Origin of the sequence: Streptomyces sp. NBC_01446 (genome assembly GCF_026340095.1) — a bacterium.
GTDB lineage: Bacteria > Actinomycetota > Actinomycetes > Streptomycetales > Streptomycetaceae > Streptomyces > Streptomyces aureus.
This window is the reverse complement of the sequence record NZ_JAPEPO010000003.1, coordinates 956067-1012703: the sequence shown is the minus strand read 5'-3', so window position 1 is coordinate 1012703 and position 56637 is coordinate 956067. Positions and strand designations below refer to the sequence as shown.

The following is a 56637-nucleotide window of genomic DNA, read 5'->3' as shown; positions in this document are numbered from 1 at the left end:
CGCGTTGCGGTAGCCGATCTGCCGGGCGAACCTCACGGCGTCGGCGCAGATCCGCTCGCGTACCTCGGGATCGAGATTCGGCGCGGGGGCCAGCTCGATCACCTTCTGGTGGCGCCGCTGCAAGGAGCAGTCGCGCTCGAAGAGATGGATGACCCGGCCCTCGCCGTCGGCGAGGATCTGCACCTCGATGTGACGGGGCTCGACGACGGCCTTCTCCAGGAAGACGGTCGGGTCGCCGAACGCCGACTCGGCCTCACGGGCCGCCGCCTCGATCGACTCGCGCAGCGTCGCCGCGTCCTCGACGCGCCGCATGCCGCGTCCGCCGCCCCCGGCCACGGCCTTCACGAAGAGCGGGAAACCGAGATCGTCGGCCGCCCGGACCAGCTCGTCGATGTCGGTGGAGGGCTGCGAGGATCCAAGGACCGGGACGCCGGCCGCGCGGGCCGCGGCCACGGCACGTGCCTTGTTCCCGGTCAGTTCGAGCGTCTCCGCGCTCGGCCCGACGAACGTGATGCCGGAACGCTCACACGCGAGGGCTAGTTCGGGGTTCTCGGACAGGAAGCCGTACCCGGGATAAATGGCGTCGGCGCCCGCCTTGCGCGCCGCACGGATGATCTCCTCGACGGAGAGATAGGCCCGCACGGGGTGCCCGGCCTCGCCGATCTCGTAGGCTTCGTCCGCCTTCATCCGGTGCAGTGAGTTGCGGTCCTCGTGGGGGAACACCGCGACGGTTCGAGCCCCTAGCTCAAAGCCGGCGCGGAACGCCCGGATCGCGATCTCTCCGCGGTTGGCGACGAGCACCTTACGGAACATGCGCATGTCCTTCCGTCGCCCGGAATGGGCGAACTGTCGGGTTGCGGGGCGTCACGCTCCCGGATCATGCCATCTCTGCACTCCAGACATCCAGGTGCACTACGTCACAGGGGTGCGGCGCCGATCGGTGGAACCTGGGACGCCTGCCCATCCGGTCGCCGGGCGAACCGGCGTCCCGGGCGCACCCGAACGGGGCGGCTCCGGACGGCGGCACAATCATCCCAACTCGGCGGATTCGCCGCATGATTGAAATCGGGCCCCTGATGTCGGCCGTCCGCCGCAGTATGAACAGTGCGTGAGCTGTTCACATAAAGGCATCACGAGGGGCACACGAAATGGGCACACCGATGTGAGGCGTCCGGCGGTGAAAGGGATCCCGCGCTCGCGCATTTAGGCAAGTTGGCGAATACCTGGCCATATTTGGGATATTCCGATGGCTGTGTAACGCGATCGCGGTTGTGTGACGCAGAGTTGTACGGGCCCGCGCGACGCCTAGTGTGCGTGGTGCGGCAGGTGATAGCCCTGAAGAGATTCAGGAGGCGATTTCGCCCCTGCCTCGTCCTGCAAAGCACGCGTCAGATTGGATTCCCGTGAGCAATATCGACCCGATGGCCGGACCCCACCCTTACGACCAGTACCAGCAACCCCAGCAGCCCCCACAGCCGCCACGGCGCCCTGAGCGGCGCGAGGGCGGTGCCCGGCGGGCGGGGCTGGTCATCCACACCATCGCTGACATAGCCGCGGTGTTCCTGGGTCTGTGGATTCTGCTCTACCTCCTCGAAGCCAACCAGGGCAACGTCTTCGTCGGATTCGTGCACGGAACGGCCGACTGGCTTGCTGGGTGGTCACAGGATGTTTTCACCATGGACACAGAAGGCCTTCGCGTTCTCCTCAATTACGGTCTGCCGGCAGTGATTTACCTGCTGATCGGGCACGGGATCGCCGCGCGACTCAACCGCGTGTGACCGCGATTGAGCCCGCATTACCGGACGGCCGCCCCACATACCGAGAAGGACCAGCCCTGTGAATCACAACTCAACCGGAAACGATCATCTGCCGGTCTACGAGAGTCTGGTACGTGAACGCGGTGACGTCGTGGCGGAGGCCCGCTTGGTGGCCGAAGAGGCGCGGTACCAGATGGCCTATGCGCTCAACGGCCATGCCGGGGTCCGGCCGACACCCGGTCCGGCCGAGCACCCCGCGGGGCCGAACGGGCGCGCCGTTGGTGCTTAGGCCGTGAGAGTGCCGGCACGCTCCTGATTCAGCTCACGAATTCCCTGTCGCCGTAGTGCACTTGGGCCGTCTGCCAGTCGACACCGAGCTTGGCGGTGAACTCCCGGGCCAGTGGCAGGTCGGCGAGCGGGGCGATGAGGATGAGCCGGCCATCGACGGCGACCGAGCCGCCGCCGAGTTCTTCGCGGGCCACCGGGTCCGCGACCAGCTTGTCGTGCAGCCGGTTCGCGCTGACGCCGGGCGCCTCGATTTCGAGTGCGTCCGTCTCCGGCGATGTGCGCGGCAGACAGCGGAAGGTGAGCACGGACTCCTGACGGTACGTCTTGGCGATGACACCGGCGATGTGGTTCAGCCCGTCACGGCCGACCCTGTCGATGTCGAACTCGCGTGAGCGCTCGTACGTGGCCTGCTTGAGATCGCCGGACCAGAAGACTCCCTCCAGGAGCTTCGAGGAGACGGGCGTGGCCCCGTTGGCGCGGATGATCCCGCGCAGTTCGTGGTCGAAGCGTGTGAGACGGGTGTGGAGCCTGGGGTCGTCCGGGTCAGTGATGACCGCGGTGTTGTTGGTGGCGAAGAGCTCCGCCGTTGGGCAGTCAGCCGCGGCGGAGCTCGCGGCCGGCGAGCCTCCGGCGCCCGCAAGTCCCAGTGCCAGGGCGGCGACGGTTGCCGCCACGAGGCGCAGCCGCCGCGCGATGGTGATCTTCATGGGGTGATCAACGATGCGGGCAGGGCTTCGTTGCGCCGGCTGCCGCCCGATCGCGCCGGTCGCGGACGCTACGGGACAGGGCGTGCGTGCTCAGGTGTCGTACGGCGCGGCCGTCGGACCAGGTAGACACCCGCGGTCGACACCAGGACCGCCATGACCGCGATGAACACGAGCCCGGCACCCTCCAGGCCGATCGGGCCGGTCAGTACTCCGACACCGATGACCGGTACGGAGATGCCCGCGTACGCCACCACGAACAGTGTGGAGATCACCGACGCGCGATGGTCCGGGGGAGACGCCTCCGCCACCGCGCCGAGCGCCGCACGAAACGCCAGCCCCTGCCCCGTACCGCCGACGAGCGCGCTCAGCACCACCAAAAGCAGCAGGTCCCATCGCAGCGCGCCCGCGAGCAGCGCCAGACCGGCGAGGAGTGCGGCGCAGCCCAGCGGCAGGGACCGTTCCATCCCGACCCGGGTGACCGCCAGTTGCCCCGCGGTCGAGGCGAAGAAGGCGAGCGCGACGACCAGACCGCTCACGGCGTGGTTGTCCACGTCCAGCGACTCGGCGAGGAACGCCGGGCTGACCGAGGTGAACACCCCGAACAACGCGAACCCCACGAACGAGGCGATCGCAGCGGGCCCGAACACCGGCCGCACCTGCGGGGGCAGGCTGGGCCGCTGCGGCCGTACGGTACTCAGTGCCCGCCGCTCGGCCACGGTCTCCGGCAGCCACAGCAGCACGGCGGCCGAGGCGGCCACCAGCGCGAGGTGCACGGCGAAGGGCAGGTACAGCGGCCAGGCGGCGTACTGGGCGAGCAGTCCGGCGAGCAGCGGACCGCAGCCAAGACCGCCCATGTTGGCGGCGGTCGCCACGAACGTGGCCCGGGAGCCACCGCCGTGCGGCGCCAACTCGATCACGTACACGGTGGCGGCCCCGGTGAACAGCCCGGCGGCGAACCCCGAGAGCAGTCGCCCCGCGTACAGCCACCCCAGCCCGGTGGCACCGAGGAAGCAGACGGCGCTGGCCGCCGCGAACGCCAGCCCCCACAACAGCACCGGCCGCCGCCCGACAGCGTCCGATGCGTTGCCGGCCAGCAACAGCACACCGATGACCCCGAAGGCGTACACCGCATAGACGACGGTCACCGTCAGCTCGGAGAACCCGAACTTGTCCTGATAGAGCCCGTAGAGCGGGGTCGGCAGAGTGGTCCCGGCCATACACACGGCAAACACCGCGCCGGCAAGAGAACACTTGCGCCATGTTCCGCGATCACCGTCCATGCGGTCGACAGTAGTTCTGCAGGCTGTCCCGCTCCGGTACGGCGTGCGCCGACGCGCTGTGTCCCACCCTCCGGGCTGTGATCAGGCCAGTGTGAGGAAGAGCTTTTCCAGCTCCGCCTCTTTCATGGCGGGGGTGCCGCCGTCCTCGGTGGCGGTCAGGCATTCGCGCATCCGGCCCGCGATGATTTTGAAGCCGGCGTGGCACCCAAGTGGGTCATGGACCGCCAGGTCCGCCTGACCGCAGGTTCCGTCGTCCTCCTCGGCCTGCTCCTGGGCCTGGTGATCCGTCCCGCCTTCCAGTTGCCCTCCGCCGGCATCGCCGCCGGTCTCGTCTGCCTCTGATCTTGGCCAGTGCTCCGCCCTTAATACTCCAGCTGTAGATCGTGACCGTCATGTCTGGGATGGCTCTCTCACGAGCCGTCCCACAGCCCCAGCCGTCGCAGACGACGCTGTCGATGCCTCTCGTACAGCGCCGTGAGCCCGAAGATCCCACCGAGCAGAAAGCCGCCGGTCGGCGCGATGACGTAGTCCGACGGCTGCACGTCTGGGAGCAACAGGAAGTAGGTAGCCCACACTGCTCCCGTCAGTAGTGACAGGACGACCGGATGCCGGGCCGCGAACTTCTGTGTGCGTGTTGGCGGGCGTTCACCGCCAAGGAGGCGGTCCACGGCCCAAAAGGCCCGCACCAGTCTTTGCCTGGTCTCTGACATGGCCGAGAGAGTAGCGCGCCGATCAGTTCTCGACCGGCGCGATGCCAGTTCGGCGCGACGCTCGTAGCTTGCCCCCTGTCCCGCCCAGCCCGCAGTACCCGTTCGGGGTTTGGTGTCCAATATTGTTGTGATCTTCATGTCTGGGATGCGGCTTGTCGCCGGTAATGGCTGGCCCGTGATCGCTGTTGGTGGCGGCGTCGCCAGTCGGACCAGCCGAGCCGGTGGGCGAGGTCGTTCAGGGGACGGGCAGTGACGGCGAGGAACAGGTGCTGGATCTCGTTGCAGGTCAGCGGGATCAGGTCGTGCGGTCCTGGCCGGTCGGCGTGCTCCTCGGCGCGGACAACGGCGAGGAAGGCATGGGCGAGCATGGCGAGGGTGACCCAGCGGCTCCAGGACGGGTAGCGGCGGACCTGGTGTTCATCGAGCCCGGCCAGGCCCTTCTCGGTCTGGAAGGTCTCCTCCACCCGCCATCTGGAGCCGGCCGTCTGGACCAGGGCGCGCAGCGGGACCGGCACGGTGGAGTGGCAGCGGTAGTAGGCGAGTTCGCCAGTGGCGCGGTTGCGTCGGATCAGCAGATGACGGTGTCCCGGCGCCGGGTCGGCGAGGTCGATGACGGCCCAGTCGTAGTAGCGGTGGCCCTTCGCGCCGGCTCCGGCCGACAGCTTCTGCCAGGCCCGTCGGGGCAGCTTTGCGGCCAGCGCGTCGGCGCGGAACTTCCCTGCCCTGGTGGCGACTTCGGCTGAGCGAGCCACCGCAAGCACGTAGCCCAGGCCGCGTTTTTCCAGGGCCGCCCGCAGTTTCGGGTTGCCGCCGTAGACCTCGTCGCCGGTCACCCAGCCGATGCGGTGTCCGGCGTCCAGGAACCGTTCGATCATCATGCGGGCCAGCTCCGGCTTGGTGGCGAAGACGGTGTCCTCGCCGAGCCCGGCCGCCCGGCAGCGATCGGGGTCGCAGGTCCACGAGCTGGGGACGTACAGCTCCCGGTCCACCGCCGCGTGCCCGCGCATCCCCGCATAGACGAGATAGACGGCGACCTGGGAGTTCTCGATCCGGCCGGCGGTTCCGGTGTACTGACGCTGAACCCCGACGGTGTGGGTGCCCTTCTTCACGTCGCCGGTCTCGTCCACGACCAGCACCGCCGCCTCGTCGTGGAGATGTTCGACGACGTACTCGCGCACGTCGTCCCGCACGGCATCGGCATCCCAAGAGGCCCGGCACAGCAGGTGCTGCATGCCGTGCGGGGTCGTCTCTCCGGCCCACTCCGCGATCGTCCAGCAGTTCTTGCGCGGCAGGTCCGACATCAAGCCCATCACCAACCGCCCGGCCCGCAGCCGGGGTTCGACCCGGGCGAACCGGCCCGGGATACGGCCCATGACCACCTCGAACGCCTCCCGCCAACGGCCGGGATCTATGCTGTGACCTGCGGCCACCGACTCCTCGTTCGTCTTCACAAACGACGATGATCAACGGTGGCCGTACCCGTGTCCGGACCCGCCCCCACCAGCAAGATCACGATCTACAGCTGGAGTATTAAGCGCAGGGGGCCATCTCAGAACTGCTCTGGTCCGCACTGTTCGTGCGGGTCGACAGTATTGTCCTCAGACCACAGGACGCTGCTGGTTCTCGATGTACTGCTTGACGGCGGTCAGCGGTGCTCCGTGGCAGGACCCGGCGTAGTAGGAGCCGGACCAGAAGTGTCCGCCCCACAGGTAACGGCGGACGTGCGTGCTGTACTCCTGGCGGAGCCTGCGGGAGGAGACGCCCTTGAGGAAGTTGACCAGCTTGGTGAGCTGGACTTTCGGCGGGCAGTGCACGAGCAGGTGTACATGGTCCTGCTCGCCGCTGAACTGGTTGAGTTCGGCCTCGAAGTCCCCGCAGACCTCGCGCATGATCTCCTTGGTGCGCGTCAGCATGGCATCGGTGAATGCCTTGCGCCTGTGTGAATCCCTTGCGCCGGTACTCGGTGACATAAAACCAAGTGGACGTGCAGGTGGTGAACGACATGGCGCCCGGTGCACACATCAGGATCAGGGTTCCATCGTGGTGACATAAGCCGACCGTAGTAGTGTGATCGCGATGGGTGAACTTGCTTGGGAGAAGCGGCAGTTCGGGCACCGTGCCCGGCTGGCGCTGACGCCTGCACAGGCCCGGCTCATGGACGACCAGGCGCACGCGGCCCGCACGATGTGGAACTGCCTGCACGACTGGTGGACGATGCTCCCCAAGGACAAGCGTTCCCTGGCCGCCGCCGATGCGGCGATCCGCCAGGCCCGCAAGGAGATCGACTGGCTCGCCGTGCTCCCCGCGCAGGCCGCGCAGGCAGTTTTGAAGTCGTACGTCCAGGCGTGGCGGAACTGTTGGGATCGGCGGGCGGACGAGCCGAACTTTAAGGCCCGTTTGCGCGCCGTCATGTCCGTCGACATCCCGCAGGGCCGCGATCTGCAGATCAAGCGGGTGCACCGCCGTTGGGGCATGGTCAACATCCCCAAGGTCGGTCGTGTCCGCTTTCGCTGGACCAGGGATCTCCCGGTCGGCAAGCTCGCCAACAGGGAGAATCGGATCACCGGGGCGCGGTTGGTCAAAGACGGACTCGGATGGCATATCGCCTTCCGCGTCCAGACGCTGGAATTAAAGCCTGAGCCGCACACCGGCCCTGAGATTGGCATCGACGCCGGGGTCAGCCTTCCCCTTGCCCTGTCCGATGGCAACCATCAGGACCACGGAAGACCCGCCCGGCTCCCGGATGGCACCGCCGACCGGGACAAGTGGCTGAACCCGCAGGAGAAGGCCAAGCTGCTCCGCCTGGAACAACGGGCCGCGCACCGCAAGTCCTTCCGCAAGCCGAAGGAGCGCAGCTCCAACCGGCTGAACCGCACCTACGACCAGATCAAGCAGCTCCGCGCAAAAGCCACGCGCCGAGTCGTTGACTGGCAGCACCAGACCACAACGCACCTCGCCCGCACCTACGGCACGGTCGTGGTCGAACAACTCAACATCACGAACATGGTCAAGTCGGCCAAGGGCACCATCGAGGAACCCGGGACAAACGTCGCGCAGAAGTCCGGCCTGAACCGCTCCATCAGCCAGGAGGCATGGGGCCGTACCGTGACGATGCTGACGTACAAGACCGGCCGCTACGGCGGCACCCTCGTCAAAGTTCCCGCCCCGAACACTTCCCTGCGCTGCTCCGCCTGCGGCTTCCTCACGCCCGGCAGCCGGGAAGGCCAAGCCACGTTCGTGTGCAAGAACCCAGACTGCGGCTGGTGCGGCAACGCCGACTGGAACGCGGCCCGCAACATCTTGCACCTGTACAGGATCGGCCTCGTGGCGATCCCGGCTGCCGGGAGGGCAGTCGTCAGGCGCACCCGTGGCGCCAAGCCCGCCACCGCAAGGTAGGTGGGAATCTCCTCCCTGAGCTCGCGAAGGCAGGAGAGCACTTCAATCCTCCACCTGCCTTCCGCTCGTCGTGGCCATCACGGCGATCGGCGTGGACGACGGTGTCGTGAGGAAGAGCGAGGCGGCGGCGCTGGTCGGCGCGGCGATGATCTCGGTCCTCGTCTTCCCCCTGCTCGCCCTGCGCCTGCGGGCCCGGGAAAGTGACGTCACACCCCACCTGCCCCAGGCACCCGCGACGGAGGCCTGGTGACGATGCGCGGTCGAGGTGAACTGCGTATCCGGCCGATCGGAACCCGCTCAGCCGCGCAGGGCCGACGCGAAGATGCCCGGCAGCCTGCTCGCCCGCGGGTCGGTGGCGTAGGCCGTGAGGCGTTCCATCGTCGTGCGTCCGGTGCGGTTGGTGACGAAGTACGGCGGGCGCGGCGACAGTGAGGGCGAGCCGGTGAGCAGGCCGCGCGGCGCCGGTGCGAAGGGGGCCCGCAGCACGGTCTTCTCGACGTCCTCCAGCATGAACGCGTTGTGGACGAACCCGATGCCGCTGCCGATGTCCTGGCGGGTGTGTCCGGGGTGGGCGCCCCAAGGTGTGTAGCCCAGCAGGAAGCCGAACGCCGACCAGCAGTTGACGCCGAGGGTGCCGTAGCGCAGCGCGGCGACGGCCTCGTCGACGGCGGCGCGGTGGGCGCGTTCGGTGCGGGGGTGCACCAGCAGCGTGGCGCCGAGTGTGCCGGGCAGCTTGTTGTTGGCGAACTCCGTGGCGGCGCGCAGGAATTGGGGCGCGTCGTCGCCCGGCAGGTGCACTACGCCCAGGGCGCTGGCGAACACCTCGTCCGTGAGCATCGGGTCGTCGGCGTCGGTGATGTCCGGGACGAGGAGGCGGCACGTGTCGTCGTAGGCCTCGGCCTCCGGGTGGGCTCCGGTCACCGAATCGAGGCGGTCGGCAGCGCCGGGGTAGTAGTCGTTCCGCTGCGGGAGTTCGCGCAGGACGTGCCGGATCTCGGCGAGCAGTCGCTCCGTTCCGTCCCAGTGGCGGGGCACGAGCAGAATCTGGCTGGCGACGCAGTTGTGGCCGGAGTTGTTCAGCTTGCTGGTCACGATGTGCTCGGCCTGGAACCGGAGGTCCGCCGCGCTCCACGGGCCCGGCGTCACGATGCAGGGGCTGACGCCGCCCAGCTCGCTGGTGAACGGCTTGTCGTTGGCCGGAGTGTCGGCGCGCCGTCGCTCCTCGGCCTGCGCGCCGGTGCCCCACACGATGGCGTCATGGGTGCGTTCGCTGCCGGTGACATGGATGGTGTCGACTTTCTCGTGGGTCGTGAGGTACGCGCCTTCGGCCGCGCCTCCGTCGACGAAGCGGACCCAGCCACGCTCCACGAACTCGGTGAACACTTTCTCGAAGTGCGGGCGGAGATAGGCGTTGACCGGGTTCATCTTGGCGAGGACGACCTGGCCTTCCGCGTACAGCTTGGGCAGGATGTCGAGCGGCGTGATCGCCGCGACGTTCCCGGCGCCGAGCACCAGCGCGACGGCCGGCTCGCCCGGCCGCCCGCGGTACTCGCCCGCCGCACGGGCCATGAGTTGCTCGCGGGTCGTGCCCGGAAGCGTCCACACCTCGGCGGTGAAGCCGTTGAGCAGCAGGCGGTCCGTGGCCGTGGCGGGGAAGACGCCGACGACGGTACGGCCTTCGCGTGTGCGGACGGACCTGGCGGGCACCGGGTCGTGCCCGGCGGCCAGGCGCCGCAGCACATGCAGGTACGCGCCCACGGTCTGCGCCAGTGCCCAGGGTGCGGCGACCCAGTCCTCGGCGGCCCAGCCGGAGTCCGCGTCGTACCCCTTGGCGCGGGCGGCGTCGGCGACCATGCCGGGCGCCCCGTCGGCGATCCGCGGAAGCATCCGCTCCAGCAGGGCGATCCGCTCGGGCAGCGGTACGGCGGTCCAGGAGGCGGCGCTCTCGTGCAGGTCGCTGACGGCGAGGTCGAGAGGTGCGGTGTGGAGTGCGGGTGCGGCGGTCAAGGGTCAACTCCTGTGGGTGCGTGTGTGGTTGGGGTGGGGGTGTCGTGTCAGACGGTGAGCCGTGGGGTGTCCCGCGCCGGGTCGACGAGCAGGAAGGAGGCGGCGGCTCCGACGGCCAGGAGCAGTCCGGACAGCAGTACGGAGTTCTGGTAGCCGCCGGCGCCCTGTGCATCGACGAGGGCGCCGACGACGGCCGGCGCGCCCAGACCGGCCGCCGTCACCACCGCGTTCATGGTGCCCAGGGCGCCTCCATTGCGGGAGGGCGGGGCGAGCTCGGCGACGGTGGTCGCGGCGATCGTGGCGTACGAGCCCCCGAGGCCGAAGCCGAGGGCGATCAGGACGGTCTTCGCGCCCGAGCCGTCGACCAGTGGCAGGGCCAGACAGCAGGCGGCGCCCAGAGCGAGCAGCCAGCCGCCCACCCAGCCGCGGGCGCGGCGGCTGCCGGCCCCGCGCCGCATCAGCCGGCCGGTGATCCCGGCCTGCGCGAGCAGCACGACGGCACCGATCGTCCAGGGCGCGACGACGAGGGTGCCCGCCGCATGGGCCGAGTACCCGAGGGCGTTGCGCAGGTAGGACGGCAGCCAGACCAGCATGAGAGCCACGGTCCAGTAGCTGGTGAAGTAGGCGAGGGTGGCGCCGATCCAGGTGCGGCTGGCGAAGATCCTCCGGTACGGGACAGGCGCCCGCGTTTCCTGTGGTCGCGCCCCGGCGGCCGCAGCGACATCGTGGCGCCCGTCGGCACCGAGTACCGCCCAGGCCACCGCCCACACCAGCCCCGCGCCCGCGAGCACCCACAGCGCCGACCGCCACCCGTGGTGCTGGATGACCCACGACAGGCCGGGTGCCGAGACGATCACGCCGAGGGTGACGCCGAGCGTGATCAGGGCGCCGGGCAGATTGCGCCGGTGGTCGGGGAACCAGGCCAGCGTGGCCTGTTGGGCGACGGGGAAGGCGGGGCCCTCGGCCGCCCCGAGGAAGACGCGCGAGGCGACCAGGACGGCGAGGCCGCCGCCGATCGCCGCGGGCACCTGGGCGACCGACCACAGGACGGCCATCAGCAGGAGCAGCAGTTTCGGCGACATGCGGTCGGCGGCGAGCCCGACCACGACCGCGGCCACGGAGAAGAGCAGGAAGAACGCGCTGTTGGCCAGCCCGAACTGAGTGGCACTCAGATGGAGGTCCGCGCGGATCTCGTCGGCGGCCAGGCCGAGGACGGACTTGTCCGCGAAGTTGACCATCATGAAGGCCACCAGCAGTACGGTCACCGTCCAGGCGCGCCGGCTGCTGCCGGTGGCTCCGGTGGTCCGTGTCGAGTGCTGGGGCACGGTCGGTGCCGCGGTCATGGGTACTCCTGAGGGAGAAGGGGGAGAGCCGTTCAGGACAGCGGGACACCGGCGATGGCGATGCGCTCCATCACCCGGCGCTGCGGGAAGTAGTCGTTGACCGCGTAGTGCTGGACGGCGATGTTGTCCCAGACGGCGATCGAGTCGGGCTCCCAGCGGAAGCGGATCTGGAACTCGGGGATGCGCGCCTGGAGGACCAGGATGTCGAGCAGCTCACGGTTCTCCGACTCGGACAGGCCCTTGATGTACCGGGTGAACGGCTCGTTCACGTACAGGGTCTTGCGGCCGCTGCGGGGGTGGCGCACCACGACGGGGTGCTCGACCTGCGGCCAGCTCTCCCGGAAGGCCGCCTTCTGCTCGTCGTTCATGAGGGCGCCCCAGCTGGCCTCCCAGTCGTGGACGGCGGTGAGGCTCTCGATGCGCTCCTTGAGGTCCTCGGGCAGGTTGTCGTAGGCGGCGCCCATGTCCGCCCACATCGTGTCGCCGCCCGCGGCGGGCACCTCCACTGCGCGCAGGACGGCGCCGAGCGACGGGTTGATCATGAACGAGTGGTCGCTGTGCCAGATGTTCTTGTTGCCCGCGGCCTTCGCGTCCTTGGCGAGCCGGGAGATGCCCGGGGTCCCGGTCTTCGCGAAGAACGGGTTCGCCTCAGGCGGGCCCCAGACGCCCGACAGCGCGAGCTGGTGATCGGCGGTGAAGCCCGTCTGGCCGCGGAAGAAGATCACCTTCCACTCCAGCAGCGCCTGCCGCAGCTCCGTCGCGAGCTCGTCGGAGATCGGCCGGGTCAGGTCGACGCCGCCGAGCACGGCGCCGAAGTGCGGGGTGAGCGGGTCGATGTCGATCAGCCGGTACGCGGACTGCTCGGCGCCGGGGGCGAGACGGTCCAGGACGCGGCGGCCGTAATGCATGAGGGGCTTGTCCATCACGGGCTCGGGGTTGGTCACGTGGGTCGACGCGACGGCCTGCATGCGGTTCCTCCTGACGGTGAACACTAATTACGTAACCGGCAGTATCGATATTGGATCGCGCCGGTGCAAGAGGTTCGGAGGTGTTGTTTTTCCGGCGCAGTCCGGTGCAGTCCGGTGCCGTCCGGGGGGCGTCGAACCGGCATCCGGGCATGGCGAAGTGCGCGCGGGCACGATGAAGTGCTCTGCGCGCAGGAGGCGGCGGGACGTCAGTTCAGGGTCAGGGCCGGGCGTCGACCGCCCGGCCGATCAGGTCCACCACCGACTCGACGAGCGACTCGTCGGGCATCTGCTGCTCGCCGACCATCCGGAAGACCAGCGACGCCGCCACGAGCGTCGAGGCGGCGGACACGTCGACGTCGGACCTGACGTCGCCGCGCGCGACACCGCGCTCCAGCAGGTGCCGCGTCTCGCTCATCACGCGGGCCGTGTAGGCGCGGTAGGCCCCCGGCTCCGCTCCCGCCTCGGCGGCGGAACCGATCACCCCGGCCAGCAGGCGGTCGATCCCCGGCTGCCGGTAGGCCTTCATGCGCGCTGTCAGGACGGCCCGCAGCTCGGCCCGGAAGTCCCCCATGTCGGGCACGGTCAGTGGCCCGATCCGCGACTCCGCGGCGGCGATGACCAGGTCCTGCTTGGTGGACCAGCGCCGGTACATGGCCGGCTTGCTCACCCCGGCGCGGGCCGCGACAGCGTCCATCGTGAGTGCGGCCATACCGCTCTCCGCCACCAGGTCGACGACGGCGTCGAGCACGGCTCGCGTGACGTGTTCCTGGCGAGGCCGCCCCGGACCCCGGCGTGCCCGCTCCACCTGTTCCTCCGTCATGCGGAGACCCTACGCGGGCCGTACCCCGTGACGCGCACGGGGCACGGCCCGCGGGATGTGACAGCTCAGCCGCTCACCGAGCCCGCCGGGTCGGTCAGCTGGGCCCGCAGCACATGTTTGGTGATCTTCCCCGACGGCGTACGCGGCAGCTCCGGGCGCAGTACCAGCTCGCGCGGGATCTTGTAGCGGGCGATCCGCGACTCGAGCCACGTGCGCATGCCCGCCACGTCCAGGTCCGCCCCGTCGCGCGGCACCACGACGGCCACCACGGTCTCGCCCCACTGCGGGTGCGGGCGGCCCACGACGGCGACGTCGAGCACGTCCGGATGGCCGCGCAGCGCGCCTTCCACCTCCTGTGAGGCCACGTTCTCGCCGCCGGTGATGATCACGTCCTTCATCCGGTCCACGATCGTGACGAAGCCGTCCTCGTCGACCCGGCCGAGGTCACCGCTGCGGTACCAGTCGCCCGCGAACGCCTCCGCGGTGGCGGCCTCGTCGTCGAGATAGCCGACCATCCGGGTCTCCGAGCGCAGCCAGATCTCCCCGGTCTCGCCCGAACCGGCATCCGCGCCGTCGGGGCGTACGACCCGCAGATCGACACCGGGCATGCCGCGGCACCCGATCGATCCGGCCTTCGTCACCTGCTGGGCGGGGGAGAGCGAGGTCCCTGCGGGGCCCATCTCGCTCATCCCGTACACCTGGTGGAAGTCCTGCGAGCCGTACGCCTTCATCAGCCGGCGCGCGGTGTCCGCGTCCAGGGGCCCGGCGCCGTAGATCCAGGCGCGTACGGACGTCAGGTCGAAGTCGGCGAAGTCGGTGACGGCCTGCACCGGGGCGATGAGCGCGATCGGCGCTCCGAACATCGCGGTGACCCGCTCGCGCTGGATCGTCTCCAGCATGCCGCGCGGGTCGTACTCGCGCTGCAGCACGACCGTGGCCCCGCGCAGCAGCGTGCCCAGGGTCCAGTTGTTGAGGGGGGACGCGTGCCAGATCGGCATGCAGATCAGGAACCGGTCGTCGCGGACGAGGGGGATCGTGTCCGCGGTGTGCCCGGCGGTCAGGGCGATGCCGCGGTGCGTGTGCACACAGCCCTTGGGTGTCCCGGAGGTGCCCGACGTGTAGAGGATCTGCGCGATGTCGCTGTCCGGGCCCGGCTCCGCGCGCCAGGGCCCGGCGCGCGCCACGAGGGACTCGAAGCAGTCCGCCGGGCGCGTGTCGGCGTCCGCGTCGGGGTGGCTGACCAGCCACGGCACCTCCACGTCGGCCGAGATCGCACGCTCGCCGATCTCCGCGTCGACGAGCGCCAGGCGGGCCCCGCAGTGCCGCAGCTGGCGCGCCACCTCGGACGTCTGCAGTTTGTGGTTCACCGGTACCAGGGTGGCGCCCGCGTACCAGGCGCCGAACGCCGCGAACAGGAAGGCGGGGGTGTTGTACGTCATCACCGCGAGACGGTCGCCCGGCCGCAGCCCGGCCTCGCTCAGTACCGTCGCGGCGCGCCGGGCGGCCTCGTCGAACTCGCGGTAGCTCCACCGCTGTTCGCGGTAGACGACCGCTTCCTTGTCGCCGGCCGAGCGAACCACTCTGTCCAGCAGGGCACTGAGGTGCATCACGTTCTCCTGACGTGCCGGGCCGGCGAAACCGACCGTGGCGGGAAACTCTGAATCATGGTTCACTTCTTTCATGGCCTACCGCAAGACCCCAGCCGAAATCAGTCGGCTCGAAGCCGCGAGAGAGCGCCTCATCTCCTGCGCGACCTCGGTCGTGGCGGAAGTGGGCTGGTCACAGGCATCCGTGACCGCCGTCGCCGACTCGGCGGGCATCGCGGCAGGCTCCGTGTACCAGCACTTCCCGTCCAAGGCGGCGCTCGCCGTGGAGGTGTTCCGGCGCGCCGCGGGACGCGAGGTCGAGGTCCTGGGCGAGGTGCTGCACGGTCCGGGAGACCCCGTCGAACGGCTCCGCCGCGGCGTCGAGGTCTTCGCCCGCCGTGCCCTGGAGAACCGTGGCCTCGCCTACGCCCTGCTCGCCGCCCCCGCCGAAGCCGCGGTCGGCGCCGAGCGACTCGACTTCCGCCGCCGCTACCGAGCACTGTGGGCCGAGGTGGTGCGCGAGGGTACGACGACAGGCCGACTGCCCCCGCAGAACGCCGAGATCACCGCGGCCGCCCTGACCGGAGCCATCGGCGAAGTGCTCGTCGACCCGCTCGGCACCCCCGACGAGAACGCCGCCGAGGAACTCCTCGCCGACCTCACCGCCGCGGCGCTGCGCTGCGCGGGCGCCCCGACCGCCTGATTCCCGCTCTCCTCTGGAGGAGGCCCCATGTCCAGCAATCCCACCGCCGTGACGCACGAAGTGACCAACCAGGTACCGCCGTTGGCCGGCCACGACATCGCCGACGACCCGGTCCTCCTGGAGGGTGTGCGCCGCGAGGGCGCCGCATGGTCTCTCGACGACCTCCACCGGATCGGCCGCCGCGCGGGCAGCGAGGAGGTGCAGCGCTGGGCCGACGAGGCCAACCGCTTCGAGCCGGTACTGCGCACCCACGACCGTTACGGCAACCGTATCGACGAGGTCGACTTCCACCCCTCGTACCACGCCCTGATGGACGTGGCGGTCGGCGAAGGCCTGGCCGGCAGCGCGTGGGCGGACGAACGGCCCGGCGCGCACGTGGCGCGGGCCGCCGCCTTCATGGTGTGGAGCAGCACCGAGGCCGGACACGGCTGCCCCGTCTCCATGACGTACGCCGTCGTCCCCGCCCTGCGCCACGCCCCCGACCTGGCCAAGATCTACGAACCCCTGCTCACCAGCCGTGTCTACGAACCCGGTCTGCACACCCCGGGCGGCAAGCGGGGCCTGCTCGCCGGCATGGGGATGACGGAGAAGCAGGGCGGCACCGACGTGCGCGCCAACACCACCTCCGCCACCGAACAGGCCGACGGCACCTGGCGTCTGCGCGGTCACAAGTGGTTCACCAGCGCCCCGATGAACGACCTTTTCCTCGTGCTCGCCCAGGCGCCCGGCGGCCTGTCCTGCTTCCTGGTCCCGCGCGTCCTGCCCGACGGCAGCCGCAACACCTTCCGTATCCAGCGCCTCAAGGACAAGCTCGGCAACCGCTCCAACGCGTCGAGCGAGCCCGAGTTCGACGACACGGTGGCCTGGCTCGTCGGCGCCGAGGGCAAGGGTGTCCGCACCATCATCGACATGGTGACCATGACGCGGCTCGACTGCGTCCTCGGCTCCGCCGCAGGCACCCGCGCCGCCCTCGCCCAGGCCGCCCACCACGCCCGCCATCGCTCGGTGTTCGGCGCCAAGCTCATCGACCAGCCGCTCATGCGCAACGTACTGGCCGACCTCGCCGTGGAGTCCGAGGCCGCCACCACGCTCGCGCTGCGTCTGGCCGGCGCCGCCGACCGCACCCAGCGCGGCGACGAAGGCGAGCGAGCCTTCCTGCGCCTGGCCACGGCGGTCGGCAAGTACTGGGTGTGCAAGCGGCAGCCCGTAGCGGTGGCAGAGGCCCTGGAATGCCTCGGCGGCAACGGATATGACGAGGCATCAGGTATGCCGCGCCTGTACCGTGACGCGCCGCTCAACGGCATCTGGGAGGGCTCCGGCAACGTCAACGCCCTGGACATGCTCCGTGCGTTGGCCCGTGAGCCCGAGTCCCTGGAGGCGTTCCGTACGGAGATCGAGGCGGCGGCGGGCCGCGACCAGCGGCTCGACGCGGCCTGGCAGGAGTTGCAGGGCGAACTCGTCCTCACCGAGGACGCGCCGCTGCGGGCCCGCCGGGTCATCGAACGCGCGGCACTCGTGCTGCAGGGTGCCCTCCTGGTCCGGCACGCGCCGGCCGCCGTCGCGGACGCGTTCTGTGCTTCGCGCCTCGCCGGGGACCGCGGACTCGCCTTCGGGACGCTGCCGCCGGGCACCGATTTCGCGGCACTGCTGGAGCGACTGCCGGCGTGACGTTCGCAAGCCTTGGCCCGCGCTGAACGGACGCGCGGGCGGGGTGGCCTTCACCGGGTGGCCGCGTCGAGCAACATCTTCGCGGCCACCGTCGCTCAGTCGATTCGGATTGACTGCAACCTGGTCTGAAGGCCAGTTTCCTGAGGGTAGACGCCGGTAGCTTCGCCATATGGTTTCCGACACGGTCGCCGTAGGAGTTCTCACCTTCATAGGAACTGTCCTGGCCACCCTCACGGGCCTGTGGCGGTGGCGACGTGTCCAAGCGCGCGAACAGCGTGACGAGTTCGGCGTGCAGAGGTTGGAAGCGCTCAAAGAAATGTGGGAGGCGCTGTCTTCGCCATTGAACTCCACCAGTTCGCACTCGAAGACCGCGCACACCGACCGCATGATCTCGTCCATCCGCGCCAAATGAGCATCCGTGAACACCTTGTGCCGGAACTTGGTCACGAAGACCAAGTGGACATGCATCGCGAAAACACAGTGCCTGCCAGTTCTAATCTTCTGCATTTCGCCCATAACCCAAGTATGTAGGGTGGTCTTCATGCAGCTGAGGTACAACTTCCGCCTGTACCCGAGCCCAGCCCAACGCACGGCGTTGGCCAAGGCGTTCGGGTGCGCCCGCGTTGTGTTCAACGACGTGGTAAGCGCCCGCGAGGACGCTCGGACAGCAGGCGGAGCGTCCCCGACGGCCGGTCAGCTGTCGCAGAAGCTGATCACCGAGGCGAAACGGAGCGAGGCGCGGTCCTGGCTGAGCGAGGTCTCCGCCGTGGCCCTGCAGCAGTCACTGCGGGACGCGGAGACCGCCTACAAGAACTTCTTCGCCTCCCTCAAAGGCACCCGCAAGGGACCGAAGCTGGGCCCGCCCCGCTTCAAGTCTCGCAAGGACAACCGACAGGCGATCCGGTTCACCGCCAACGCCCGCTGGTCGGTCACCGACAAGGACCGCCTGAAACTACCCAAGATCGGCGAGGTGAGGGTGAAGTGGTCCCGCGCCCTGCCCACCACGCCGTCCTCGGTCACCGTGATCAAAGATGCCGCCGGGCGGTACTTCGCCTCCTTCGTCATCGACACCGACCCGCACGCCGACCACGCCCGCATGCCCGCCACCGACCAGGCCGTCGGCATCGACCTGGGCCTGAACCACTTCGCGGTCCTTTCCGACGGCACGAAGATCGAATCCCCGCGGTTCCTGCGCCGCGCGGAGAAGAAACTCAAGAAGGCCCAGCGGGATCTGTCCCACAAACAGAAGGGATCAAAGAACCGCGAGAAGGCTCGCCTCAAGGTCGCCCGCGCCCACGCGCAGGTGGCCGACGCCCGCCACGAATTCCACCACCAGCTCTCCACGAAGCTGATCCGCGAGAACCAAGCGATCGGCGTGGAGAATCTGACGGTCAAGGCCCTGGCGCGCACCAGGTTGGCCAAGAGTGTTCACGATGCCGGATGGTCCTCCTTCGTGAACATACTGGAATACAAAGCGGCCAGGTACGGGCGCACCCTGGTCAAGATCGGACGGTTCGTGCCGACCTCCCAGACCTGCTCCACCTGCGGCCACCGGGACGGGCCCAAGCCCCTTCACGTCCGTACCTGGACCTGCACCGCCTGCGGCACCGTCCACGACCGGGACATCAACGCCGCCATCAACGTCAAAACGGCCGCTGGACTCGCGGTCACAGCCTGTGGAGCGAAGGTAAGACCGGAACTTGTTCCGGCACAGCGCAGCGAAACAGGAAGCCACGGATTCCCGCTCGACACCTGTGCCGCGTAGCGGCACAGCAACGAACGAGAAGGCCAGAATCCTCGGGGTTCACCCCGAGGAGCATGTCAAATCCTGCTCAACCGCACTGCCACCGTGGGGCAGCGCCTGCCCGGGATCGAGGGATCGGCGGCCGCCGCGCTCGTCTCCGGTGCGCTCTACGTGCCGGTCGGCATCACCGCACTGTGCCTGCACCGGCCCACCGCGGCCGCACTTTTGTGCGCGCTCGCGGCCGGTGTGCTGTCCTCCGCGGTGCCCTTCCTCACCGACCTGCTCGCACTGCGACGCGTCCCCGCCCACTCCTTCGGGATCTTCATGAGCGTCAACCCGGTGTGCGCCGCTCTGGTGGGCCTCCTCATCCTCGGCCAGCATCTCGGCCCGGCATCATGGACGGCCATCGCCGTGATCGTCGCTGCCAACGCCGTGGCTGTGGGCACGGCAGCGCTCCGCTCTCCGGCCCGTCCTGACCACCCGGACGCTGTGTGAATAGAGTGGGCGGGTGGATCTCAACGCTGTGCGCACCTTTGTCGCGGCTGCGGACGCCGGCCAGTTCCAGGAAGCCGCCGTGGCCCTGTCGATCACCCAGCAAGCCGTCTCCAAGCGCATCGCCGTGCTGGAAAAGGATCTGGAAGTGCGCCTGTTCACCCGCACCCCGCGCGGAGCCGAGCTCACCATCGACGGCCAGGCGTTCCTTCCCCACGCCCGCGAACTCCTCCGGGCGGAAGACCGGGCCGACGCCTCCGTGCGCCCCGGCCGGCGCGCCCTGCGGGTCGACGTCATCAACCGGCGGATCGCTCCTGCGGTGCTCCTGCAGGACTTCTACCGCACCCGCCCTGACATCGAGCTCGACGTCGTGACCTTGAACGCCGACGTCGACACGGCGATCGCCGCGGTCGAAGCTGGGACGATCGACGCCACGTTCCACGCGATCACCGTTCCCGCGCTTCGCCTGCCGGCCTCGATCAAGACCGTCCGGGTGATCGACGACCCGCACGAGCTTCTCGTCGGGCCCTCCCACGCGCTGGCCGATGCCGACAGCGTCACGCCCGCACAACTCGTCGGACACCGCATCTGGATGCCCGGCATGGCACCCGGCACCGAGTGGGCCGACTACTACGACGAGTTCGCCGCCGCGTTCGGGCTCACGATCGACGTCGTCGGGCCCGTCTTCGGGAACGAGGCGCTCCTGGACGAGATCGCCGACTCCGCCGACCTGGCGACCCTCGTCGGTGAAGGGTCCCGGTATCTCTGGCCTGACAGCTACGACCTGCGGCGCATTCCGGTGCGGCACCCGACGCCGGTCTTGGCGCGGCGACAACCGGCATCCGGCACTTGACGCGTTTCGCGCCCACCTGGACGCGACCCGGGCGCAAACCCCGGACTCCGACGTCTGGGAACCGACATGGAGGCAGCGGACAGCCAGAAGGCTGTAAGACCTGGGACGGGTGTCCGTCCCTCAGCGGAGAACCACCGTCCGCCTTCCCTGGACGAACACCCGGCCTTCGCAGTGCCAGCGGACGGCCCGGGCCAGGGCTGCCGATTCCGCGTCGCGGCCGATGGCGGCCAGGTCCTCGGGGGTGTGGCTGTGGTCGGCGCCGATGACCTCCTGGGCGATGATCGGGCCTTCGTCGAGGTCGGGGGTGACGTAGTGGGCGGTCGCGCCGACGAGTTTGACGCCGCGGTCGTGGGCCTGGTGGTAGGGCTTGGCGCCCTTGAAGCTCGGCAGGAACGAGTGGTGGATGTTGATCAGCCGGCCGGGCAGTCGGGTGCACAGGTCGTCGGAGAGCACCTGCATGTAGCGGGCGAGGACGACCAGGTCGACGTCGAACGAGTCGATGAGGTCGAGGAGTTGTGCCTCGGCCTGAGGCTTGGTCGCGGCGGTGACCGGTACGTGGAAGAAGGGGATGTCGTGCCAGGTGACGAGTGCCTCGTGGTCGCGGTGGTTGGAGACGACCGCGACCACGTCGATGGGCAGGTCGCCGCTGCGGGTGCGGAAGAGCAGGTCGTTGAGGCAGTGGTCGTAGCGGGACACCATGATCAGCACGCGTCGGCGGGTGCCGACCGGTTCGAGGTGCCACCGCATGGCGAAGGGGGCGGCCACGGCGGCGAAGTCGTCGCGCATGGACTGCGTGGTGTTCTCGCCGCCGGCTGCGGCGAAGTGCACCCGCATGAAGAAGTGGCCGTCCCGGCGGTCGCCGAACTGCTGGTTGTCGATGATGTCGCTGCCGTGCTCGACGAGGAACCGCGAGACGGCGTGGACGATGCCGGGCGCCTCGGGGCAGTCGAGGGTGAGGACGTGCTCGACCGGCGCCGTGGCGGGGCCGGTCGGCAAGGGACCGGCCGGCGAGGGAGCGCGGGAAGCGGGGACGGGGGACGCGGCGGAAGCCGGGGAATCAGTCATGGTGCCAGCCATTCGGTGACGTTGACGGCGAGGCAGCCGCGGGCGGCCTCCTGGCATGTGGCCTTCATGTCCCGGCCGGTGTCGCGCATGGTCGTGATGACCTGGGCGAGGCTGCCGTGTACGGGGGGTGACCTGCCCGGCGACCGACGAAGCCCCGGGCCGCCCGCATCGGCCCCACCGTGCCGGAGGCGGGGACGACGCGGACCGAGTGCGGGCCCATGTGCCCGACGCGGTCAAGGCAGCTCGGGGCCGCGGTATTCGCTCATCGCGTCGATGAGCCAGCGCGCCAGGTAGTCGGCGAACGACGACCTCGGCAGCAGCCGGTACGTCGGCCCGTCGTCGACCTGCCAGAGCAGGACCGCGATCGGTCCCACCGTGGTCGACACCGCCCGGCCCGGACCGAAGACCCTAGGATGCAGGTCCAGCGGGCAGCCCTTCTCCAGCACCTGCCGGGCGGCCGGGCCGCTCAGTTCGAGCGTGGTGCGGTTCGCCGAGACATCGACGACCGAACCCGGATCCGCGGCGAGCGCCTCCCTCAACTCGGCGACCACGGCCCCAGCTTCGGCCTGGGACAGTACCAGCCACTCGTCGGGGCCGAGCCAGAACGCGGTGTGGCCGCCGGAGGTGGTGGTCTGGCCGTACTCGCGGGGGAGTGGCGCCCCCAAGGTCTTCTCGATGCGGGTCGCCGCCGCGGAGGCGGGGTCGACGCGCACGTTCACCATGCTGACGAAGGGCCACTCGGACAGCGTGACCCCGCGGGCCCCGGTGACGGCGGCGTCCCGCATCCGCTCCGCGAGATGCGCCAGAGGGCTCACGCGCCATGCCAGCAGGCCGGTGCGCGCATCGTTCGTGGGCTCAGCCATCGCGCTTGGTCCCTTCCGGGTCGTAGAGGACGGAGTCGGTGACCTCGACGGGCACCAGGTCGTCGCCCACGGGGGCGAGCAGGGTCGAGCCGATCCTGGCCCGCCCGCCGGCGACGAGGGCGAGAGCGAACGGGCGGCCGAGTGCGGCGCTGTGATAGCTGGAGGTGACGTGGCCGAGCATGGGCACCGGCCCGCTCTCGGGAGTCAACGGCGTGTCCTGTGCGATGAGTTGGGACCCCTCGGGCAGTCGCGTCGTACGGTCGGTGGGCAACAGGCCGACCAGCTGCTTGCGATCGGCGCGCGTCGTGTCGGCACGGGAGTAGGACCGGTTCCCGATGAAGTCCTTGCGCTTGGAGACCACCCAGTCCATGTTCGCGTCCTGGGGCGTGACGGTGCCGTCGGTGTCCTGGCCGACGATGATGAACCCCTTCTCGGCCCGCAGGACGTGCATCGTCTCGGTGCCGTACGGAGTGATGTCGTACGACTTTCCGGCCTCGTACACCTGCTCCCAGACGGCTCGGCCGTACCAGGAGGAGACGTTGATCTCGAAGGCGAGCTCACCGGAGAAGGAGATCCGGCAGACGCGGGCCGGGATGCCCGAGGCCAGCGTCGTCTCGCGGAACGCCATGAAAGGGAACGCCTCGGCGGAGACGTCGAGTTCGGGGGCGAGCTTCGCGATGACGTCACGTGACTTCGGGCCGACGACGGCGACCGTCGCCCACTGTTCGGTCACCGAGGTGCAGTGGACGTCGAGCTCGGGCCACTCGGTCTGCAGCCACTCCTCCAGCCAGTCCAGGACCCCGGCGGCGCCACCCGTCGTGGTGGTCATGAAATAGCGGTTCTCGTCGAGGCGCAGCGTCACGCCGTCGTCGAAGATCATGCCGTCGGGCTTGCACATCACGCCGTAGCGGGTCATGCCGGGCTTCAGCTTCTTGAAGGCGTTGGTGTAGACGCGGTTGAGGAACTCGCCCGCGTCCGCTCCCCAGATCTCGATCTTGCCGAGGGTGGTGGCGTCCATGAACGCCACGCCTTCACGGGCCGCGCGGCACTCGCGGGCGACGGCCGCGTCCATGTCCTCGCCCGGCCGGGGGTAGTACCAGGGCCGCTTCCACTGCCCGACGTCCTCGAACTCCGCGCCGTGGGCGACGTGCCAGCCGTGGATGGACGTGGTGCGCTCCGGGTCGAAGAGGTCCCCGCGCTCCCGTCCGGCGAGGGCGGCGAAGGCCACCGGCGTGTAGGGCGCCCGGTAGGCGGTCGTGCCGATCTCGCCGGGTGATGCGCCGGCGCCGAGGGCTTCGGCGATCACGCCGATCGCGTTGACGCCGGACGTCTTGCCCTGGTCGTTCGCCGTGCCCAGCGAGGTGTAGCGCTTGACGTGCTCGACGCCGCGCATACCGGCGCCGGTGGACCGCCAGACGTCGGCGACGGTGACGTCGCGCTGGAGATCGACGAAGTGGGTGTCCCAGGTGCCGGGTTCGCCGGCGGGGGAGGGCACCAGCCACAGGGCGCGGACGTCGGGCCGTGCGTCCTCGGACGGCGCCGCGGGCACCGGAACGGGGAAACCCGCCTCGGTCGCCGCCAGCGCACCGGCCCGCGCGCCGTCGGCCAGTGCCCCGTCGAGGCCGTACGTCCCACGGGCCGCGCCGACGATCTGCTGGTCCCGTACCGTGCCGTCGGGCACGAACGCGACCAGGTCGTCGTCCCAGCGCAGCTTGCCTTGGCGCTGGCTGTGGAGGTGGACGACCGGACTCCAGCCGCCCGAGACGGCGAGCAGGTCGCAGTCGAACTCCTCGGCCTCGCCCGTGAGTTGACCGTCCGCGTCGAGGGTCTGGACGGTCACGCCGGTGAGCCGTGACTCGCCCGCAGTGTCGACCACTGCGCTGCCCGTCATCACTCGTACCCCGGTCGCCGTCGCGATCTCGGCGGCTCGCTGCGACAGTTCGGGCCGCGCGTCCACGACGGCGGCGATGGGGAGGCCGGCTGCGTGCAGATCGGCGACCGTGTCGTACGCGCTGTCGTTGGTCGTGGCGACCACGGATCGCCTGCCCGGGGCCACGCCGTACCGGTTGAGGTACGTGCGTACGGACGCGGCGAGCATCACGCCAGGACGGTCGTTGCCGGCGAAGGTCAGCGGGCGCTCGTGCGCGCCGGTCGCCAGGACTGCCTGGCGGGCGCGGATGTGCCACAGCCGTTGGCGCGAGACACCCGAGGAAGGGTGGGGTGCGTCGGCTCCGAGGTGGTCGGTGCGCCGCTCCAGGGCGAGGACGTAGTTGTCGTCGTACGACCCGAACGCCGTGGTGCGCGTCAGAACAGTGACCTCGGGGGCCGCGTCCAGCGCCGCGCCGACCTCGGCCACCCACCCCGACCGACGGCGTCCGGACAGCAGCGCGCCACCGAGTTCAGGCTGGTCGTCCACCAGGATCACGCGCGCACCGGACTCGGCTGCCGCGGCGGCGGCCGCGAGCCCGGCCGGGCCCGCCCCGACGACCAGGACGTCGGTATGGACGTACTTCTTGTCGTACACGGCGGGGTCGGGCGTCGGGTCGAGTCGTCCCATGCCGGAGAGCGTGGTCGCGGACAGGCCGTCGTACAGCTCCACCGTCGTCGCCGGGATCATGCCCTCCGAGCACGAACCACCGAGCTGCACCAGAGCGTTGGCCTCCTCCACTCCCGCCGAGACGATGCCGCGCGGACGGCCGCGGTAGAGCGACGGGGCGGCCCCCACGATGCCGTTCGCCAGCATGGCGGAGGCGAGGGTGTCGCCGGGATGTCCGGTCAACTCCCTCCCGTCGAGACTGAAGTGCAGGAAAATGGTGCGGTCGACGCGGCCTTCGTCGCCGAGCCGGAACTGCTGGTCGGTCATCGCTGCTCTCCGGCCGGGTCGGTGACGCGGGGTTCGGGGCGCGGCTCGTCGAGCCGATAGGTGGCGAGCACCTCGTAACTGACGGTGTCGCGCAAGGCGTTGAACCAGCGGCGGCAGCCGTGGCTGTGCATCCACCGCTCGGCGAAGGGGCCCTTCGGGTTGTCCCGGTAGAAGACGTACTCGGCCCACTGCCGGTCGTCGAGGCCGGCGGGGTTCTCGGGGTACGGGACGTGGGCCTGGCCCCCGTAGTGGTATTCGCTCTCGTTGTGGGGACCGCACCATGGGCAGTTGATCAGCAGCATCGCAGCAGCGTCCTCTCAGTGGGCCACGGCCGCGGCGCCGTGTTCGTCGATCAGTGCGCCCGTCGTGAAGCGGTCGAGGGCGAAGGGGGCGTTCAGCGGGTGCGCCTCACCCGTGGCGATGGTGTGGGCGAAAGTCCAGCCGGCGGCCGGCGTGGCCTTGAAACCGCCGGTGCCCCAGCCGCAGTTGACGAAGAGGTTCTCCACGGGAGTGGCGCTGATGATCGGCGAGGCGTCCGGGGTGACGTCGACGATGCCGCCCCAGGTCCGCAGCACATGCGCCCGCGCGAAGATGGGGAACAGTTCGACGGCGGCGGCCATCTGCTCCTCGATCACGTGGAAGGAGCCCCGCTGCCCGTATCCGTTGTACGAGTCGACGCCCGCCCCCATCACCAGTTCGCCCTTGTGCGCCTGGGAGACGTAGACATGGACGTGGTTCGACATGACGACGGTGGGGTGGACCGGCTCGTGGAGCTCGGAGACCAGTGCCTGGAGCGGGTGGGACTGGACGGGGAGGCGGACTCCGGCCCGCTCGGCGAGCACACTGCTGTGCCCGGCGGCCGCGAGACCGACCCGGCCTGCGTTGATGCGGCCGAGGTTGGTCTCGACACCCACGACCCTCTCGCCGTCCTTGACGAAGCCGGTGACCTCGCAGCCCTGGATCAGGTCGACGCCCATCTCGTCGGCGCGGCGGGCGAGCGCCCAGGCGACGTGGTCGTGCTTGGCGATGCCCGCGCGGGGCTGGAAGGTGCCGCCGAGCACCGGGTACCGGGTGTCCGGGGAGACGTTGAGGATGGGGCAGACCTCGGCGACCTGGTCCGGGTCGAGCCAGTCGGCGTCAATTCCGTTGAGCCGGTTGGCGTTGGCGCGGCGCATGCCCTCGCGGACGTCCTGGAGGGTGTGCGCCAGGTTGAGGACGCCGCGCTGGCTGAACAGGAAGTCGTAGTCCAGCTCCTCCGGGAGTCCCTCCCACAGCTTGAGCGCGTGCTCGTAGATCGCCGCGCTCTCGTCCCACAGGTAGTTGGAGCGGATGATGGTGGTGTTGCGGGCCATGTTGCCGCCGGCCAGCCAGCCCTTCTCCAGGACCGCGACATTGGTGATGCCGTGTTCCTTCGCGAGGTAGTAGGCGGTCGCCAGACCGTGCCCGCCCGCGCCGACGATGACGACGTCGTACGAGGAGCGCGGCTCGGGATTGCGCCAGAGGAAGTCCGGGTGTTCCGGCAGCGTCGGCTGCGGCTGGACGGTCATGCCGCGTCTCCGTTCAGGCGAGGCAGGTGGGGCGGCTGGGACAGGCGGGGCAGATGGGGGTACAGGGGGAACGCGCCGGCAAGCTTCTCGACCCGGTCCCGCAGCAGGCTCGCCTGCTCCTCGCCGAGGTGTTCGGACCTGAGCGTCCCGGCGATGATGTCGGCGACCTCACGGAACTCCTCGGCGCCGAAGCCGCGCGTGGCCAGCGCCGGCGTACCGATCCGCAGGCCGGACGAGACCATCGGCGGGCGCGGGTCGAACGGCACCGCGTTGCGGTTGACGGTGATGCCGACGCGGTGCAGTCGGTCCTCGGCCTGCTGCCCGTCGAGCGCGGAGTTCCGCAGGTCGACAAGGACCAGGTGGACCTCGGTGCCGCCGGTGAGCACGGTGATCCCGGCCTCTGCCACATCGTCGCTGAGCAGTCGCCCGGCCAGGATGCGGGCGCCGTCCAGGGTGCGCTGCTGGCGCTCCTTGAACTCCTCGCTCGCCGCCACCTTGAAGGCCACCGCCTTCGCCGCGATGACGTGCTCGAGGGGCCCGCCCTGCTGGCCGGGGAAGACCGCAGAGTTGATCTTCTTGGCGAGACCGGCCCGGCTGAGGATCACTCCGCCGCGCGGACCGCCGAGGGTCTTGTGGGTGGTGGTCGTGACAACGTCCGCGTACGGAACGGGACTTGGGTGCAGTCCGGCCGCGACGAGCCCGGCGAAGTGCGCCATGTCCACCATCAGATAGGCGCCCACCTCGTCGGCGATCCGCCGGAACGCGGCGAAGTCGAGGCGTCGGGGGTAGGCCGACCAGCCGGCGACGATCAGCTTGGGCCGGTGCTCGCGCGCGAGCCGCTCGACCTCGTCCATGTCGATACGCAGGTCGGACTCGCCTACGTGGTACGGCACGACGTTGTAGAGCTTGCCGGAGAAGTTGATGCGCATGCCGTGGGTCAGGTGACCGCCGTGGGCCAGGTCGAGGCCGAGGATCGTGTCGCCCGGGCTGAGGAGTGCGAACATCGCGGCGGCATTGGCCTGGGCGCCCGAGTGCGGCTGTACGTTCGCGGCCTCGGCGCCGAACAGGTCCTTGACCCGGTCGATGGCCAGCTGCTCGATGACGTCGACGTGCTCACAGCCGCCGTAGTAGCGGCGGCCGGGGTAGCCCTCGGCGTACTTGTTGGTCAGGACCGAGCCCTGCGCCTCCATGACGGCGACCGGAGCGAAGTTCTCCGACGCGATCATCTCGAGGGTGGACTGCTGGCGGTCCAGCTCGGCGTCGACGGCGGCGGCGATGTCCGGGTCGAGCTCGCTGAGCGGAAGGGCGTGGAGCGAAGCGGAGGTCGTAGGCGTGGTGATCGACTGGGCGTCCGTTGCCATCTGCACACCATTCTGAGAGCCGACTAATGAGCAACTGATATATCAGTCTGTGCGGTAAGGTATGGGACCTCGATGGACAGGTCAAGGGGGCCTCATGCAGCACGTGGCGACCGAGCCGGCGGTCGGCGGCGAGGAGCTGTCCCTCGCCGAGCGCGCCTACCGCGCCATCCGCGACCAGCTCGTCATGCTCGACATCCGCCCGGGCGCGCCCATCAACGAGGACCAGCTCGCCCAGTCCCTCGGAGTCGGCCGCACCCCGATGCGCGAGGCCCTCAAACGGCTCCAGTACGAGCGCCTCGTCACGACCTACCCCAGGCGCGGCACCTTCGCCACCGAAGTCAACATCACCGACCTGGCCCATATCTCCGAAGTCCGCCTGGAGCTCGAGCCCTTGGCCGCCGCCCGTGCGGCGCGGCGGGCCACGGCCGAGGACCGAGCGGCCCTGACGGCCGTCCGGCGTGAACTGGCAGGCGTGGATCCCCGGCACGGCGATGCGGCCGAGCTGATGCACCTGGACCTCAAGGTCCACCGTGCCGTGTACGCCGCCACGCACAACCCGTACCTGGAAGACACCCTCATCCGCCACGACAATCTGGCCACGCGGATCTGGTGCCTGTTCATCGACCGGCTCGCCGACATGGCCGGCCACGTCGAGGAGCACGGACCGCTGATCGACGCGATCATCGCCGGTGAGCCGGATGCGGCGGCCCAGATCGCCCGCGCGCATGTAGAGGGCTTCGAGCGGGCCGTGCGCGACGCCATCTGACCATGGCCCATGGCTTGGCCGCGGGCCCAACCCGCTTATCGGAGCGGCGGGTCGACGAAGTCCTGGTGTGCCGGAGGGTCACCGCCTCGTGGGTCAGTGCGCGGCGCCCCGTGACGCATCGGGGCGCAGCCGGGGCCTGTCGGTGTACGCGCTGGACGACTACTCGCGCACCAAGCGCGGCATGCGCAACCATGCCCGCTGACCTCACTGGCCGGGAGGGGAGGGGCGTCGAAGTCTCACCCTAAAGTTGAGGTCGAGGGAACGCTCGTCGGGGGGTGCAGCCGAGCCGCCCCCGCTCACTGCGCGGTCCTGCTCACCCGGATCAGCGTCTGCTGTCCGTTGGCCACGAGCTTGCGTGTGCCGTCGTCCAGGGCGGCGAAGACCTCCAGCTGACACACGGTCAGGGCTCGCCCGGCCTTGAGGGCGGTTCCGACGGCCTCAAGGCGGTCCCCGAGGGCGGGCGCGAGCAGGTTGATCTTGTATTCGACAGTGAGCACCTCGGTGTCCTCGGGGAACAGGGTGAAGGCCGCGTAGCCACCGGCGCTGTCGGCGATGGAACTGGTGGCGCCGGCGTGGAAGTAGCCGTGCTGCTGGGTCACTTCGGGTCGGGCCGGGAGCGCGATGTGCACGACGCCCGGCGCGATGCGCGTGAGCCGCGCACCGAGGTGGGTCAGCAGCCCCTGCTGGTCGAAGCTGGCCCGGACGCGCTCCTGCACCTCGGCGCTCGCCTTTTCCAGTCGCTCGGGCTCGTCCACATGTTCTCCTTCGTCGTTCGGGGCGCACTACAGGTGAGGGGGGACCACGGCGTCGATCAGATGAGGGCCCGGTTCCGCGAAGGCGTGGTGGAGCTGCTCGGCGAGTTCCTCGCAGGTGGTCGCCCGCGACGACGGGACACCCATACCTTCCGCGATCTTGGCGAAGTTCAGGTCGGGCGAGGAGAGGTCGAGCAGCGTCTTCGCGGCAGGACCCGAGAGGTCGGCGCCGACCCGCAGCATTTCGAGGCGCAGTACGGCGTAGGCGCTGTTGTTCAGGATGACGGTGGTGACGTCGAGGTTCTCGCGTGCCTGGGTCCACAGGGCCGAGATCGTGTACATCGCGCTGCCGTCGGCCTCCAGGTTGATGACCGGCCGGTCCGGTGCCGCGATTGCCGCTCCGGTGGCGACCGGTATGCCCTGCCCGATCGCGCCGCCGGTCAGCGTGAGTACGTCGTGCCGGGGCGCGCCGACCGTGGCAGCCGGCAAGGCCGCGCCGGAGGTGTTCGCCTCGTCCGAGATGATCGCGCCGGCGGGGAGCAGGGCGCCGACGACCTCGGCCCAGTTGTTCGCGGTGAGGGGGCCGCTCGGGAGCGGCGGGAGGGCGGGCTCGGCCAGGGTCGGGAGCGTGTCCGCGGCCACCTGCTCGGCCAGCGCTTCCAGGGCGGCGACCACGTCCTGGGACGGATCGGCGAGGGTGTGCACCTGGGCGCCCTCCGGTACCAGGTCGCTCGGCTTGCCGGGGTAGGCGAAGAACGACACGGGGGAGCGGGTGCCCGCCACGATCAGGTGCTTGACGCCGTCGAGTTGGCGGACGGCCTGCTCGGCGAGGTAGCGGAGGCGCTCGATGGCGGGCAGGCCCGCGCCGCGCTCCAGTCGCGCGGGGAAGGTCTCCACCAGCGCGCGCACGCCGGTGGCGTTCGCGATCCGGCTCGTCGCGAGGAGGCCGGGCTCACGGCAGGCCGGGCCGCCGATCAGCAGCGCGGCGGGTTCGCCGCCGCGCAGGATGTCGGCGATGGACGACACCGTCTGCGGATCGGGAGCCGCAGGAGTACGCGAGGGCAGTGGTTCGGCGACCTGACCGCCCTCGTCCCAGGACGCGTCGGCGGGCAGGATCAGCGTCGCGACCTGTCCCGGCGCCTGCATCGAGGCTGCCACCGCGGCCGCGGCGTCGGCACCGACCTCGGCGACCCGGTCGCTGCGCCGCACCCAGCCGCTCACCGAGCCGGCCACCGGATCGATGTCGGACTCCAGGGGAGCGTCGTACTTCTTGTGGTGGGTGGCGTGGTCGCCCACCACGTTCACGACGGGGGTGTGGGCCCGCCGCGCGTTGTGGAGATTGGCCAGCCCGTTGCCGAGGCCGGGGCCCAGGTGCAGCAGCGTGGCGGCCGGCTTGCCGGCGATACGCGCGTATCCGTCGGCGGCCCCGGTGACGGCACCCTCGAACAGGCCGAGCACTCCGCGCATTTCGGGTACGGAGTCGAGCGCGGCGACGAAGTGCATCTCCGATGTGCCGGGGTTGGCGAAGCACACGTCGACACCGGTACGGACGAGAGTACGGATCAGCGACTGCGCGCCGTTCATGGGCGGCCTCTCCGTCGTGGCCGTCGGCGCTGATTGCCAGGGCTGACGGCCGGCGACTGTCTGTCGGGGGATATGCGAGGGATACGTGCGCTGTCTGCGGATACTAAGCGGTCGGTAATCGTGTGTCGAGGATCGCCCTCGGCCCCGCGCCCATCCATCTCGTCGAAGCACGGCAAGGAGGGCGCTCCAGACACCGGACCGGACCGATCAGGCCGCCGCCCAGGGGTTGTTGCCGGACTCCAGGAGCGTTTGCTGCTCCTTCAACGCCTGCTCGGTGAACACCCGGTACCCGGTCTCCGGCCGGTATCCATGGATCTCCCGGGTGTCGAGGGCCCGCATGTAGTCCAGTACGGCGTCGTTGACGACCTGACCGGGGACCAGCACGGGGAATCCGGGCGGGTAAGGAGTCACGAAGGTGGCGGAGACGATGTCCCGGCCGCCGGTCATGGCCTCGGTGACCTCGTCCGCCGACAGGTACTCGCACTGTGTCTCGTCGTACGCCAGGTAGAAGGCCCGGCGGATGTCCCCTTCGGGTGTACGGCCTCCTGGTCGGAAGGCGGGATGGAAGGAGCTGAAGTCGGGCAGGGCGACGACGGCGTCCCGCGTGGCGTCGGCGTCTTGTCGACGCAGGGCAGGCGGGCCCAACTCGTCCTTGCGATCCTCCAGTTCCTCGACGATCTTGAGGAGCACCTCGATGAGGTAGGCGACTGCGCTGCGGGTGGTGCCGATGTTCGTCATGAACAGCAGCGTGTTGCGGGTGCTCTTGTTGACCTGCACCCCGTAGCGGTCCATCAGGTGCTCGTGCTTGAACGTGTCCCCGTCGATGCCCGTGAGGCCGATGTGCAGGGTCGCCCGGGTCGGGTCGAGCACGAACTCGTCGTCCTCCCAGGCCTCCGACATGCGCGCCAGACCGGTCCGCAGCGGCTGTTCCACCCCGGAGGCGCGGAACTCGCCCGGGATCAGGTCGGGCGTCGTCAGGAAGCGCAAGTACCGGCTGAGTACCGGATGTTGGTCGATCGCGTCACGCAGTACCCCTGCCTGTTCGAGCTGCTTCTGCACCAGCTCGAACCCCTCCAGCGCGGCCTGTCTTCGGCCCAGGTCCAGGGAGGCGAGGATCTGGTAGTTGGGGGAGGTGGAGGTGTGCGTCATGTACGCCTCGCGGAACGTCTCCGCCGTGCGGTGACTGAAGTCCTGGTCGAAGACGTGGATCATGGAACCCTGGCGCAGCGAGGTGAGCGTCTTGTGCGTCGACTGCGTGGCGTACACCCGGACCCGGGCCTTGGCGGGGTCGGGGACGAGCCGGTGGTCGAGGAGCGTTTCGTCGTCGGGGTCGTCGCCCAACTCCTGCTGCTGTCGGGCGTATCGGTCGGCGAGTTCCTGTCCGCGCAGGTTCTTCGTGAGGGTGCGGGCGGCGGCCATGGCGGTGCGCCGGCGGTAGACCGGGTGGAAGCGGGCGAAGGCGAACCACGCCTCGTCCCACAGGAACGCCAGATCGGGCTTGAGCGCCAGGCACTCCTCCATCACCCGCGTCGGGTTGTAGACGATGCCGTCGAAGGTGCAGTTGGTCAGCATCAGCATTTTGACGCGGTCGAGGAGACCGGCCTGCCGCAGCTCCAGCAGCTTGCGCTTGATCTCCTTCACCGGCACGGCGCCGTACATCCCGTACCGGTCCAGGGGATAGGCGTCGAGGTAGACCACTTGGGCGCCCGCGAGCATCAGCCCGTAGTGGTGGGACTTGTGGCAGTTGCGGTCGACCAGGACGATGTCGCCCGGCCGCACCAGCGCCTGTACGACCACCTTGTTGGCGGTGGACGTCCCGTTGGTGACGAAGTAGGACTGGCGCGCCCCGAACGTCTTGGCGGCGAGGTCCTGGGCCTCCCGCAGCGGGCCCGTCGGCTCCAGCAAGGAGTCGAGGCCGCCCGAAGTGGCGGACGTCTCGGCGAGGAAGATGTTCAGCCCGTAGAACTCGACCATCTCGGGGATCCAGTGCGAGGTCAGCAGCGACGTTCCGCGGGAGATGGGGAGCGCGTGGAAGACACCTGTCGGGCGTCTGCTGTGTGCTCTGAGCGCGGTGAAGAACGGTGCGCGGAAGCGTTCGCGGACGCCGTGCAGAATCGACAGGTGGAGTTCGAGCAGCCCTTCGCGCGCGTGGAAGACCCGGGCGAATCCGCTGCTGAGCACACCGGCGATCCGCTCCACCGAGCCGTCGGTCATGAGATAGAGGTCCATCTCGGGCCGCAGTTCGAGCAGCCGCGCACCGAGCGCCTGCGCCCGCTGCTCGTAGGGCCCGTCCTGCGCGAACGGGTCGGCCTGCGGCCGTTCGACGAGGCCCGCGACGACACTCAGGTCGTACGGGGAACGGTCGGCGAACCTCCGGTGGATGACCACGGCTTGCAGACCGGGGTTGACCAGGACGGCCATCAGCGCGTCCTCGAAGCTGGGCGCGACGACGATCTCGTACACGAACTCGTCCTCGGCGCGGCGCCGGCCGCGCAGCGAGATGCGCAGCGCCTCCTCCTCCGGCGCGGTCAGTTCGCCGACGACGAGGACCTCGAAGTACCGCTTGGGCGTTGTCCCGCCCGGAAGCGGCTCCTCGCCGGCCGGAGCGGTCGGCTCGGCCTTGCGGGGCGTCGCGCTGCGGTACGACTCCGTGCCCAGGGCGCGATGCAGTTCGTCCGTGCGCCGGGCCAGGCCGTACCGGTCCTCGGCCGTGCGCAGGCGGCGCAGTTCAGTGAAGGCGGATCTGCCGGGGAAGGCCCAGCAGTTCTCGATCGGCAGCAGCTGCCGGAAGAGTTCGTCCAGCCGCTCCTGCGTCGCCTGCCGGCGGGCTGCGCTCGAGGTGTCGGACGCCCACTGGCGTGCGAGTTCGGTCAGTGAGCTCCAGGCGTCGGCGCGCAGCTGACGGACGCTGCTGTACACGCCGGCAGGCGGATTGGCGGGTGTGTCACCCATCGTGTGGCTTCCTCGTTTGTGACGTCGTGTCTCGGGAGGGCGGTGATCGAACGGGGGTGGCGCGCACAGGGGTGGCGCGCGGGATTCCTCAGGTGGGCCGGACGACGCACCGGCCGGCGCGCCAGACGGCGGAGACGAGGGGAACACCGGGGCGGTAGGCGAGGTGCACGTGCGAGGGCGCGTCCAGGAGTACGAGGTCGGCGCGCACCCCGGGCGACAGTGTGCCGACGTCGTCGCGGCGCAGCGCCCGTGCGCCGCCCGCCGTCGCCGACCAGAGCGCCTCGTCCGGTGTCATGCCCATCTCCCGTACGGCAAGGGCGACGCAGAACGCCATCGAACTCGTGAAGGAGGAGCCGGGGTTGCAGTCGGGGGACAGCGCCACGGTCGCGCCGGCGTCGAGCAGACGACGTGCGTCGGGGTAGGTCGCCCGCGTCGAGAACTCCGCCCCCGGCAGCAGCGTCGCCACGGTGTCACCGTGCGCGAGGGCGTCGACGTCGGAGTCGGTGAGGTGGGTGCAGTGGTCGGCGGAGGCGGCGCCGAGTTCGACGGCGAGCTGGACGCCCGGCCCGTGGCTGAGCTGGTTGGCGTGCATCCTCGGCAGGAGTCCGCGGGCGGACGCGGCCTTGAGGATCGCGCGCGCCTGGTCCGCGTCGAAGGCTCCCTGCTCGCAGAAGACATCCGCCCAACGGGCGTGCGGCGCACACGCGTCGAGCATCGGGCCCGTCACCAGGTCGACATAGCCGGCCGGGTCCTCGGCGAACTCGGCGGGCACGACATGTGCGCCGAGGAACGTCACCTCGTCGGTGTGGGCGGCGGCGACGGCCAGCGACCGGGCCTCGTGTTCCACCGTGAGGCCGTAGCCCGACTTGATCTCGACGGTGGTCGTGCCCTGCCGCAGCGCTTCGGACACATGGCGCCCGGCGGTGGCGTGGAGCGCGCTGTCCGGTGCGGCCCGGGTGGCCTCGACGGTGGTACGGATGCCGCCTGCGCTGTAGGCGCGGCCCGACATCCGCGCGTTGAACTCCGCGGTCCGGGCGTCGGCGAAGATGAGGTGGGAGTGCGAGTCGACGAATCCGGGGATGGCTGCCCGGCCCTGGGCGTCGAAGCTGCGGTCGGTCGCGGGCGCCTCGGCCCGGGGGCCCACCCAGGCGACGTCGGTGCCGTCGATGACCAGCGCGGCGTCGGCGATCAGGCCGAGTGGACCCGTTCCGCGCGTGGCGTCGTTGGTGACCAGCGCGCCGATGTTCGTGATCAGCATGGAGGCGCCGGGCAGATCAGCTCCGGCGCGTCGGGCTTCGGCGAGGGGCTGGGGGACTGGCATGTGAATCTCTCCGTGGATGCTGCGGCCAGGTCCTGGCGGCGCGGCGTGATCCGTGGGCACACGGCCGGGCAGCGGATGAGTGAGTGCCCCGGTGCGGACGGCGTTCATCGCGCGTCCGCACCGGGGGCTTCCATCAAGCACCAGGCCCCGGGGGCGGTGCCAGGGCCGCCGCCCGCATTGCGTCTCGTATCCCAGACTTCGTACGGGTGGTCCGGAGCGGGGCCGGCGGGCGGACGTAACCTCCCGGTATGTCTCCCGTTCCCGCCGCCACCCAGGTGCTGGCCATCCTCCGCTATCTCGCGGGCCAGGCAGGGCCCGTACCCGCCGCGGCGATCAGCCGTGACGTCGGGCTTCCCCGCTCGACGACGTACCACCTGCTCGACACCCTGGCGCGCGAGGGCTTCGTCGTGCACCTGCTGGAGGAGCGACGCTACGGCTTGGGCGTCAGCGCCTTCGAACTCGCCTCCGGATACAGCAGACAGGCGCCCTTCCAGCGCCTGGCGCGGGTGCCGCTGGCCAAGCTCGTCGACAGCACGGGCCACAACGCGCACCTCGCCGTACTGCACGGCCGCGAGGTCATCTACGTGATCGAGGAACGGGCGCCGGGACGTGCGCCCCTGGTGACCGAGGTCGGTGTCCGGCTGCCGGCCCACCTCACCGCCAGCGGCCGGGCCGTCCTGGCCCGTCTGCCGCAGGCGCAGGTGCGGGCCCTGTTCCCCGACCCGTCGGCCTTCGTCCTGCGCAACGAGTCCGGTCCCGGTTCGCTGACCGCGCTCCGCCAACTCCTCGTGGAGGCGCGGCGGCGGGGGTACGCCACGGAGGACGGCGAGGTGACGCCGGGCTTCTCGTCCGTGGCAGCCGCGGTGCTCGACCACGGCGCGCACCCCGTCGCCGGTGTCGCGGTCACTTTCCGCGGCGACGAGGTCGGGGCCGAGCAACAGCGGCGGATCGCCGCGCAGGTGACCCGTACGGCGAACCAACTGAGCCGGCGCATCGGCGGGGTGGCCGACGCACAGGCCCGTACACAGACGGCGGGACCCCTCACCTAGAAGCAGTGCGCCCCACGCGGAAGCCGAACTCCCGCCGCCGGACAGGCCGGCGGCGGGAGTTCGGCTTACGTGGACCAGGCGCGAACGGTCACGTGGACCAGGCGCGAACAGTCACAGGAACCAGGTCCGATCGGTTCAGCCCAGCGGGCCGGTCACCGACTCGGCGGCCGCGAGGGCGCCGCCGGTGGCCACGAACTGCACGGCGGCCTCGATCTCGGGAGCGAGGTACCGGTCGGTGCCGGGGCCCTCGACATCGCGGCGCAGTCCGGCCAGGACGGCCGCCGTGGCGGGCGCGGGGGCCAGGGGGCCACGGAGGTCGAGCGCGCGGGCCGCGGTGAGGATCTCGACGGCGACCACGCGGGTCAGGCCGTCGATGGCGCGGCGCAGCTTGCGGGCCGCGGCCCACCCCATCGAGACGTGGTCCTCCTGCATGGCGCTGGAGGGGATGGAGTCGACCGAGGCGGGCGCGGCGAGGCGCTTGAGCTCGGAGACGATGCCCGCCTGGGTGTACTGGGCGATCATGTGGCCGGAGTCCACGCCCGGGTCGTCGGCGAGGAAGGCGTTCAGGCCGTGGTTGCGCGCGACGTCGAGGAAGCGGTCGGTACGCCGCTCACTGACGGAGGCCACGTCGGCGACGGAGATGGCCAGGAAGTCCAGGACACATGCCACGGGCGCGCCGTGGAAGTTGCCGTTGGACTCGACGCGCCCGTCCGGCGTGACGACGGGGTTGTCGATGGCGCTGGCCAGCTCACGCGCGGCGACCGTCTCGGCGTGCGCCAGCGTGTCGCGGGCGGCGCCGTGGACCTGCGGGGTGCAGCGCAGCGAGTACGCGTCCTGGACCCGGGTGCACTCCGGACCGCGGTGGCTCGCGACGATCTCCGAACCCTTCAGGAGGGCGGTGAGGTTGGCGGCACTCGAACCCTGGCCCGGGTGCGGTCGCAGGGACTGGAGGTCGGCGGCGAACACGGCGTCCGTGCCGAGCTGGCCCTCGACGCTCATGGCGGCGGCGATGTCGGCGGTGCGCAGCAGCATCTGCAAGTCGTGCGCGGCCATGACGAGTTGGCCGAGCATGCCGTCGGTGCCGTTGATGAGGGCCAGGCCCTCCTTCTCGTGCAGCGTGACGGGGGAGAGGCCGGCGGCGGCGAGCGCGTCCGCGGCGGGCATCAGGTCGCCCTTCGCGTCACGTACCTGGCCTTCGCCCATGACGGCGAGGGCGCAGTGGGCGAGCGGGGCGAGGTCGCCGGAGCAGCCGAGCGAGCCGTACTCGTGGACGACCGGGGTGATGCCGGCGTTGAGCAGGTCGGCGTAGGCCTGGGCGGTGTCGGGGCGCACACCGGTGCGGCCGGTGGCGAGCGTCGACAGACGCAGCAGCATGAGGGCGCGGACGACCTCGCGCTCGACCTCGGCGCCGGAGCCGGCGGCGTGCGAGCGCACGAGGCTGCGCTGGAGCTGCGCGCGCAGCTCCAGCGGGATGTGACGGGTGGCCAGGGCACCGAAGCCCGTGGAGACGCCGTAGTGGGGCACGACGTCGTTGGCGAGGTTCTCGACCACCTTGCGGCTCTGGGCTATCTCGCCCAGGGCTTCGTGGGTGAGGGTCACGCGGGCCCCGTGCCGGGCGACGGACACGACATCGGCGACGGAGAGGGGGCCGACCCCTACGAAGGTTTCGTTCATGACTCCATGAAGCCCGAAAACGGAACGTCTTCGTCAGTGGCTGCGGAGGGTTACTGTCTGGGATCCCAGACAGTTGCCGCGTGCACCGGAATCCCGGGCTGATCACGGGCGCGGTGGCGGTCCTGGCTCCACGCGAAAAGGGCCGGCGGAACCGTCGCTCTCGCGGTTCCGCCGGCCCTTTCTGTCGCCGTTATCGCTGGTGCACGGGCTCCATCCCGGCCCTGGCGTCATCCTCGTCCGAGGGCTCCCGGCCTTCGGCGGACTCGTTCTCGTACGAGACCTGCGGCGCGGCGTCGGCCGCTGCCGCCCGCCGGGCCCGGGGGCGCAGCCAGAGGTGGTACACGCACGTCATCAGGGCCAGCCACACCCCGCCGACGACCAGCGCGATCCGGGTGCTGTCCGAGAACGCGAGGAGCACCACCACGCACACCATGAAGGCGATGGTGATGATCTGGCCGTAGGGCCAGAACGGCGCCGGGTACTTCAGCGCGGCGACCTCCTGCGCGGACATCTTGCGGCGCGCGCTGACCTGGGACAGGAGGATCATCAGCCAGACCCACACCGTGGCGAAGGTCGCGATCGAGGCGATGACGAGGAACACCCGCTCGGGCATGAGGTAGTTCAGGAGCACACCGAAGAGGAGTGCGCCGATCATGATGACGACGGTCATCCACGGCACGCCGTTGCGGGAGAGGCGGCGCATGACGGACGGCGCCTGGTTGCGCTCGGCCATGCCGTACATGATGCGTCCGGCGGCGAAGATGTTGCTGTTGATCGCGGACAGCGCAGCGATGATGACCACGACGTTCAGCACGGTGGCCGCGGAGGCGACGCCGATACCGGCGAAGATCTCGACGAACGGGCTGCCCTTCGCGCCGATGTGCTCCCACGGGTTGAGCGACATGAGGACCGCCAGCGTCAGCACGTAGAAGAGCACGATGCGGATCGGGATGGAGTTCACGGCGCTCGGAATGGTCTTCTCCGGGTTCTGCGCCTCGCCGGCGGTGACGCCGATGATCTCCGTGCCGCCGAAGGCGAACATCACCACGGCGAAGCACAGGACCAGGCCCTGGATGCCGTTGGGCATGAACCCGCCGTTGCTCCACAGGTTCGAGATGCCCGCGTCGCCGTTGCCGCCGAACCCGAAGACGATGATCGCAAGGCCGGCGAGGATCATCGCGATGATGGCGACGACCTTGGCGAAGGAGAGCCAGAACTCCAGCTCACCGAAGACCTTGACGCTGAACAGGTTCATCGCGCCGATGATGCCGACGGCGGCGAGGAGCCAGATCCACCGTGGCACGTCCGGGAACCAGAAGCTCATGTAGACGCCGAGCGCCGTGATGTCCGCCAGACAGACGAAGACCATCTCGAGGGCGTACGTCCAGCCGGTGAGGAAACCCGGCAGCGGTCCGAGGTACTTTGTGGCGTATTCGCCGAAGGACCCGGCGCACGGGCGGCTCACCGCCATCTCGCCCAGCGAGCGCAGGACGAGGAAGACCGCGGCGCCACCGATCAGATAGGCCAGCAGGACGGCGGGCCCCGCCGCCTTGATGGACTCCGAGGAGCCGTAGAAGAGACCGGTCCCGATGGCGGAACCCAGGGCGATGAACCGTATGTGCCGGGACTTGAGCCCGCGTTGCAGGGACGTGGTGTCGGTGGACAAAGCAGGTCCTCCTTGGGAACGCCGGGTTCCGGGTGAGGTGGCGGGGCTGAATCACGTGCCGGTCGACGGCGTTCGTCAGCACTCCCGCATGACGAGGGCCCTTGTATATTCCTGTATATACAGATGAGTCAAGAGGTGGACCAATGGGTGAACGGACAACGGCGTCCAGTGCCTCGCCTGCCGTCGGCCGCGCGCTGGACATCCTGCTGCACCTCGCCGGGCGCTCGGGCCCCGTCCAGGCCGCGGCCCTGGCCCGCGAACTCGACATCCCCAGATCGTCCGCCTACCACGTCCTCTCGGTCCTGGTGGACCGCGGCTTCGTCACCTACCTCCCCAAGGAGCAGGCGTACGGTCTTGGGGTCGCGTCCTTCGAGATCGGCTCGGCCTATCTGCGCCACGAACCGCTGGAGCGCCTCGCGCGCCCCATTCTGCGCAGCGCCTCGGCACGTCTGGGCCAGACCGTGCACCTGGGCATCGTCCACGGCGCGGAGACCGTCTACCTGCTCAAGGAACGGCCCCCGTCGAACCGGTCCGGCGACGCGGACATCTCCCTCGTCACCGACATCGGCGTCCGGCTGCCCGCCCACCTGACGGCCAACGGGCGAGCCCTTCTCGCCCACGTGTCTCCGGCACAGGTACGGGCTCTCTTCCCCCGGCAGGCGGATCTCATCACGCGCACCGGAAAAGGACCCCGCTCGCTGTCGGAACTCCTCGACCTGCTGGCCCGTGACCGCGCACGCGGCTGGTCGGAGGAGGTCGAGCTGGTCTCCGAGGGCTTCCGGTCGCTGGGTGTCGCGGCCTTCGACCACAACGAACGGCCCGTCGCCGCACTCAGCAGCACTTGGCAGCGGCACTACAGCCGGCACGACCCCGACCACGTCCGCGAGGTCCTGGAGCAGGGGGCGGCACGGCTGACGGCCGCGATGTCCGGCCGACGCCCGAACGCGAAACCGGCCCCCACGCGGGCACGCTGACGGCAGCCCGACTCAGTGGGCGTCGAACGTCCCCACCAGGCGGTACCTGGACCCGGGATGGATCAGCCGCGCGACGCTCACGACAGCATCCCCGGACCAGGTGCGGCGCTGGATGAGCAGGCACGGCTCGGACGGGCCGATGCCGAGGATCTCGCACTCCTCGGCGCACGGCAGTACCGCCTCGACGATGTGCTCGCCCTTGCCCAGCGGGGCGACCTCGGACAGGAACGTGAACGGCGTACCCGCGGTGAAGTCCTGGTCGAGATAGCCGGGGGCGAAGTCCGGGTGGACGTAGCGGTCCTCCAACTGGACCGCCGCGCCGTCCTCCAGGTGCACGACACGTGAGCGGAACGCGCTGCGCCGCCCGTCGAGGCCGAGCTGAGCGCTGATCTCGGGGTCGGGGAGCTCCTCGCGCAGGGACAGCACCCTGGCCGAGTAGCCATGTCCGCGGTCCCGTACCTCGTCGGCGATGTTGTGCACCCCGGCCAGCGCGGAACTGCTCTTGCGCCGCGCCACGAACGTGCCCACGCCCATGACGCGCCGGAGCAGCCCGTCGGCGCTCAGTTCGCGCAGGGCGCGGTTGATCGTCATGCGGGACAGGCCCAGCGACTCGACGAACTGGCTCTCCGAGGGAAGAGCCTCGCCCTCGCGCCAGCGCCCACCCAGGATCTCCCCGGCCACAAGGTCCTTGATCCGCTGATAGGCCGGGGCGGAACCGGGCGTCTGCCGCGCATAGAGCCGGGCGATCTCCGCAGCCTCCACGACCAAGCCGTCCACCGTCCTCGTACCCCATGGATCCGTCGCGCCACATTCGCGAACACCACGGCAATCCTAGGCGAGGCGGCCCGCACAGAACCCGCGCCCCTGAGCGCCCCCACATCACCGCTAGCCAGCGACGTTCTCGGATCCGAGAACCTCGGCGGCCGCCGCTGGAACGCGTCCGGCCCCTCGCCTGTCATGGGACACGCAACTCCACCGCCATCGACCAGGAGAGAAAGGTATGGAACATGACCCGCGTTTCCCCCCAGTCCCGCCACATCCGCGCCCCTCGTGGCAGTGAACTCAACTGCCTCGGCTGGCAGCAGGAGGGCGCCCTGCGCATGCTCATGAACAACCTCGACCCCGAGGTCGCCGAGCACCCCGAAGACCTGGTCGTCTACGGCGGAACCGGCAAGGCCGCACGCGACTGGGCGTCCTTCGACGCGATCGTGCGCACCCTGAAGACGCTCAAGGACGACGAGACGATGCTGGTGCAGTCCGGCAAGCCCGTCGGCGTCATGCGCACCAGCGAGTGGGCACCCCGCGTCCTGCTCGCCAACTCCAACCTGGTCGGCGACTGGGCCAACTGGGAGGAGTTCCGCTCCCTCGAGGCCCGCGGCCTGACCATGTATGGGCAGATGACCGCCGGCTCGTGGATCTACATCGGCAGCCAGGGCATCCTGCAGGGCACCTACGAGACCTTCGGCGCCGTCGCCCGCAAGAAGTTCAACGGCACCCTCGCGGGCACCATCACCCTGACCGCCGGCCTCGGCGGCATGGGCGGCGCCCAGCCCCTCGCGGTGACCATGAACGACGGCGTCGCGATCTGCGTCGACGTCGACCCCACCCGCATCGAGCGCCGCATCGCCCACCGCTACCTCGACGTCGCCGCCGACGACCTCGACCACGCCCTGAGCCTGGCCATCGAGGCCAAGGAGGCCCGCCGCCCGCTCTCCATCGGCCTCACCGGCAACGCCGCCGAGCTCTTCCCGCGGCTCCTCGAAATAGGCGCGCCGATCGACATCGTGACCGACCAGACCTCCGCGCACGACCCGCTGGCCTACCTCCCCGTCGGCGTGAGCGTCGAGGAGTGGCACGAGCAGGCCCGCAAGGACCCCGCCGACTTCACCCGCCGCTCCCGCGAGTCGATGGCCCGCCACGTCGAGGCCATGGTCGGCTTCCTCGACGCCGGTGCCGAGGTCTTCGACTACGGCAACTCGATCCGCGACGAGGCCCGCAAGGCCGGCTACCAGCGTGCCTTCGACTTCCCCGGCTTCGTCCCCGCCCACATCCGGCCGCTGTTCGAAGAGGGCCTCGGCCCCTTCCGGTGGGCGGCCCTGTCCGGCGACCCCAAGGACATCGAGGCCACCGACCGCGCGATCATGGAGCTCTTCCCTGAGAACGAGCACCTGCACCGCTGGCTCAAGATGGCCGCCGAGCGCGTCGAGTTCGAGGGCCTGCCCGCCCGTATCTGCTGGCTCGGCTACGGCGAACGCCACCGCGCCGGCGTCAAGTTCAACGAGATGGTCGCGAGCGGCGAGCTGTCCGCCCCGCTCGCCATCGGCCGTGACCACCTCGACTCCGGCTCGGTCGCCTCGCCGTACCGCGAGACCGAGGCGATGAAGGACGGCTCCGACGCCATCGCCGACTGGCCGCTGCTCAACGCCCTGGTCAACACCTCCTCCGGTGCCTCCTGGGTGTCCATCCACCACGGCGGCGGCGTCGGTATGGGCCGCTCCATCCACGCGGGTCAGGTCTGCATCGCGGACGGCACCGAACTCGCCGCGCAGAAGCTGTCGCGCGTGCTCACCAACGACCCCGGCATGGGCGTCATCCGCCACGTCGACGCCGGCTACGAGCACGCCGCCTCCGTGGCACAGGACCGCGGCGTGCGCATCCCGATGACCGAGGGGGACGACTCCCAGTGAGTGCTGTCGCCACGATCGAGTTCACCGTGGACGCGGCCCCTGAACGCTGGCACGGCCGGGACGACGGCCCCGGGAACGAGCACCTGCGCTGGCACCACGCGATCAGCACCGACACCGGCGCCCCGGGGCCGTGGGACGCCGCGTTCGTCGGCTTCCGCAGCGACGAGGGCGTACGCCGCAACAAGGGCCGCCAGGGCGCGGCGAACGGTCCGCGCGAACTGCGCGCCGCCCTCGCCTCGATGGCTCTGCCTGCGCCGCTGACCGCGCTCGACGCCGGAGACATCGAAGTCGCCGACGGGGAACTGGAGTCGGGTCACCACCGGCTCGGGCAGGTCGTCGGCCCGCTCGTCGACCGCGGTGTTCCCGTCGTGGTCCTCGGCGGCGGCCACGAGGTGGCCTACGGCACGTACCTGGGGCTCGTCTCCACGCGGGCCGTCCAGGCCGGCGGGCGGCTCGGAGTGCTCAACCTCGACGCGCACTTCGACCTCCGTGACGACGTGCGCGCGAGCTCGGGTACGCCGTTCCTGCAGATGGCGCAGAGCGAGGAGCGGCGCGGGCACCGGCTCGACTACCGGGTGCTCGGGGTCAGCCAGCCGAGCAACACCGCGCATTTGTTCCGCACCGCGGACCGCCTCGGTGTGCGCTACCTGCCGGACACCGAGTGCGGTGTGCTGAACCTGCCCGTGGTCGACGCCTTCACGGACGAGTTCATCGACAGCCATGACGTGCTGCACCTCAGCATCGACCTCGATGTGCTCCCGGCCGCAGTGGCCCCCGGCGTCAGCGCCCCGGCCGCCCACGGAGTGCAGATGGAGATCATCGAGCACGTCTGCGCCAAGGTGGCGGCGAGCGGGAAGCCGCTCGTGGTCGACGTCGCGGAACTCAACCCGGACCTCGACACCGACCACCGCACCGCCCGAGCGGGCGCCCGCCTGATCCACCGCATCCTGACGACACACCAGGCGAGGACCACGAAGGTCTGACGACACACATCGCCGACGGCACGGCACGGCCCGGGCCCGTTGACGGGGGAGCATCGCGCACCCTCGGCCACGGGCCAGGGGTGCTGGACGCAATGGGTCCGTGTGAGATGTGGAGGGCATCGACACCACCCATCTCCGGCGGCCCATATTCCACATGCGCGGAGACAAACGATGCTGGGAAGATCCCGGCATGCCACTTGTCGAAGTCTCGCCCGGAATGTCCCTCGCGTACGAGACGTTCGGTGATCCTGCTGACCCGCCCGTCCTGCTGGTGATGGGGTTCGGCGCCCAGATGATCGCCTGGCACGAGGACTTCTGCCGTGCACTGGCCGACCGTGGCCGCTACGCGATCCGTTACGACAACCGCGACTGCGGGCTGTCCACCAAGTTCGACGAGCACCCCGTCGACATGGCCCGGTTCGTCGCGGCTGTGAGCGCGGGAGACATTGCCTCCGCGCTCGCCATGATCCCGTACACGTTGACGGACATGGCAGCCGACGGCCTCGACCTGCTCACCGCGCTCGGCATCGAACGCGCTCACGTGGTCGGGACCTCGATGGGCGGAATGATCGCCCAGAAGATGGCCATCACCCAGCCCACTCGGGTCCTGACCCTGACGTCGATGATGTCCTCGACGGGCGAACCCGAATACGGCCGGTCCGATCCCGAGGCCCAAGCGGTACTGCTGAGCCCGAAGCCGGCGGACCGCGAGGGATACATCGCAGCGGCGGATCGCGAACTGGTGTGGGCGTCCAGGCGATACGGCGACGCCGCACTCCTTCGCGAGCTGGCTGCCGGCAGTTACGACCGGGCCTACTACCCGGCGGGAGTCGGGCGTCAACTCGGAGCGATGATCCTCGACGGCTCGCGTGCGGAAGCGCTCCGGACCCTTGGGGTGCCAACCCTGGTGATCCACGGCTTGGACGACACGCTGATCACCCCGAGCGGAGGCGAACGCACCGCGGAACTCGTACCCGCAGCGAAGCTCTTGCTGATCCCCGACATGGGCCACGACCGCCCGCGCGAACTCTGGCCCGAGATCATCGACGCGATGGAGGCGCACACTGCCTGAGCGCCGAGATCGTCGGCGCGGTCCACAGTTCGGGAAGGCCGAGGCCCCAGGATGCAGCTTTTCGGCCTTCGGCGTTTACTGATGTGCACTGCCCCAGGACCGGCTGATCGCTGGAGGACGAGCGTGGCCACGCTGACCGTTTCGAAGTTCGACGCGTCCCGCAGTGCCGAAGCGGTCGAGGCCACGCTGCTCCAGTCCCAGAAGCAAGAACTGATCAAGGTTCGAGACGCGGCGGTCGGCACCTGGCCGCAGGACGCGATGAAACCGAAGCCACCCCGTGCCAGACTCGCGATCACTACCCTCTGACACCGCTCCGGGGCTGTCGCCCGCACGGTGGCTCCTCAGGTCGACGCTCCACGATCCGCAGCGCCTTCCCGAGACCCTCGCCGCCTTCGCGGTGCGGCGCTTCGGCCCGACCGCCGCACGCTCGGTCGCCCGTATCAAGAACGACCACCCGGATGTGGATGCGACGGGGCTCCGCGCACTGGTGATTGCCAGGGGGTGGCGTGCCACGGTGTCCGAAGGCGCCTTCGTCGGCGGCCCGTTCCTGATTTTCGTGCCGGTCGCGTTCTGTGCTGCGCTGCTCCGCCAGGCCCGTACGGTCCTGGAGCTGGCCGCGCTGAAAGGCGGCGATCCCACGGCCGACGACCGTGCCGCCGAACTCCTCGTCCTCCAGGGCGTGCATGAGAACGTCGGCCGGGCCCGGGACGCCCTCGCGGCCTGCCATCGGAAACAGGCGGCCACCGGCAGGCGATCCGCGCTACGGCGTCCCGCTATGCTGTGGTACCTGACCCTGCGCATGGCTCGCGTGCTGGGACTGCTCACCGCGTCCGAGCACATCGGCTGGTCACACCGGCTGGTGCAGGCATGTCGATGGGTTCTGCTGGGGCTGGTGTTCCTCGTGGGGATCGTCGCCCCCTTGATCTGGATGCCCTACATGGCGCTGTCGTACCACCAGGCCACCACCCGATTGACAGACCGGGCCACAGCCTTCTACTTCACCGATGCCGCCCCGGACTCCCGGCGGCGGTCGCACCTCGACCCTTCCCTGATCGCAGGCGCCGCCCGCACCCTCCTTTCCCTGCTGCTGCCGGTCGTCCTGGTCGTGGTCACCCTCTTGACCGGCGCGCGGATCGCCGACAGCAGCTGGCCGGTCGTGGGCATCGTCCTGTTCATTGCCTCCGTCGTGGTCGGCGCAGTGTGGCACTGGCGTCGGCGCGGCGGCAGGAAATCCGGCGGATGACAGAGGGCGGGAAGCCGTCAGGGGCGCACTTGGCGCGCTCTGCCCAGTCCCGCTTCTCCGGCCGGGTGACGACGCGTGTCATCCCGCCTGGGGAAATGCCGCAGGCGGCGGCGAGTTCGCTCGTGCGTCTCGCCTTGCCGGGCGCCTCGGGCAGGAGACGGACGGGTCAGCCGCGAAGGGAACCGCCACTGGCCCTCGCGTCTCTTCGGATGTCGACCGAAATCTCAGCCGCGCTCGCGGAGGTACCCCTCCAGCTCTGCGGCTCCGGTCAGCATGGCCCGCCCGCGGGCAGAGAGCCGGCCGCGCCAGTCGCTCAGTGCCGCTTCCAGTGGCTCGAGGCCGCCCGCCGCCCGCACTTGGGCGATCAGCGGGGCGATCTGCTCCAGCAGGTAGCCGCCTCGCCTGAGTTGATGGGCGAGCCGGGCGTCCCGTACGTCGGCGTCGTCGTAGACGCGGTATCCGGTCCGCGGGTCGCGGCGCGGGCGCACCAGCCCGGAATCCTCCCATTTGCGCAGCGTCGCCGGCCGGATCCCCAGCTTCCCGGCCAGCGGCCCGATGAACGTGCCGCCGGACCCGGACTCGGCACCGGGCTCGGGCGCCGTGAGGGGCTCCAGGTCGCCAAGTGCGCGTTCCACGGCCTGGAGGGTCCGGCGGTCGTCGAGGAGCTGGGCATGGCTCTCGTCGATGAGGCGGAACGCCTCCTCGTCCGTGCCCTGATTCACCGCCCGCATGATCGACGTCGCCGTCCGGTGGCCGTGGCCCGGCAGCAGGGCGAGGAACGCGCGCAGGGCTCCCGCGTGCAGCGACGTATAGGTGCGGTAGCCGTGGGGTGTCCGACGGGCGGCCGGAAGAATGCCGGCCTCCTCGTAGTTCCTGATCGCCTGTGTGGACAGACCGTGCTCGCGCGCCAGATCGACCGGCCTGAGCCGCACACGGCTTTGAAGGTTTGATCCCATGAGACCGCCAGGTCTTGCCGATATCGTGGAAAAGTTTCAACCGAAAGTTCAACGATAGCGTTTAAGGCATGGCTACTGACATCAAGGACACCGCCCACCCCGTTGAGGCGACTGCCGTCATGGAGCTGCTCCCGGCCCGGCCGCGGCTGCTCGCCCTGGGGGAGCCCACCCACGGTGAGGACGCTCTGCTCGACCTGCGCAACGAGCTCTTCCGGCAACTCGTGGAGCAGCAGGGCTACCGGACGATCGCGATCGAGAGCGACTGCATGAGGGGCCTGGTCGTGGACGACTACATCACCACCGGCACGGGCACCCTCGACGAGGTCATGAAGCATGGATTCAGTCACGGCTGGGGCGCGTCGGCGGCCAACCGCGAGCTCGTACGCTGGATGCGCGCCCACAACGCCGGGCGGCCCGCGCCCGAGCGGCTCCGCTTCGCCGGTTTCGACGGCCCGCTGGAGATCACCGGCGCCGCGAGCCCCCGGCAGGCCCTCACCGCACTGCACGGCTGCCTTTCGGCCCGGGTGGACGCCGACCTCCTTCCCTGCACGGCGGAGACGCTCGACCGCCTGCTCGGCGCCGACGACCGGTGGACCAATCCCGCGGCGATGATGGACCCGGCCGAGTCCGTGGGGCAGTCCGCCGAGGCGAGGGAGCTGCGGCTGCTCGCCGACGATCTGGTGGCGCTGCTCGACGAGCAGACGCCGCACATCATCACGGCGACATCGAGGGACGACTGGGACCGGGCGCGCCTGTTCGGGCGCACCGCGACCGGCCTGCTGCGCTACCACTTCTGGATGGCCGACACCTCACCGAGCCGCATGACGCGGCTCGTCGGCCTGCGGGATTCGATGATGGCCGCCAACCTCCTCGCCCTCGCCGAACGGGACCCGGCACTGACGCACGCCCACAACGGCCACCTCCAGCGGGACAAGAGCTCGATGCGGATGGGCGGCCGACTGGTCGAGTGGTGGAGCGCCGGTGCGCTCGTGAGCTCTCGTCTGGGCGAGGGGTACGCCTTCGTGGCCACAGCCCTCGGCACGATCCGGCACCAGGGGGTGGACACCCCGCCCCCGGACTCCGTCGAAGGTCTCCTGTACTCGCTTCCGGAGGACCGCCACGTCGTCGACCCCCACCGCCTGGCCGCCGCCCTCGGCGGTACACAGCCGGCCCCCCGCGTGTCCCCGTACTACGGCTACGCCCCACTCGACCCGGCCCACCTGGCCGGATACGACGGAATCGTGTACGTCAAGGACGTCCCACAGAGCTAGCGTCAGCAACGACAGAGCTAGCGTCGGCAACGACCCGATCGGGGCGGCGGTGCCAGCAGTCGGTTCGGCCGGTTCGAACCCGCCATGTACGGCCGGCTCGAACTCGACCTGGCTGCACGGCCGGTGACGATGGCCGATGAGTTCTGTGAACAGGTTCACCGGTGATGGTCGTCCGGCTACCGGGGCGCTCACGGTGAGGGCGTCCTGGTAGTCGTCACGCCCGTACGGTCGTGGTGCCCACCTCGCCGCTGGGCCGACGCGACAACTTGCGCGGGCCTACGCGTGTGAGGAGCGGACTGTGACCGCCCGGTGGAGGGCGTTCCGGCAGGCCAGGATGTCGGGGTGCCCGGCGCGTCCTCGGCGGACGACGGTGAAGACGCGGCTTGCGCGCTGTCCGCGGGGGAGTTGGCGCAGAGTGACGATCGGCGGCTGTCCGCTCCGGACGAGGTCGGGGAGGAAGGCGGCGGCGTGCCGTTGCTCGACGAGGTGGACCAGGAGGCCGGTTGTCTCGAACCGTACGTCGGGTTCGAAGCCGGCGTTGCGGCACAGGGCCATGGCCCAGTGCCGCGCGGTGGTGCCCTCGGGTTCCATGACCCAGGGGTGGTGTGCGAGTGAGTGCAACGCGGCTGTCGGGCCATCCGTGTCCGGGCTCTCGGCCGGTTCGGGCAGCGCGCGATGCAGGGGGTCGCTGAGCAGGTCCTCCTGTTCGAGTTCGGCGGGGCCCGCGTTGTGGGGTTGCCGGGGTACTCCTCGGTGAGGACCAGGAAGCGCCGCCTCGGGCTCCAACTGCCTGGCATGGACGCGTAGTTGTGGATGCTGGTCGCGCAGCACGTCTAGCGCGGTGGGAACCAGGGTCAGGGCGGCCGTCTGGAACGAGGCGATGCGCAGGGTGCCGGTCAGATCGGTGAGGGAGGTGGCGATCTCCGTCTCCGCGCGCACCAGGCGCTCCGCGAGGCCGGAGTGCCCGTCACGGCCGTCCGTCACCAGGGCATCATCCACGACTTCCTGATGCTCAACGCGCTGCGTGTCACCCATGCCGCCGAGGCCGCCATCACGCAGGCCCTCACGTTCCTCGCCGAAGCCCTCGGCGCCAAGTGATTCACCGTCAACTCGGCGCACCAGGGAAACACTCGCTCACCAGTCGGCGAAGCGCGACGGCAGCGCGCCTCGTGCGGCACCCGGTCGCCGTTCCCGGCACGTCGCCGTCTCGCATGGAGACGGCGACGTGCCCGGTGGCCGTACGGATCAGACGATGCCCTGGGCGAGCATCGCGTCGGCGACGCGGATGAATCCCGCGATGGCCGCTCCCGCGACGTAGTCGTCCGGGTCACCGGTGTACGCGTTGGCGGTTGCGCGACTGTGGGAGTGGATGTCGCTCATGATGCTCTCCAGCCGGTCCGTCACCTCGTCCCTGCTCCATGCCGCCCGCGAAGCGTTCTGGCTCATCTCCAGGGCCGAGGTCGCGACGCCGCCCGCGTTCGCGGCCTTGCCGGGGCCGAACAGCACCCCGGCCTCGCGGAAGCGGGCCACCGCACCAGGGGTGCAGGGCATGTTGGCGCCCTCCGCGACTGCCAGCACCCCGTTACGGATCAGTGCGGCGGCGTGGTCCTCGCCCAACTCGTTCTGGGTGGCGCAGGGAAGCACCACGTCGCAATGCACGTCGTAGACCGATCCGAATGCGTGGTGTTCGGCGGACGGCCGCTCGGCGGCGTAGGCGCTCAGCCGCTCCCGTCGCACCTCCTTGATCTCACGCAGGAGGGCGACGTCGATGCCGTCCGGATCCACGACATGGCCGGCGGAGTCCGAGCAGGCGACGACCTTCGCGCCGAGGCGGTGGGCCTGCTCGATCGCGTAGATCGCCACATTGCCCGAACCGGACACCACGACGGTGCGGCCTGTCAGGTCCTGGCCGCGGGTGGCGAGCATGTCCCGGGCGAAGAACACCGTGCCGTACCCGGTCGCCTCGGTCCGGCCCTGCGAGCCGCCCCATCCGACGCCCTTCCCGGTCAGCACCCCGGCCTCGTGGCGGTTCACGATCCGCTTGTACTGGCCGAACATGTAGCCGATCTCGCGGCCACCCACGCCGATGTCACCGGCCGGCACGTCCGTGTGTTCGCCGAGGTGCCGGTAAAGCTCGGTGATGAACGACTGGCAGAAGCGCATGACTTCGGCGTCGCTGCGGCCTGCGGGGTCGAAGTCCGCGCCGCCCTTGCCCGCCCCGATGCCCTGGCCGGTGAGCGCGTTCTTGAAGATCTGCTCGAAGCCGAGGAACTTGATGACCGACAGATCGACGGTCGGGTGGAAGCGCAGGCCTCCCTTGTAGGGGCCGAGGGCGCTGGAGAATTCCACCCGGTAGCCGCGGTTGACCTGAATCCGGCCGCGGTCGTCGACCCAGGGAACCCGGAACATGATCTGCCGTTCGGGTTCGCAGAGGCGCTCGAGAATGTGCGCGTCGGCGTACTCGGGATGCCGGTCGAGAACCGGGCCGAGCGTGTGCAGGACCTCCTCGACGGCCTGTTGAAACACGACTTCGCCTGCGCTGCGACGTCGGACCGCGTCGAGGACGCCGTCCAGATGGGAGGGACGGGCTGAGGGCGAAACGGTGGTCATCATCTTCCTCTGGCGCGGGAGCGGACTTGGTAGGGAGGAATCGGACGGCACGGTTACGTTGCGTCTGGACAAGAGGGAAGGCCGAAGTGGTACGCAGTGCCGTGCGGCCCACTTGGCGGCGATGCGTGGCGCTGGGGTGAGTCGACGGGCGCCCCATCAGCGTTGATCCAGATCGACCCTACGGCAATTGGGCCGCGGGGCGCTGCGCCTGAGCGGCGATGCCCAACAGGTGAAACGCCGCTGTCCCTGCCGGCCGATCCGGGGCAGTCGGCAGCGGCGGTTGAGATTGGCTGAGCGAGGCTGTGGGCGTGCTGCGGCAGTGGCAGTAAGACGGGGCGCCGATGCAACTGCATCCGGGAGACCTGGGCTGGTTCTGGCGGTCGGGTGCGGAGGCGGCGGCCGCGGCGGTCCGGACGTGGAGCCGGGACGGGCGGATTCTCGCCGTCGGGCTGCTGGACGAGCCCGAGCTGTTGCGGCTGACGATCGCGCCGGACGCCCGGCGGGACGAGGAACTGGCCCGTCAGCTGGTCGAGGACGTGACCGGGCCGGAGCGCGGCGTACTGATGGGGGGAAGGTGTACGTCGACGCGCCGGCGGGCGCACTGGTCCAAGATCTGCTGGGCGAGGACGGCTGGAAGACGCCGAGCCGTGGACGCCGCTGCACCACGACCTCGCCGAGCCGGTGGGGGACCCAGGCGTCCGGATCGAGGTGATCAATGCGGCCGCCGTCGCCACCTACAGGTCAGCCGGCTTCCAGCAACTCCCCGAGATCCGGGACCGATACCGGGACGCCTAGGCCCTGTTGTCGATGCGTGCGGTGATATCGCCGGTCACGGTCTCATCGAGCCGCGTTTCGCGCTCGGCCACGAGTGCGTGGCCGGTGACGCGCTGACCGGCGCCGCTCCCGGTGACCTCGTCGTGGTTCCGTGGGCGATCAACTGCGGCACCTGCCGTGCTGGGCTGGCCGCCCACTGCTCGGCGGTGCCGTCTATGGCCTTATACGGGGCTCCGTTCGGCGGCGACCGGGGCGGCCTCTTCGCCGACCTCGGATTCGGCGGCCAGGACCCCACGCGCGGTGGCAGCGAGCGATGGCGTCGGCTGCTCTCCCGGCTCAGGTGACGGAGTCGGCGCGAAGAGCGAGGTCGAGGAGTCCGGGGAAGCGGTCGTCGAACTCCTCTCGGCGTAGCCGGTTCAGCCGTTTGGGCCCCTGATCGCGCTGTTCGACCAGGCCGGCGTCTCGCAGGACGGAGAAATGATGGCTTTTGGCGGCCCGGCCGACCGGCACGTCGAAGTTGCTGCAGCTGAGCGCCCAGTCAGGGTGACCGGCAAGGTCGCGGATCAGCTGGATACGTACGGGATCCGCCAGCGCGGACAGGGCGGTCAGGAGTGGAACGTCGTCGGGATGCGTGTGCACGGGTGCCGGACGGTACCCCGCACCCGCACGCTCTGACTTTGCCGCCATCCCGATTCCTCCCCCGGCGTCCTGTGCATCCGTTGCCAAGTGTTCGATGTTCATCATACAGTCTGAGTGTTCGCTTCTCGTTGAACACTCACGGAGGGCAGGTTCACTTATGCGTGCGGTCGAGTTCCAGGAGTACGGCGGTCCCGAAGTGCTGCGACTCGTACAGGTCGGTGCGCCCGAGCCGGGGCCGGGCCAGGTGAGCATCGATGCCGCGTGGGCGGGAGTGAACTTCGCCGACATCAAGGCGCGCGCGGAGGGGTACCGGGTCGCCTCGCTGCCCTACCGTCCTGGCCTGGAAGTGTCCGGCCGGGTCCGGGCGGTCGGCGAGGGCGTCGAAGGGCTGACCATCGGGCAGGAGGTCACCGCGCTCGTCGACGGGGGTGGCTACGCCGAGGTCGTGCTCGCCGAGGCCGCGGCCGTCTTCCCGCTGCCCAGCGGGCTGGACCTGCGAACCGCGGCCACGTTGCCCACCGTGCTGCCGACCGCGTACGGCCTGATCCACGAGGTGGGGCGTCTTCAGGCGGGAGAGAGCGTCCTGGTGCACAGTGCGGCGGGAGGCATCGGCACGGTGGCCGGGCAACTGGCCCGGGCGGCCGGCGCCGGCGCGGTGTACGGCGTGGCGTCCACCGGCGCCAAGGCCGAGTACGCCCTCCAGCACGGCTACGACCAGGTCTTTCCGACCGAGACCTTCGACGAGGACGTCCGAAGCGCCACCGGCGGCAGGGGCGTCGACCTGATCCTCGACCCCGTGGGCGGCGACACGCTGCGCCGCGGCCTCGACGCTCTGGCGGTCTTCGGGCGCCTGGTGTCCTTCGGCAATGCCGGTGGGCAGCAGCCGTGGCAGGTTGGACAGCCCGATCTGTACGCGCTGGGCCGCACTGTCGCGGGCTTCTCCATTCTGGCGCTCGCGCAGGCCGCCCCCCAGGTGGTGCGCACACTGACCGAGCGCGCCATGCGCACGGTCGCCGACGGCACGGTGACGCTCCCCGTCACGGCCGAGTTCCCGCTCGAGGACGCCGCCGGCGCTCACCGGCTCGTCGACTCACGTACGTCAACGGGCAAGCTGCTGCTGCGCATCGGCGACTGACCGACAGCAACAACACAGCACCGGCCTGCGGTTCATTCAGTCGGCCACCCGTACCGCAACAGGCCCCCCCGGGCGGCATGGCGCCCGGGGCGCCCAGGGGCCGGAACCACGAACCCAGGATTCAGGTCTTCAGGGAGGCAGGCCTGACCCTCACGGCAGCAGCCGAGGCCGTCGCTTCGCCGCGACGTCCTCCACCCACCCCACCAGCGGGATCGCCACCGCGATCAGCACCCAGCCGACACCGAACATGAACCACTGGCTCTCCAGCGGCAGGTACTGCGCGAACGCGGGCACGTTCCAGAACTGGTCGATCAGCGGCACCGCGAGGATCAGTGCGATCTCGTGCCAGAGGTAGATCGTCATCGCCCGCGCGTTGAAGACCGACACGATCCGGTCGAGCCGTTCGAAGCGGGCCAGCCACGCGAAGTCGACCTTGAAGAACGCCTTCGAGTACATAAGCAGCGTCACGAACCCGGCCGACCAGAAAGCCTGCGCCAGCGGAATGTCGTCCAGGTCGTAACTCCCGTACTCCGCCTGATGGGTGAGGGCAAACCAGGCACCGTAGGCCAGGGCCGCGAGAGACAGTACGACGACGGGTCCCGGACGCAGCCTGGCCAGGACGCCTTCACGGTGCGCGATGCCGACGAGCCAGCAGAACAGGAACGTGGCGAAGTCGAGGAGACAGCTGCCGAACCGGTTGTCCGGCGCCTGCCACACGAACTGGAGCACCACGATCGGCGCGAGGGAAGCGAGAAGCACCGCCAGTGGCGCCAGCCGGAACACCTTGAGGAGCAGCGGCGACAGAAGCACGAACCACAGGTAGGCGCGCAGGTACCAGAGGATCTCCCAGGCCTGCATGCCCCAGCTGTTGCCAGGCGGGTCGCCGAGGGGGACCACCCAGTACACGATCTGCCACCCCGGCATCCAGCCGTGCAGCAGCATCGCCAGGACGACGAACATTCCCCAGAGCCAGAAGGGCGGCAGCAGCCGCCGTATCCGGCTTCTGATCACCGAAACGGCGGGCCGTTCGAGGGACTTGGCCATCAGTGACCCGGCGAGCGCGAACATGACGCCCATGGAGGGGAAGACGAGGCCCGCCCACATCCAGCCGAACGTGTGGTAGGCCACGACGCGAACAAGTGCGAGGGCACGAAGCGTGTCGAAGTACCGGTCGCGGCCGCCTGTCCGGGCTGCCTGCGCCTCGGGCGCGAGCTCTCGGCCGGGCCCGATCACCCGGAGAGGTGTGGTGTCCTGATCCAGGGCTTGAGTATCCGGCGTACCTGGCGTGCCCGGCGTACCTGGCGTTCCGCGCGTTCGCCGAGCGGCTCGGTGACGATTCCCCTGTGCCTCCGAGCTCACCGTCCCACCCCCGTCGGCGTCCCGACCTCGCCGGTGCGCTTGAGTTTCTGCCAGCGCAGCCGGCCGCCCGTGAGGGCGGTGATGGAGGAGTGGATGAGGACCAGGTACATCATCTGGCGGTACGCGATCTGCTGGAGCGGGAGCATCCACAGGTAGCGGTACCTCTCTCCGTCGAGGCGGAACGCGTAGGCGGCACACACGAGTTGGATGCCGAGCACGGCCGGCCATGCGAGCAGGGACGCCTTGAAGTCCACGAAGATCATCGAGTAGACGGTGAAGAGGTCGATCAACGGTGCGAAGACCGGCGTGACGATCTGGAAGAGCACCACGAGGGGCATGCCCACTCGCCCGAAGCGGCCCGAAGGCCCCTTGTCCACCAGGGACTTGCGGTGCTTCCACAGTGCTTGCATGGTGCCGTACGACCAGCGGTAGCGCTGGCTCCACAGTTGCTTGAGCGAGGCGGGCGCCTCCGTCCAGGCCCGCGCATGTTCCTGGTACACCACGCGCCATCCGGCGCGGTGCATCGCGACGGTGATGTCGGTGTCCTCGGCGAGGGTGTCCTCGCTCATGCCGCCGACCTCGAGGACGGCCTGGCGCCGGAACGCTCCGATCGCTCCGGGAATGGTGGGCATACAGCGGAGCAGGTCGTACATGCGGCGATCCAGGTTGAAGCCCATCACGTACTCGATGTGTTGCCAGGCACCGATGACCGTATTGCGGTTGCCGACCTTGGCGTTGCCCGCGACCGCGCCGATCTCCGAGGCGGCGAAGGGCTGCACCAGCTGCCGGACCGTGTCCGGCTCGAAGACCGTGTCGCCGTCCATCATCACGACGATGTCGTAACTGGCGTTACGGACACCGTTGTTGAGCGCCGCCGGCTTGCCCGCGTTCTCCTGATGGATCACCCGCACGTTGGGCAGGCCGAGGGACTCGGCGATCTCCTTCGTGCCGTCGGTGGAGCCGTCGTCCACGACGATGATCTCGATGGGATGTGTGCTCTGTGCGAGAGAGTTGAGGGTGTTGGCGATGCACTCCTTCTCGTTGTACGCAGGCACGATCACGCTCACCGGCCTCGTCACGGGCGGCCCCCAGCTGAAGCGGCGCTTGTTGCGCTGCCGGTAGTGGCGCCGTGCGAGGACCAGCATCATC

The 56637-nt window shown here is 69.9% G+C and carries 47 protein-coding genes and 9 pseudogenes (2 of these 56 running past the window's edge); 25 read left to right on the top strand and 31 right to left on the bottom strand.

Going from position 1 to position 56637, the window contains the following annotated elements; translation table 11 throughout:
* Positions 1 to 813, bottom strand: the start of a protein-coding gene (locus OG456_RS49325; protein WP_266571631.1) for a pyruvate carboxylase. It extends 2562 nt beyond the left edge of the window; 813 of the gene's 3375 nt are visible here — the first part of the coding sequence; the start codon lies at positions 811 to 813; the stop codon falls past the left edge of the window.
* 590 nt (positions 814 to 1403) lie between these two features.
* Here OG456_RS49325 and OG456_RS49320 point away from each other — a divergent pair.
* Both OG456_RS49320 and OG456_RS49315 read left to right on the top strand, forming a co-directional pair.
* Positions 1404 to 1778 carry a hypothetical protein gene (locus tag OG456_RS49320; RefSeq protein WP_266571630.1) on the top strand — a complete coding sequence of 125 codons (375 nt, stop codon included), beginning with the start codon at positions 1404 to 1406 and terminating at the stop codon, positions 1776 to 1778.
* A gap of 58 nt (positions 1779 to 1836) precedes the next feature.
* A complete protein-coding gene (locus OG456_RS49315; protein WP_266571629.1) occupies positions 1837 to 2046 on the top strand; it encodes a hypothetical protein in 210 nt (69 codons plus the stop codon).
* A gap of 28 nt (positions 2047 to 2074) precedes the next feature.
* Here OG456_RS49315 and OG456_RS49310 read toward each other — a convergent pair whose 3' ends face one another.
* Together OG456_RS49310 and OG456_RS49305 are read right to left on the bottom strand one after the other, a co-directional pair.
* Positions 2075 to 2752, bottom strand: a complete 678-nt coding sequence (locus OG456_RS49310) for a hypothetical protein (protein WP_266571628.1) — start codon at positions 2750 to 2752, stop codon at positions 2075 to 2077.
* A gap of 68 nt (positions 2753 to 2820) precedes the next feature.
* Positions 2821 to 4032, bottom strand: coding sequence for an MFS transporter (locus OG456_RS49305; RefSeq protein ID WP_266571627.1), 1212 nt, complete (start codon positions 4030 to 4032; stop codon positions 2821 to 2823).
* A 210-nt stretch (positions 4033 to 4242) separates the two neighbouring features.
* Between OG456_RS49305 and OG456_RS49300 the strand changes: the two are divergent.
* Positions 4243 to 4365: pseudogene (locus OG456_RS49300) on the top strand (transporter); the annotation flags it as partial.
* Between the two features lie 77 nt (positions 4366 to 4442).
* On the opposite strand, the gene OG456_RS49295 reads toward OG456_RS49300, so the two are convergent.
* From OG456_RS49295 to tnpA, 3 genes and pseudogenes are all read right to left on the bottom strand, one after another.
* Positions 4443 to 4742 carry a hypothetical protein gene (locus tag OG456_RS49295; protein ID WP_266571626.1) on the bottom strand — a complete coding sequence of 100 codons (300 nt, stop codon included), beginning with the start codon at positions 4740 to 4742 and terminating at the stop codon, positions 4443 to 4445.
* 134 nt (positions 4743 to 4876) lie between these two features.
* A complete protein-coding gene (locus OG456_RS49290) occupies positions 4877 to 6115 on the bottom strand; it encodes an IS701 family transposase (protein ID WP_266571807.1) in 1239 nt (412 codons plus the stop codon).
* A gap of 225 nt (positions 6116 to 6340) precedes the next feature.
* A pseudogene (gene tnpA / locus OG456_RS49285) lies at positions 6341 to 6792 on the bottom strand (IS200/IS605 family transposase).
* A 26-nt stretch (positions 6793 to 6818) separates the two neighbouring features.
* Between tnpA and OG456_RS49280 the strand changes: the two are divergent.
* Both OG456_RS49280 and OG456_RS49275 read left to right on the top strand, forming a co-directional pair.
* Positions 6819 to 8138 (top strand): transposase, encoded by a 1320-nt coding sequence (locus OG456_RS49280; RefSeq protein ID WP_266571625.1) that lies wholly within the window; start codon positions 6819 to 6821, stop codon positions 8136 to 8138.
* Between the two features lie 37 nt (positions 8139 to 8175).
* Positions 8176 to 8388, top strand: a pseudogene (locus tag OG456_RS49275) (cation:proton antiporter); the annotation flags it as partial.
* Between the two features lie 47 nt (positions 8389 to 8435).
* On the opposite strand, the gene OG456_RS49270 reads toward OG456_RS49275, so the two are convergent.
* The 5 genes from OG456_RS49270 to OG456_RS49250 form a co-directional block, all read right to left on the bottom strand.
* The gene (locus OG456_RS49270) at positions 8436 to 10145 is read right to left on the bottom strand and encodes an aldehyde dehydrogenase family protein (RefSeq protein ID WP_266571624.1); all 1710 of its coding nucleotides are present in this window, start codon (positions 10143 to 10145) and stop codon (positions 8436 to 8438) included.
* Positions 10146 to 10192: 47 nt separating this feature from the next.
* On the bottom strand, positions 10193 to 11488 hold the full coding sequence (locus OG456_RS49265; protein WP_266571623.1) for an MFS transporter: 1296 nt from the start codon (positions 11486 to 11488) through the stop codon (positions 10193 to 10195).
* Positions 11489 to 11520: 32 nt separating this feature from the next.
* On the bottom strand, positions 11521 to 12456 hold the full coding sequence (locus OG456_RS49260) for a TauD/TfdA family dioxygenase (protein WP_266571622.1): 936 nt from the start codon (positions 12454 to 12456) through the stop codon (positions 11521 to 11523).
* A 217-nt stretch (positions 12457 to 12673) separates the two neighbouring features.
* Positions 12674 to 13276, bottom strand: a complete 603-nt coding sequence (locus OG456_RS49255; protein WP_266571621.1) for a TetR/AcrR family transcriptional regulator — start codon at positions 13274 to 13276, stop codon at positions 12674 to 12676.
* A 65-nt stretch (positions 13277 to 13341) separates the two neighbouring features.
* On the bottom strand, positions 13342 to 14883 hold the full coding sequence (locus OG456_RS49250; RefSeq protein ID WP_266571620.1) for a class I adenylate-forming enzyme family protein: 1542 nt from the start codon (positions 14881 to 14883) through the stop codon (positions 13342 to 13344).
* A 73-nt stretch (positions 14884 to 14956) separates the two neighbouring features.
* Here OG456_RS49250 and OG456_RS49245 point away from each other — a divergent pair, with 73 nt between their 5' ends.
* The 3 genes from OG456_RS49245 (at position 14957) to OG456_RS49235 (ending at position 17645) form a co-directional block, all read left to right on the top strand.
* On the top strand, positions 14957 to 15565 hold the full coding sequence (locus tag OG456_RS49245) for a TetR/AcrR family transcriptional regulator (RefSeq protein ID WP_266571619.1): 609 nt from the start codon (positions 14957 to 14959) through the stop codon (positions 15563 to 15565).
* Between the two features lie 27 nt (positions 15566 to 15592).
* Positions 15593 to 17233, top strand: a complete 1641-nt coding sequence (locus tag OG456_RS49240) for an acyl-CoA dehydrogenase family protein (protein ID WP_266571618.1) — start codon at positions 15593 to 15595, stop codon at positions 17231 to 17233.
* 169 nt (positions 17234 to 17402) lie between these two features.
* Positions 17403 to 17645 carry a hypothetical protein gene (locus OG456_RS49235; protein ID WP_266571617.1) on the top strand — a complete coding sequence of 81 codons (243 nt, stop codon included), beginning with the start codon at positions 17403 to 17405 and terminating at the stop codon, positions 17643 to 17645.
* Here the strand turns inward: OG456_RS49235 and OG456_RS49230 are convergent.
* Positions 17594 to 17701 (bottom strand): annotated as a pseudogene (locus tag OG456_RS49230) (transposase); the annotation flags it as partial. The gene OG456_RS49235 and the pseudogene OG456_RS49230 sit on opposite strands and share 52 nt — an antisense overlap.
* 73 nt (positions 17702 to 17774) lie before the next feature.
* On the opposite strand from OG456_RS49230, the gene OG456_RS49225 reads away from it, so the two are divergent.
* The 3 genes and pseudogenes from OG456_RS49225 (at position 17775) to OG456_RS49215 (ending at position 20419) form a co-directional block, all read left to right on the top strand.
* Positions 17775 to 18998 (top strand): RNA-guided endonuclease TnpB family protein, encoded by a 1224-nt coding sequence (locus OG456_RS49225; RefSeq protein ID WP_266571616.1) that lies wholly within the window; start codon positions 17775 to 17777, stop codon positions 18996 to 18998.
* Between the two features lie 54 nt (positions 18999 to 19052).
* Positions 19053 to 19472: pseudogene (locus OG456_RS49220) on the top strand (EamA family transporter); the annotation flags it as partial.
* Positions 19473 to 19485: 13 nt separating this feature from the next.
* Positions 19486 to 20419, top strand: a pseudogene (locus OG456_RS49215) (LysR family transcriptional regulator).
* Between the two features lie 23 nt (positions 20420 to 20442).
* On the opposite strand, the gene purU reads toward OG456_RS49215, so the two are convergent.
* From purU to glyA, 6 genes are all read right to left on the bottom strand, one after another.
* A complete protein-coding gene (purU, locus tag OG456_RS49210; RefSeq protein ID WP_266571615.1) occupies positions 20443 to 21387 on the bottom strand; it encodes a formyltetrahydrofolate deformylase in 945 nt (314 codons plus the stop codon).
* A gap of 233 nt (positions 21388 to 21620) precedes the next feature.
* On the bottom strand, positions 21621 to 22250 hold the full coding sequence (locus OG456_RS49205; protein ID WP_266571614.1) for a sarcosine oxidase subunit gamma: 630 nt from the start codon (positions 22248 to 22250) through the stop codon (positions 21621 to 21623).
* The gene (locus OG456_RS49200) at positions 22243 to 25113 is read right to left on the bottom strand and encodes a sarcosine oxidase subunit alpha family protein (RefSeq protein WP_266571613.1); all 2871 of its coding nucleotides are present in this window, start codon (positions 25111 to 25113) and stop codon (positions 22243 to 22245) included. Before OG456_RS49200 ends, OG456_RS49205 begins: the two co-directional genes overlap by 8 nt.
* Positions 25110 to 25415 carry a sarcosine oxidase subunit delta gene (locus OG456_RS49195; protein ID WP_266571612.1) on the bottom strand — a complete coding sequence of 102 codons (306 nt, stop codon included), beginning with the start codon at positions 25413 to 25415 and terminating at the stop codon, positions 25110 to 25112. Before OG456_RS49195 ends, OG456_RS49200 begins: the two co-directional genes overlap by 4 nt.
* Positions 25416 to 25430: 15 nt before the next feature.
* Positions 25431 to 26660: a sarcosine oxidase subunit beta family protein gene (locus tag OG456_RS49190; RefSeq protein ID WP_266571611.1), complete on the bottom strand. Its 1230-nt coding sequence runs from the start codon at positions 26658 to 26660 to the stop codon at positions 25431 to 25433.
* Complete coding sequence (glyA, locus tag OG456_RS49185) at positions 26657 to 28021, bottom strand: serine hydroxymethyltransferase (RefSeq protein ID WP_266571610.1); 1365 nt, start codon at positions 28019 to 28021, stop codon at positions 26657 to 26659. The genes OG456_RS49190 and glyA overlap by 4 nt, the downstream gene beginning before the upstream one ends.
* A 94-nt stretch (positions 28022 to 28115) precedes the next feature.
* On the opposite strand from glyA, the gene OG456_RS49180 reads away from it, so the two are divergent.
* Both OG456_RS49180 and OG456_RS49175 read left to right on the top strand, forming a co-directional pair.
* A complete protein-coding gene (locus OG456_RS49180) occupies positions 28116 to 28787 on the top strand; it encodes a GntR family transcriptional regulator (protein WP_266571609.1) in 672 nt (223 codons plus the stop codon).
* A gap of 67 nt (positions 28788 to 28854) precedes the next feature.
* Complete coding sequence (locus OG456_RS49175; protein ID WP_266571608.1) at positions 28855 to 28989, top strand: hypothetical protein; 135 nt, start codon at positions 28855 to 28857, stop codon at positions 28987 to 28989.
* A gap of 94 nt (positions 28990 to 29083) precedes the next feature.
* Here OG456_RS49175 and OG456_RS49170 read toward each other — a convergent pair whose 3' ends face one another.
* The 4 genes from OG456_RS49170 to hutI form a co-directional block, all read right to left on the bottom strand.
* Entirely contained in the window at positions 29084 to 29542 is a 459-nt protein-coding gene (locus OG456_RS49170; protein WP_266571607.1) for a PaaI family thioesterase, read from the bottom strand.
* 27 nt (positions 29543 to 29569) lie between these two features.
* Positions 29570 to 31123, bottom strand: coding sequence for an acetolactate synthase large subunit (locus OG456_RS49165; protein ID WP_266571606.1), 1554 nt, complete (start codon positions 31121 to 31123; stop codon positions 29570 to 29572).
* 207 nt (positions 31124 to 31330) lie between these two features.
* Entirely contained in the window at positions 31331 to 34075 is a 2745-nt protein-coding gene (locus OG456_RS49160; protein ID WP_266571605.1) for an aminotransferase class I/II-fold pyridoxal phosphate-dependent enzyme, read from the bottom strand.
* 88 nt (positions 34076 to 34163) lie between these two features.
* Positions 34164 to 35333, bottom strand: coding sequence for an imidazolonepropionase (gene hutI, locus OG456_RS49155; protein ID WP_266571806.1), 1170 nt, complete (start codon positions 35331 to 35333; stop codon positions 34164 to 34166).
* 311 nt (positions 35334 to 35644) lie between these two features.
* Here hutI and OG456_RS49150 point away from each other — a divergent pair, with 311 nt between their 5' ends.
* Positions 35645 to 36445 (top strand): IclR family transcriptional regulator, encoded by an 801-nt coding sequence (locus OG456_RS49150; protein ID WP_266571604.1) that lies wholly within the window; start codon positions 35645 to 35647, stop codon positions 36443 to 36445.
* Between the two features lie 135 nt (positions 36446 to 36580).
* On the opposite strand, the gene hutH is transcribed toward OG456_RS49150, so the two are convergent.
* Both hutH and OG456_RS49140 read right to left on the bottom strand, forming a co-directional pair.
* A complete protein-coding gene (gene hutH, locus OG456_RS49145) occupies positions 36581 to 38119 on the bottom strand; it encodes a histidine ammonia-lyase (protein ID WP_266571603.1) in 1539 nt (512 codons plus the stop codon).
* Positions 38120 to 38309: 190 nt separating this feature from the next.
* Positions 38310 to 39785 (bottom strand): amino acid permease, encoded by a 1476-nt coding sequence (locus tag OG456_RS49140; RefSeq protein ID WP_266571602.1) that lies wholly within the window; start codon positions 39783 to 39785, stop codon positions 38310 to 38312.
* Positions 39786 to 39928: 143 nt separating this feature from the next.
* Here OG456_RS49140 and OG456_RS49135 point away from each other — a divergent pair, with 143 nt between their 5' ends.
* Positions 39929 to 40759: an IclR family transcriptional regulator gene (locus OG456_RS49135; RefSeq protein WP_266571601.1), complete on the top strand. Its 831-nt coding sequence runs from the start codon at positions 39929 to 39931 to the stop codon at positions 40757 to 40759.
* A gap of 12 nt (positions 40760 to 40771) precedes the next feature.
* Here the strand turns inward: OG456_RS49135 and hutC are convergent, their stop codons facing one another.
* Entirely contained in the window at positions 40772 to 41521 is a 750-nt protein-coding gene (gene hutC, locus OG456_RS49130; RefSeq protein WP_266571805.1) for a histidine utilization repressor, read from the bottom strand.
* A gap of 245 nt (positions 41522 to 41766) precedes the next feature.
* On the opposite strand from hutC, the gene hutU reads away from it, so the two are divergent.
* The 5 genes from hutU (at position 41767) to OG456_RS49105 (ending at position 46744) form a co-directional block, all read left to right on the top strand.
* Positions 41767 to 43446, top strand: coding sequence for a urocanate hydratase (gene hutU, locus OG456_RS49125; RefSeq protein WP_266571600.1), 1680 nt, complete (start codon positions 41767 to 41769; stop codon positions 43444 to 43446).
* Positions 43443 to 44429 carry a formimidoylglutamase gene (hutG, locus tag OG456_RS49120; protein ID WP_266571599.1) on the top strand — a complete coding sequence of 329 codons (987 nt, stop codon included), beginning with the start codon at positions 43443 to 43445 and terminating at the stop codon, positions 44427 to 44429. The genes hutU and hutG overlap by 4 nt, the downstream gene beginning before the upstream one ends.
* A gap of 190 nt (positions 44430 to 44619) precedes the next feature.
* Positions 44620 to 45501 (top strand): alpha/beta fold hydrolase, encoded by an 882-nt coding sequence (locus OG456_RS49115; RefSeq protein ID WP_266571598.1) that lies wholly within the window; start codon positions 44620 to 44622, stop codon positions 45499 to 45501.
* Positions 45502 to 45624: 123 nt separating this feature from the next.
* On the top strand, positions 45625 to 45807 hold the full coding sequence (locus OG456_RS49110) for a hypothetical protein (RefSeq protein ID WP_266571597.1): 183 nt from the start codon (positions 45625 to 45627) through the stop codon (positions 45805 to 45807).
* 91 nt (positions 45808 to 45898) lie between these two features.
* On the top strand, positions 45899 to 46744 hold the full coding sequence (locus OG456_RS49105) for a hypothetical protein (protein WP_266571596.1): 846 nt from the start codon (positions 45899 to 45901) through the stop codon (positions 46742 to 46744).
* 224 nt (positions 46745 to 46968) lie between these two features.
* Here the strand turns inward: OG456_RS49105 and OG456_RS49100 are convergent, their stop codons facing one another.
* Positions 46969 to 47700: a TioE family transcriptional regulator gene (locus OG456_RS49100; protein WP_266571595.1), complete on the bottom strand. Its 732-nt coding sequence runs from the start codon at positions 47698 to 47700 to the stop codon at positions 46969 to 46971.
* A gap of 68 nt (positions 47701 to 47768) precedes the next feature.
* Here OG456_RS49100 and OG456_RS49095 point away from each other — a divergent pair, with 68 nt between their 5' ends.
* Positions 47769 to 48971, top strand: a complete 1203-nt coding sequence (locus tag OG456_RS49095) for an erythromycin esterase family protein (protein WP_266571594.1) — start codon at positions 47769 to 47771, stop codon at positions 48969 to 48971.
* 276 nt (positions 48972 to 49247) lie between these two features.
* On the opposite strand, the gene OG456_RS49090 is transcribed toward OG456_RS49095, so the two are convergent.
* A complete protein-coding gene (locus tag OG456_RS49090; RefSeq protein ID WP_266571593.1) occupies positions 49248 to 49955 on the bottom strand; it encodes a LysR substrate-binding domain-containing protein in 708 nt (235 codons plus the stop codon).
* Here OG456_RS49090 and OG456_RS49085 point away from each other — a divergent pair.
* Positions 49917 to 50069, top strand: a pseudogene (locus tag OG456_RS49085) (esterase); the annotation flags it as partial. The gene OG456_RS49090 and the pseudogene OG456_RS49085 overlap by 39 nt on opposite strands.
* A gap of 147 nt (positions 50070 to 50216) precedes the next feature.
* Here the strand turns inward: OG456_RS49085 and gdhA are convergent.
* Positions 50217 to 51581 (bottom strand): NADP-specific glutamate dehydrogenase, encoded by a 1365-nt coding sequence (gdhA, locus tag OG456_RS49080; RefSeq protein ID WP_266571592.1) that lies wholly within the window; start codon positions 51579 to 51581, stop codon positions 50217 to 50219.
* Between the two features lie 290 nt (positions 51582 to 51871).
* On the opposite strand from gdhA, the pseudogene OG456_RS49075 reads away from it, so the two are divergent.
* Positions 51872 to 52292 (top strand): annotated as a pseudogene (locus OG456_RS49075) (GNAT family N-acetyltransferase); the annotation flags it as partial.
* A gap of 113 nt (positions 52293 to 52405) precedes the next feature.
* Positions 52406 to 52627, top strand: a pseudogene (locus OG456_RS49070) (alcohol dehydrogenase catalytic domain-containing protein); the annotation flags it as partial.
* A 64-nt stretch (positions 52628 to 52691) separates the two neighbouring features.
* Here OG456_RS49070 and OG456_RS49065 read toward each other — a convergent pair.
* Complete coding sequence (locus tag OG456_RS49065; RefSeq protein ID WP_266571591.1) at positions 52692 to 53042, bottom strand: helix-turn-helix transcriptional regulator; 351 nt, start codon at positions 53040 to 53042, stop codon at positions 52692 to 52694.
* A gap of 109 nt (positions 53043 to 53151) precedes the next feature.
* Between OG456_RS49065 and OG456_RS49060 the strand changes: the two genes are divergently transcribed.
* On the top strand, positions 53152 to 54129 hold the full coding sequence (locus OG456_RS49060; protein ID WP_266571590.1) for a zinc-binding dehydrogenase: 978 nt from the start codon (positions 53152 to 53154) through the stop codon (positions 54127 to 54129).
* 150 nt (positions 54130 to 54279) lie between these two features.
* On the opposite strand, the gene OG456_RS49055 is transcribed toward OG456_RS49060, so the two are convergent.
* Together OG456_RS49055 and OG456_RS49050 are read right to left on the bottom strand one after the other, a co-directional pair.
* Positions 54280 to 55362 carry an acyltransferase gene (locus OG456_RS49055; RefSeq protein ID WP_266571589.1) on the bottom strand — a complete coding sequence of 361 codons (1083 nt, stop codon included), beginning with the start codon at positions 55360 to 55362 and terminating at the stop codon, positions 54280 to 54282.
* Between the two features lie 122 nt (positions 55363 to 55484).
* On the bottom strand, positions 55485 to 56637 hold the 3' end of the coding sequence (locus tag OG456_RS49050; protein ID WP_266571588.1) for a bifunctional polysaccharide deacetylase/glycosyltransferase family 2 protein. The gene runs 1262 nt beyond the window's last position; 1153 of the gene's 2415 nt are visible here — the last part of the coding sequence; its start codon lies off the right edge, out of view; it ends in the stop codon at positions 55485 to 55487.

Coding starts and splice junctions, on each gene's coding strand:
- OG456_RS49310 (WP_266571628.1), bottom strand. CDS start 2,752: ATGAAGATCACCATCGCGCGGCGGCTGCGCCTCGTGGCGGCAACCGTC.
- OG456_RS49305 (WP_266571627.1), bottom strand. CDS start 4,032: ATGGACGGTGATCGCGGAACATGGCGCAAGTGTTCTCTTGCCGGCGCG.
- OG456_RS49295 (WP_266571626.1), bottom strand. CDS start 4,742: ATGTCAGAGACCAGGCAAAGACTGGTGCGGGCCTTTTGGGCCGTGGAC.
- OG456_RS49290 (WP_266571807.1), bottom strand. CDS start 6,115: ATGGGCCGTATCCCGGGCCGGTTCGCCCGGGTCGAACCCCGGCTGCGG.
- OG456_RS49280 (WP_266571625.1), top strand. CDS start 6,819: ATGGGTGAACTTGCTTGGGAGAAGCGGCAGTTCGGGCACCGTGCCCGG.
- OG456_RS49265 (WP_266571623.1), bottom strand. CDS start 11,488: ATGACCGCGGCACCGACCGTGCCCCAGCACTCGACACGGACCACCGGA.
- OG456_RS49260 (WP_266571622.1), bottom strand. CDS start 12,456: ATGCAGGCCGTCGCGTCGACCCACGTGACCAACCCCGAGCCCGTGATG.
- OG456_RS49255 (WP_266571621.1), bottom strand. CDS start 13,276: ATGACGGAGGAACAGGTGGAGCGGGCACGCCGGGGTCCGGGGCGGCCT.
- OG456_RS49250 (WP_266571620.1), bottom strand. CDS start 14,883: ATGCACCTCAGTGCCCTGCTGGACAGAGTGGTTCGCTCGGCCGGCGAC.
- OG456_RS49245 (WP_266571619.1), top strand. CDS start 14,957: ATGGCCTACCGCAAGACCCCAGCCGAAATCAGTCGGCTCGAAGCCGCG.
- OG456_RS49240 (WP_266571618.1), top strand. CDS start 15,593: ATGTCCAGCAATCCCACCGCCGTGACGCACGAAGTGACCAACCAGGTA.
- OG456_RS49235 (WP_266571617.1), top strand. CDS start 17,403: ATGGTTTCCGACACGGTCGCCGTAGGAGTTCTCACCTTCATAGGAACT.
- OG456_RS49225 (WP_266571616.1), top strand. CDS start 17,775: ATGCAGCTGAGGTACAACTTCCGCCTGTACCCGAGCCCAGCCCAACGC.
- purU (WP_266571615.1), bottom strand. CDS start 21,387: ATGACTGATTCCCCGGCTTCCGCCGCGTCCCCCGTCCCCGCTTCCCGC.
- OG456_RS49205 (WP_266571614.1), bottom strand. CDS start 22,250: ATGGCTGAGCCCACGAACGATGCGCGCACCGGCCTGCTGGCATGGCGC.
- OG456_RS49200 (WP_266571613.1), bottom strand. CDS start 25,113: ATGACCGACCAGCAGTTCCGGCTCGGCGACGAAGGCCGCGTCGACCGC.
- OG456_RS49195 (WP_266571612.1), bottom strand. CDS start 25,415: ATGCTGCTGATCAACTGCCCATGGTGCGGTCCCCACAACGAGAGCGAA.
- OG456_RS49190 (WP_266571611.1), bottom strand. CDS start 26,660: ATGACCGTCCAGCCGCAGCCGACGCTGCCGGAACACCCGGACTTCCTC.
- glyA (WP_266571610.1), bottom strand. CDS start 28,021: ATGGCAACGGACGCCCAGTCGATCACCACGCCTACGACCTCCGCTTCG.
- OG456_RS49180 (WP_266571609.1), top strand. CDS start 28,116: ATGCAGCACGTGGCGACCGAGCCGGCGGTCGGCGGCGAGGAGCTGTCC.
- OG456_RS49165 (WP_266571606.1), bottom strand. CDS start 31,123: ATGAACGGCGCGCAGTCGCTGATCCGTACTCTCGTCCGTACCGGTGTC.
- OG456_RS49160 (WP_266571605.1), bottom strand. CDS start 34,075: ATGGGTGACACACCCGCCAATCCGCCTGCCGGCGTGTACAGCAGCGTC.
- hutI (WP_266571806.1), bottom strand. CDS start 35,333: ATGCTGATCACGAACATCGGCGCGCTGGTCACCAACGACGCCACGCGC.
- OG456_RS49150 (WP_266571604.1), top strand. CDS start 35,645: ATGTCTCCCGTTCCCGCCGCCACCCAGGTGCTGGCCATCCTCCGCTAT.
- hutH (WP_266571603.1), bottom strand. CDS start 38,119: ATGAACGAAACCTTCGTAGGGGTCGGCCCCCTCTCCGTCGCCGATGTC.
- OG456_RS49135 (WP_266571601.1), top strand. CDS start 39,929: ATGGGTGAACGGACAACGGCGTCCAGTGCCTCGCCTGCCGTCGGCCGC.
- hutU (WP_266571600.1), top strand. CDS start 41,767: ATGACCCGCGTTTCCCCCCAGTCCCGCCACATCCGCGCCCCTCGTGGC.
- OG456_RS49115 (WP_266571598.1), top strand. CDS start 44,620: ATGCCACTTGTCGAAGTCTCGCCCGGAATGTCCCTCGCGTACGAGACG.
- OG456_RS49100 (WP_266571595.1), bottom strand. CDS start 47,700: ATGGGATCAAACCTTCAAAGCCGTGTGCGGCTCAGGCCGGTCGATCTG.
- OG456_RS49095 (WP_266571594.1), top strand. CDS start 47,769: ATGGCTACTGACATCAAGGACACCGCCCACCCCGTTGAGGCGACTGCC.
- gdhA (WP_266571592.1), bottom strand. CDS start 51,581: ATGACCACCGTTTCGCCCTCAGCCCGTCCCTCCCATCTGGACGGCGTC.
- OG456_RS49065 (WP_266571591.1), bottom strand. CDS start 53,042: ATGGCGGCAAAGTCAGAGCGTGCGGGTGCGGGGTACCGTCCGGCACCC.
- OG456_RS49060 (WP_266571590.1), top strand. CDS start 53,152: ATGCGTGCGGTCGAGTTCCAGGAGTACGGCGGTCCCGAAGTGCTGCGA.